The following is a 57,671-nucleotide window of genomic DNA, read 5'->3' on the forward strand; positions in this document are numbered from 1 at the left end:
CGATGTCCCGCGCCTGAGGGTCGAAGGGCGGTACGGGCTGGAGCAGCCCCTGGTCGACGAGCGAGGTGACGAAGGCGGCCGCGGCGCCCTGCGCGCGTCGCGGCGGGCCCGCGAGCCGGTGGGCGATGGCCGCGGCCAGGTCGTGCTGCCGCACAGCGCCACGGGCGCGGCCTTCGGTGACCACCAGGCGCAGCGCCGGGGTCGAGCGCAGGGTGACCTTCTCCTCGCGGACCGCACCGCCGGGAGCCGCGACGGCCGGAGAGGCCCGGCGGTAGGACAGGTGCGGCCCCTCGGCGCACAGGCCAGGAGCGAGCCGGTAGTCCACCGCGGAGCGCGACTGCGGGCGCGTCAGGACGGCCTGGACCAGGGCGTCCAGCAGGGACCGCTGCACCCGCGCCACCGCGGCAGGACGCGGGGCCGGCGGGTCGGCGGCGCCGTCCTCCCACCGGCCCCAGCCGACGTGGCAGAACCAGGACAGCGGGCTCGTCCTGGTGACGGCACGCATCGCGTACCGCAGCACCGCGGCCTCGGACTTGCGGCCCTGCTTGTCGGGCTCGGCGCCCTGGGCGGCCGCGCGCCGCACCGCACGCAACAGGTCCGCACTGGTCAGCGCGACAGCGCGCTGCACGTCCTCGCTGCGGCACAGGCCGGCCAGCGCGCCGCGGTCGGCGCGCAGCGCCGAGGGGCCGAGCAGGGCGAGCCGGGCGGCCGTCCGGTCGATCTCGTCACGTGCGGACAACCACGTGTCCAGGACGGGCATCCCGAGGTCCAGACCGGCGAGCGCGGTCCGCAGGCCGCTCCGCGGCGACCGCCGGTTGTGGACGTCCCGCCGCAGCGGCACCAGCACCCGGGCGCGCACGTCGGCCGCCGCCGTACGCGCCCGGTCGTACAGGCCGTCGCAGAGGACGTCCGCGACCTGCTCGCACAGCAGCGTCAGCTCGACCAGCCGCCCGGCGCACTCGCGGAAGGCGCGGGCGTCGGGGGAGGGCTCAGGGGCTGCGAGTGCCACGGTTCTGACCAGCGCGTACGGTGCCACCGTCACCGCTGCTGGAACGCGGGCGGACACGTCCGCCACCCCGCCTGTCGCGCCGGCCACCCCGCCTCCTCCCGTGCGTCGCACAGGCGATGATCACAGGCGGACCGGCCCGGCCGCGTCAGTAGAAATGCCTCACCCTCATACGTACCGCGGTGTGTGGACCGGCGACGGCGGCGTGCACCCGGCCCGGCGCCCTCAGGGCAGGGCCGTCCCGTCGGGGCCGAGCGCGTACAGCCCGGGGACGTTGACCACGACGGCCTCCTGGGTGCTGCGGGCGATGACGACGACGGCCTCGGCGTCGGGGTCCGGGTTCTCCTCGCGGTGGGGTACGAACGGCGGGACGAAGACGTAGTCGCCGGGGGAGGTGCGCAGCCGCACCTCCTCGGGGGTGTCGCCCGAGCCGTCCAGGAAGACGAACTCCGGGTGCCCGCTCACCACGTAGATGGCGGTCTCGGACTCGCCGTGGTGGTGGTCGGAGGAGGACGTCGCGGCGGCCACGTGGGTCTGGCCCATCCACAGCTTCTCCGACCCGGCCGTCCGGCCGCTGACGGCGGCGAACCTGCGCATGCCGCCGGTCTGCGCCGTGTCGCCGTCCAGGGCGTCGGCCCGGATGTGGTACAGCCGGGACCGCAGCGGGGTCGGGGGAGGGCTCGGGGTGTCGTGGAGGTGGGGGTGGAAGCCCTCCCCGGCGGTCGTGCGCGGCTCGCTCATGGGCGGGACGCTAGGGCGAGGCCTGACAGGGTGTCAAGATCACCTCAGAGCAGGCGCGCGGTCATCAGCGCGACGTCGTCCTTGCCGTCCGGGGGGAAGCTGGCGAGCAGCAGTTCGCAGACGCCCTCGGGGTCCTGCGCGGCGCCGGTGAGGAGGTCCGCCATCCGCTGCAGCGCCTGGTCCAGGTCGCCGCCGCGCCGCTCCACCAGGCCGTCGGTGACCATGACCAGCTGGGTGCCGGGGCCGACGGGGAGGCGGACCGCCGGCGGGTGGGAAAGGCCGAGACCGAGCATGGGGCCGTGCTCGGGTACGAAGTACGCCTTCGCGTCGCGGTCGCGTACCGCCAGCGGCAGGTGCCCGGCGTTGGCCACCTGGACGGCCCGCCCGGAGTTCTCCACGAGGGCCACGCAGAGCGTCGCGCCCACCGGTGAGTCGACGTGCCGCAGCAGCCGCTCCAGGTGCGAGAGGATGACGTCGGGGCCGTGCCCCTCGAGGGCGTAGGCGCGCAGCGCGTGCCGGATCTCGCCCATCACGACGGCCGCGTCGAGCGAGTGGCCGGCGACGTCCCCCACCGCGAGCAGCAGCCCGTCGGGGACCGTCAGCGCCTCGTAGAAGTCACCGCCGATCTCCGCGGTCTGGCTGGCCGGCAGGTAGCGCACCGCCAGGTCGGCGAGCGGCGTGGCGGGTAGCGAGGCGGGCAGGAAGGTGCGCTGCAGTGTCAGGGCCAGGGTGTGCTCCTCCCGGTAGGAGCGCAGCGCCTCCAGCGACAGGGCGCAGGCGTGCGCCAGCTGGGTCAGCACCTCGTAGTCGTCGTCGCCGAGCGCGTCCTGCGGCAGGACGACACCCGCCGCCGACCCGGTGCCCTTGACCCGCGCCGAGGCGACGGCGAGCGCCCGGGTGCTGCCGGTCAGCGGGTCCCGGCCGGCCAGCCCGCCGGCCGGCACGACCTCCATCCGCACACCGGCGTCGTCGCGGGACTGCAGCCGCAGCACCGCGCGGGCGAACCTCTCCGGCGGTTCCGCCACGGCCGCCGCCGTACCGCCCTGCGTGCCGATCACCTGGACCAGGCCGTCCTCGGCGGTGCGGAGCACCACGAGCGCGTCGTGGCCGAACATCCTCCGCGCGCCGTCGGCGGTCCTGGCGGCCAGGTCGGCGACGTTCTCGGCGGAGTAGAAGTCGAGCGTGGCGCGGTTGAGTTCCCGCAGCCGGGTCGCGAGCGTCTCGGCCCGCTGCCTGGCCCGCGCGTAGCGCAGCACGGCGGCCACGGTGGCCAGCAGCTCGTTGGGGGCTACGGGCTCGGTGAGATAGGCGTCCGCGCCCTGGTTGAGCCCCTGCGCCCGGTCGGTGACGCTGATCGCCGAGGCCGACACGTGGATGATCGGCAGCCGCGCGGTCCTGGGGTCGGCCTTGACCATCTCGCAGACCTCGAAGCCGGTCATGTCGGGCAGCCGGATGTCGATGACCGCCAGCTCCGGCAGGTCCGCCGACCGGTGCAGCAGCTCGATGGCGCTGCCGCCGTCCTCGGCCTCCACCACCTCGTGGCCCGCCCGGCGCAGGTAGGTACCCAGCACGTAGCGGTTGGTGGGGTTGTCGTCCACCAGCAGCACCTTCGCGCCGGACGGGTCCACGCTCATCCCTCCTCCGTCCCGCCGCGGGCGGCGCGGCCGCCCAGCACCGGCGCCAGGACGTCGGCCAGCCGCGCCGCGGACAGGTGGGTCTTGCCGAGCACGGCCTGCGCGTGCCCCAGCCGGGAGTTCTCCAGGCCGGACCGGTCGTTGGCGGTCAGGACGATCACCGGCACCTGGTTCAGCGCGGGGTCCGCCGCCAGTCGGGCCAGCAGCTGGTAGCCGTCGGGCGGCGGCATGCTCAGGTCGAGCAGGACCGCGTCGGGCCGCCGGCGCCGTATCTCCACGACGGCCTGGGAGCTGTCGCCGACCTCGACGACCTCCCGGGCCAGCTCGGCGAGGACCGGCCGGAGCGTCGCGCGGAAGACCGGGTCGTCGTCGACGATGACGAGCCGGTCCAGCCGGACGGGAAGCTCCGCGGGCCCCCCGGCAGGCGTCGCGGGATGCGGCCCCGCCGGGATCTCGATCACCACCCGGGTCCCCACACCGGGGGTGCTGTCCAGCATCATCCGGCCGCCGAGGAGTTCGGTGAGCCGGCGGGCGTACGGCAGGCCGAGCCCGGTGCCCGAGTGCGTCCGCTGGTGCGGGCCGCGGACCTGGTAGAACTCCTCGAACACCCGTGCCTGCTCCTCGACCGGAATGCCGATGCCGGTGTCGGTGACGGTCAGGACACACCACGGCCGGCCGCCCTGCTCGGTCCGCTCCACCCGCAGGACGACCTCGCCGTTCTCGGTGAACTTCAGGCTGTTGGACAGCACGTTGCGCAGTATCCGGGTGAGCATCACCTCGTCGGTGACGACCGGCTGCTGGGGGGCGTCGTCGGGGAAGACCAGGGACGCCCCGGGCCTGGCGGTGCCGCTGAGCGTGCCGCGCATCTGGTGGAGCAGCATCCGCAGGTCGACGGGTACCAGTTCGGGTTCCAGCCGTCCCGACTCGGCCTTGGCCACGTCGAGCAGCTCCTCCACCAGCGCCAGCATCGTGCTGCCCGCCGAGGCGATCATCTGGACCTGCTGGACCTGCTCGTCGTTGAGCGGGTCGGCGCCCGGTGCGAGCAGCAGCCTGGTCAGTCCGAGGACACCGTTGACCGGGGAGCGCAGCTCATGGCTCACGTTGGCCCAGAAGCGGGTCTTCGCCTCGTTGAGCAGGCTGAGCTCCCGGGTCTTCTCCTCCAGCTCGGCGTACAGCGCCACCACCCCGCTGTTGGTGGCCTCCAGCTCGCTGGACAGCTCCGCGTACAGCGCCATGACGCCCTGGTTGGTCTCCTCCAGCTCCTGGTTGAGACGTTGCAGCTCCTCCTGGTGGGCGCGGGCCTGCTGCAGTGCGGCCAGCAGATCGTGGTTCTGGCTCCGCAACTCCTCGCCCACACTTACGCCGCCCAGTCCCATCAGCTCCTCGCGTAGCCCAGCAGCCCGCTCGTCGAGGGACTGATACGTCTCCGCGATCGGCTGCCCCAGAACGACGCGGGGAAACGGGTGCTCCTCCAGCTCGCAGGTGTGGAGCAGCCGCCGGGCCGCCTCCAGCGCCCGTCGCGGTGGGCGCAGGAGGCCCGACCAGCCGAACACGACGGTGATCTGCGGGCGCTCGCCGCCGACCAGCGCGAGCCGGCCCGTCAGCCCGCGGGCGCCCAGCAGGCTCCGGCCCACCTCGCCCACCACCGTCGCCAGCCGTACGGTCTCGGGTTCCGGCACGCCCAGCCGGCGGCAGGCCTCCTGGACGTCCCTGCGCATGGCCAGCATCTTCCGGTCGCCCGTGACGGCCAGTGAGAACAGGACCAGCGGGTCGTCCTCCGAGGCCGCCGGGGCGGCGGTCACCTGGGCGCCTTGACCACGACGACGCCCGCGTCGTCGCGCCGGGTGCCGGCCTGCCACAGCAGCTGGGCCGCGATGACCGCCGGGGTCTGCCCCGTCAGCCCGGGGAACTGCGCAGGCTGCCAGCGGCTGTTGAGCCCGTCGGAGTGCAGCACCAGGGCGTCCCCGGGGGGCAGGGCGGCGCTGAAGGTCTGCGGGCGGCCGATGTTGTGGCCGACGATGCCCGGCGTGGACGTCAGCGCCTGCCGGGACTGCGCGCCGAGGACGAAGGCGGCGATGTTCCCCACCCCGCAGAGCGACACCCGGCGGGCCGGCGGATCGACCCGGGCCACCGCGACGGCGGCGCCGCGGGTGCCCTTGAGACCGGCGTGGATGTCGGCGAGGATCGCGGCCGGCTCCGTCGCCCTGCTGGTGCGGAACGCCGTTCGCGCCTCGTCGGCCGCCCGCGCCGCCAGCGGGCCGTGGCCCAGCCCGTCGCACATCATCACCAGCAGGTGCGCGGCGCCCTCGGCGACCGGCTCCTCCCGTACGGCCCAGGTGTCGCCGCACTGCGTCTCGCCGCTGATCGGCCGGGTGAGGCCGCTGAGCTGCGCGGCCGAGCCGGGCTCCGCCATGCCGGCCGGCTGGGCGGTGAAGCGGGCGTAGAGGCAGGTCCCGCGGCCGGGCAGGGTGTGGAGGGCGAAGAAGTCCGCGACCCGGCGGATGGCGCCGAGCCCGCCGCCCGGCGTCCCGGCGGCGGAGGAGCCGTCGCGCAGGACCGCGCCGACGTCGGGGATGCCGGGCCCGCTGTCCAGTGCCAGCAGCTCGACGGCGGACTGGTCGCCGAAGGCGGCGATCCGCAGGGCCAGCGCCCCGTCGTCGGCGTGCCGCAGGAGGTTGGCGGCCGCCTCGGTGACCGCGAGCGCGAGGTCGGCGGCCCGGCTGTCGGCGAGCCCCAGCCGGCGGGCCAGGGCGGCGGCCTCGCGCCGCCCGGCGGAGGCCAGCCCCTCATCGGCCCGCAGCCACAGCACCTCGCCCGCCTCGGCGGGCGAAGCCGCGCTCACCGTGCCCACTTCACGACCACGACATGCGTGCCCTTGCCCGGTTCCGAGACGAGTTCGAACTCGTCGGCCAGCCGGCGCGCCCCGCTCAGCCCCAGCCCCATACCCCGGCCCGACGACCAGCCGTCGGTCAGGGCCAGGTCCAGATCCGGTATGCCGGGCCCCTCGTCGCGGAAGGCCACCCTCACCCCGGTCTTCCCGCCCCGGCTGACGATGCTCATCCGCATGTGCCCGCCGCCGCCGTAGGTCAGGGTGTTGCGCGCCAGCTCGCTGGCCGCGGTGACCAGCTTCGTCTGGTCGACGAGCGAGAGCCGGGCCTGCTGCGCCAGCGCGCGGACCATCTGCCGGGCCTTGACCACGTCGGCGTTGGCGACGATGGGCGCTTCTTCTGCCGCCGATTCCTCGACCGGCCCCACGCCGGAGGTCACCGGCCGACCGGACCCTGGTCCCTGGTCCGGCGCAACGCGCCGATCCCCTGCTCCAGGTTGAGCGCGGTGCGCACACCGCCGAGCGACAGCCCCAGTTCCACCAGCGTCATCGCCACCGCGGGCCGCATGCCCACCACCACGGTCTCCGCGCCCAGGACCCGGGAGATGGCCGCGATGGTGGCCAGCATCCGGCCCACGAAGGAGTCCACGATCTCCAGCGCCGAGATGTCGATCACCACGCCGTGGGCCCCGGTGTCGACGATCCGCTGCGACAGGTCCTCCTGGAGGTCCATGACCATCTGGTCCTCCAGGTCGACCTGGATGGAGACCAGCAGCACGTCCCCGATCTTGAGGATCGGTACCCGGTCCGTCACGCCGTCCCGCCGATCCCGGCCGCGGCACCGTTCTGCTCGATCCGGTGCAGCGCGTGCCGCAGCGCGTCGGCGAGGGTCGCCTTGGTGGTGATGTCGCCGAACTCGATGCCCAGCGCCACTATGGTCTGGGCGATCTGCGGCCGGATGCCGGAGATCGTGCACTCCGCGCCCATCATCCGGGCGGCCACCACGGTCTTGAGCAGGTGCTGGGCGACCTGGGTGTCCACCGACGGGACGCCGGTGATGTCCACGATCGCGTGCGTGGCGTTCTGGTCGAGGAGCGACTGCAGCAGCTTCTCCATCACCACCTGGGTGCGGGCCGAGTCCAGCGTCCCGACCAGCGGTACGCCCACGATGCCGTCCCACAGTTTGACGACCGGGGTCGAGAGTTCGAGCAGCTGCTCGGCCTGCGCCGAGATGATCTCCTCGCGGGCCTTGGCGTGCACTTCGACGGTGTAGAGCCCGAGGTCGTCAAGCACCCGGCAGAAGCGCGCGTACGTGGCGAGGTCGCCCGCTTCGACGAGCGCCGACTGCAGCACTTCCTTGAGCGCGAAGAGGCTGGACGCCGTCTCGGTGGGGCTGAAGCCCTGACGGGCCCGGTTGCGCGACAGCTCGGTCAGCAGGCTGCGCACCTCCCCGAACGCCTCGCCCTTGGTAGCCGTGTCGCCCTGTCGCAGTGCCACGAGAAGCGCGCGGTACAGCTCCGTGAGGTCCTGCTGGACCTCCGCGGGAGTGAGTCGCCCGGCCAGCGACGACGTGACGGTGCGTATCCACCGGGCCACGAAATCGTCCTGTCCATCGGCCAGCAGGCTCAGCAGCCGGTCCGAATCGTCCTGCGCCATCGTGCACTCCTCTTCGTCCTGCCAAGGGTCCGAAGGGAGACTACGGCATGACGTCGAGGCGCCCCCGGGGGCGTGACGTCGGGTGGCACAACCCCCTGCGGGGAGACCGAACGGTCGTCTCCCTCGCAGGTCGGAGGGTCACCGAATGCCTGCGGCCGGTGGTTCGGATCTCCGCCGGACGCTGTCGCGGTCGCTCCGACGGTCAGGGTGGCGTCAAGTCAGGGCGCCGACGGTCAGAGCGAGCCGACGGCCAGATCGACCGTGGGGTAGGAGGAGAAGATCGCGTGCAGCCCGGCGATCCCGAAGACCCGCCGCAGGTTGTCGCTCAGCCCGGCGAGCACGAGCGGCGAGCCGGCCTTCCTGGCCTGCTGCGAGGCGGTGACCAGCTCGGTGATACCCGCGGAGTCGCAGTAGAGGACACCTGTGAGATCGATCACCACGCCCACCGCTGTGAACTGCGTGTCGGCGATGACGTCGTGGAGGTCGGCCACCGTGGCGAAGTCGAGTTCGCCGCTGAGGGTGATCAATGTGGGGCCCGCGGGGTGGCGTTCCGCGGTGACGGTCAGGACGGGGTCCGGATCCGGATCGCTCACGATTCCTCCTTCTGGGCGACTGCTGTCCGTGGCCGTGCCTCTCACTCGTCTCGTGGGTCCGCTGTTTGCCTGTCGATCAGCGGGCAGATACATCCTACGGCGCGTGCCGGGGCCCCGGGCTCGCAACGGTGCGCGGCCGGGGCCCGGCCGCCAGGGAGGTCAGGACGGGTGGGCTTCGAGGTCGGCGACAGGAGGAAGGTCGAGCGTGGCGGGTCGGGACGACGAGGAAGGGCGGCGGCCGGACGCCGCGGGCGGCGGGGTGTTCGCGGGGGACGACGAGATCCACCGGGACCTCGCCGCGGTCGACTGGACGTCGACACCTCTGGGGCCGCCGCAGGACTGGGCGCAGAGCCTGCGCACCGCGGTCAGCATCCTGCTGTCCTCGCGCTTCCCGATGTGGATGGCGTGGGGTCCGGAGCTGACCTTCTTCTGCAACGCGGCCTACCGTCGCGGCACCCTCGGCCGGAAGTACCCCTGGGCCCTGGGCCGCCCGGCGAGCGAGGTGTGGGCGGAGATCTGGGACGACATCGGGTCCCGTATCAGCAGCGTCCTCAGCACCGGAAAGGCCACCTGGGACGAGGCGCTGCTGCTCTTCCTCGAACGGTCCGGCTACTCCGAGGAGACCTACCACACCTTCTCCTACAGCGCGTTGCGCGACGACGCCGGCACGGTGGTCGGCATGCTGTGCGTGGTCAGCGAGGACACCGACCGCGTCATAGGTGAGCGCCGCATGGCCACGCTGCGTGACCTGGGATCCGACGTCAACGTCGCGCGCACGCAGGAGCAGGTGCTGGCGTTCGCCGCCGGGCAGCTCGCGCGCAACGACCGGGACCTGCCCTTCACGCTGACGTATCTGTTCGACGAGGACGGCGGCGCCAGGCTGGCGGCCAGGACGGGCATGGCTGCGGGGCATCCCGCGGCGCCGGCCCGGCTGGCCGCCGACGACCCGGACGCGGTGTGGCCGGTCCAGGAGCCGGCCGCGTGCCGTTCCGCGGTGGTGGCTCTGGCCGGGGAGCCCTTCGCCGGGATGCCGTCGGGCCCGTGGCCGCAGCCGCCCGCGCAGGCGCTGGTGGTGCCGCTGCTGCAGCAGGGCAGCGAGCCCTACGGTTTCCTGGTCGCCGGCCTCAACCGCTACCGGCGGCCGGACGAGGCCACCCGCGGGTTCGTCGAACTGGTCGCGGCCAATCTGGCCGCGGGCATCGGGAGCGCCCGCAGCTACCGGGCGCAGCAGCAGCGGGCCGAGGAACTGGCCCAGCTGGACCGCGCGAAGACCGCCTTCTTCTCCAACGTCAGCCACGAGTTCCGCACTCCGCTGGCCCTGATCACGGGGCCGACCGAGGAGTTGCGGGCCCGGCTGGCGGGGGCGGACCCGCAGACGCGCGAGGAACTGGAGGTGATCCGCCGCAACGGGATGCGCCTGGGCAAGCTGGTCAACGCGCTGCTGGACTACTCCCGTATCGAGGCAGGCCGGATGCGGGCCGACTACGAGCAGGCCGACCTGGCCACGCTCACCGCGGAGTTCGCCAGCGTCTTCCGCTCGGCCGTCGAAGCGGCGGGGCTGTCCTTCGAGGTGGACTGCGCCCCGCTGCCGCAGCCGGTCCTCCTCGACCGCGGCATGTGGGAGCAGGTCGTGCTCAACCTGCTCAGCAACGCGCTGAAGTTCACCTTCGACGGCGGTATCCGCCTCACCGTGCGCGACGGGTCGGGAGAGGCGGTCGTCACCGTCGCCGACACGGGCATCGGGGTGCCGGAGCAGGAGATCCCGCGGCTGTTCGAACGCTTCCACCGGATAGAGAACGCCCGCGCGCGCTCCAACGAGGGCAGCGGCATCGGACTGGCGCTGGTCAAGGAGCTGGTGACGCTGCACGGCGGCACGATCGAGGCGGCCAGCAGGGAGGGGGAGGGCACCACCTTCACCATCCGGCTGGCCTACGGCTCCGGGCATCTGCCACCCGACGCGCGGGTCGGCGGCCACGGGCGTCCCGCGGTCTCGTCCGTCGCCGAGCCCTACGTGCAGGAGGCGCTGCGCTGGCTGCCCGACCCGGCGGCGTCCGCCCAGGCCGACGCGCCCGCGAACCCGCCGGGGCCGGGCGGCGGGACGAACCGCGGCGGGGCCATCGACGTGGTGGTCGCGGACGACAACGCCGACATGCGCGAATACCTCACCCGTCTGCTGCGCGGCGCCGGCCACCGGGTCCGCGCGGTCGGCGACGGCCAGGCGGCGCTGGACGCCGTACGCGCCCACCTCCCCGACCTGGTGGTCGCCGACGTGATGATGCCGCGCCTCGACGGGCTGCGGATGGTGGCGAGGCTGCGCGCCGCACCGCGCACCGTGGGGGTCCCGGTCCTGCTGCTGTCGGCGCGGGCCGGGCAGGAGGCGTCCGTCGAGGGCCTGGAGGCCGGTGCGGACGACTACCTCGTCAAGCCGTTCTCCGCCGCCGAACTGCTGGCCCGGGTCAGGGCGAACGTCGAACTCGCCCGGCTGCGCACCCGGCACGCCCGCTGGCGCCGCGCGCTGACGGACTCGATGCAGGAGGCCTTCTTCGTCTGCGACGAGGACGGCGCCGTCGTCGAGGTCAACGCCGCCTTCGCCGACGTGCTGGGCTACGGTCCCGACAACCTGCCCTACGGCCCCGGCCAGCCCTGGTGGCCGGACGCCGACGCGGACCCGGAAGGCCACCGGTTGGCCGCCGAGGGCTTCACCGGGCTGGCGCGGCGGTCCGGCAGCAGCCACATCCTGCCCCTGCGCCACCGTGACGGCCACGCGCTGTGGGTGTCGGCCAGCCTCGCCCGGGTCCAGGACCCGGAGACCGGCGGGCAGATGGTGGTGGGCACCCTCCGCGACGTGACGGCCGAGCGGTACGTCATCCGGCGCGAGACGGCGGTGGCGGCACTGAGCCTGCGGCTGTCCCAGGCCACCAGCACGGCGGAGTCCCTGGACGGCGCCCTGACGGAGATGCGCGCCCTGTGGCAGGCCCGGCGCGGGCTGGCGGTGCTCTTTCCCGAGGGCGGCCGGCCCGTGCTGACCGCGACCGGCATCGCCCCGGAGTGGGACGATCTGACCGCCGAGCACCGGGCCGCGCTCACCGCCCTTCGCGACGGCCCCTCGCTGACGCCGGCCGGCGACGGGCGCGGCGGTGTGGGAGTCGGCCTCGCGCACCCGCGGGGCCCGCTGGTGCTGTGGCTCGACCTCGGCGAGCAGCGGCCTTTCACCGACCAGGACCTCACCCTGCTGTCCCTGCTGGCCGGGCACCTGGTACAGGGCCTCGCCCGCGCCCACCAGATCGACCAGCAAAGGGAGACGGCCCTGGCCCTGCAGCGGTCCATCCTGGGCCCCGCGGAGCTACCCGAGGGCTTCGCCGTACGGTACGAGCCCGCGGCGCGCCCGCTGGAGGTCGGCGGCGACTGGTACGACACCGTCGCCCTGTCCGAGGGGCGCATCGGCATCGTGGTCGGCGACTGCGTCGGCCGCGGCCTGCAGGCCGCCGCGGTCATGGGCCAGTTGCGCAGCGCGTGCCGGGCGCTGCTGCTCCAGGACCCGCGCCCGGACCGGGTGCTCGTCGCACTCGACAACTTCGCCGCCAACATCCCCGGGGCGATGTGCACCACCGTCTTCTGCGGCGTCCTCGACCCCGGCACCGGCCGGCTGGCCTACTCCAGCGCCGGTCACCCGCCAGGGGTGCTGGTCCACACCGACGGCAGCGTCAGGCTGCTCGACCAGGGCCGCTCGACGCCCCTCGCGGTGCGCCCCGCCGACTCCCGCCCCTGGGCGCAGGCGGAGGTACCACCGCACGCGACCCTGCTGCTCTACACCGACGGCCTGGTCGAACGCCGTCGCCAGCCGTTGACCGAGGGCATCGACCAGGCCGGGGCGGCGGTGCGCGAGGGCCGGCACGTCGGCGTCGAGGACCTGGCGGCACGCGTCATGGACCGGATGGCCCCGCCCGGGGGATACGACGACGACGTCGCGCTGCTGCTCTACCGGCATCCCGCACCGCTGTCCGTGAGGTTCCCCGCGGACGCGGCACAGCTCGCCCCGGTCCGCGCGGCGCTGCGCAACTGGCTGAACCAGTGCGCCCTGCCGCCGCAGACCGTCCAGAACGTGCTGGTGGCCGCCGGCGAGGCCTGCGCCAACGCGGTGGAACACGGCCACCGCGACACGCCCGGGGACACCATCCGGCTGCGGGCGGAGGCCCGGTCGGACAGCATGAGCCTGACCGTCTCCGACACCGGGCGCTGGAAGCCGCGCCGGCCCGAGACCAACCAGCACCGCGGTCGCGGTATCGCGCTCATGCGCGCGCTCATGCAGAACGTCACCGTCACATCAGGTCCCGACGGCACCACCGTCGCGATGCACGCCAGGATCTCCCGATGACCACACCTCTCGACCTCACCTGCAGCAGCCGCCCGGACGGCACCGTCGTGCTGGCCGTCGCGGGCGAGGTGGACATGACGAACTCCGACCGGCTCGCCGCCGCCGCCGACCGGGCCCTGAGCGGGGGTCCCGGCCCGCTGGTCGTCGACCTGAGCGCGGTGGCCTACCTCGACAGCGCCGGTCTGAAGGAACTCCTCATCCGCGCCGACCGCATCGAGATCGTCGCCGCCGACATACTCGCCCCGGTGCTGACCATCTGCGGTCTCACCGAACTGACCACCGTCCACGGCCTGGAACCGCCGGGCCACCCGGACGGGGACGGATCCACGGGCCCCGCGCGGCCGCCGAGTTGACGGCGGGGCCCGGACAGGCGGGGGGCCGGCGGATCGCCCGGAGGGGTCAGCGCAGCGCCATGGTCAGCCGGACGGTCGTGCCGCTCTCGGGCGCCGAGCGGATCTGCACCAGGTCGCAGAGCTGGTGGACCAGCCACAGGCCCCGGCCGCCGTCCTGGCCGGGGACCGGGCGCGAGCGGCCCGCGAGGGGATCGGTGATGTGGCCCGCGTCGTGGAATTCGCAGACGAAGACGTCGCTGTCGCCCCAGGTGCGCAGGGTGCCGGAACCGCCGCCGTGCCGGATGCTGTTGGCGGCTACCTCGGTGACGGCCACCAGCAGCTCCTGCAGCCGGGCGCCCCGCAGGCCGCATCGGGTGGCGCACTCGGTCACCGTGCCGCGGACGGTTGAGAGCGCGCCGGCGCCGTAGGCCAGGGTCGTGGCGGGACCGCAGGCGGGCGTCAGTTCCTCGAAGCGGAAGGGCTCGTCCGAGAAGGCGGGGTTGCGGCCGTGCGCGCCCTCGGCGAGCTGGAAGGGATGGCACAGGCGCGCGGACTCCAGGGCCGCGGCCTCGACGGTGGTGACGTCGTAGGGACACAGCAGCCACCAGGCCGGGGAGGCGGCGAAGGTCAGGTTCAGCAGCCACTCGTGGTAGCGCAGCTCGCCGCGCTCGGCCGGGGTGGCCGTCCCCCACGGGGACTCGCTGATGCCCCGCACCGGCAGGCCGTCGCTGACGCTCTTGGCGATCCAGTCGTGCCAGGCCGGGATGAGCCGCCCCGGGTTGCGGCCCAGCGCGCCGGTGTCCACGAACGACACCCGGCGGTCCGCGCCACTGCCGCCGAGCGCGTCGCGCAGCATGACCTGCTTGTCCTCGCCGACCGCGACCAGGACCGTCTCGTCGGCCGCCCTGGCGTCGTCGATGAACGACACCGCGCCCCGGAGGAAGCCGGAGTCGCCCTGGTAGGCGTAGAGCTCGTGGCGGAAGGCGGGCGCCGTGGCGTCGCCGTGCTCGGCCGTGCGGGGCGGGGTCACGGCACCAGCTCCGCGGGGACGGCGGGATCGTCGTAGCCGAGCAGCTCCCAGCACCTTCGCACCGTGGGGTTGGCGCGTTCGAGCACGATCTTGCGGCCGGGCATCGCGGCGGCCGCTTCGGCGAGGGTGCGCATGCCGACCGCGTCCATCAGCTGCAGGCCGTCGCACCGCAGCCGCAGCGTCGCCATGCTCCGCAGCAGGCCGGTGACGGCGACCCGGAAGGCGCCCGCGCCGTCGGCGTCGACCACGCCGCTGACCCTCCAGCAGTCCGCCGACTCGTTGAAGATCTGGAAGGAGGGTGGCTGTGCGGGATGACCCGCGAAGTGAGGATGCACGCTCGCCGCCTGTTCGAGCACCTTCGGTGCAAAACCGGGACTCGCATAGGCGCACACCATCATCGCGGCCGTGCCGCCGGTCAGTGCGTCGAGCCTCAGCTCCTGATCGGCCACCTGCTCGGCCGTGATGTCGGCAGGCCAGATGCGGTCCATCTCTGCCAGCACCCGCAGGGCCCTGAAGCCCTGCCGATCTGCTGTCTCGGCCTCCTGCCGCACCAGTGTCACCAGTGCGTCCACGTCCCAGCCTACGCCGCCGGGCGCGACGGCAGGGTCGACGAGTAGTCCGTTCGGGGCCTGGAATTCCAGCCACGCGGGGGACGACGACCCCACGACCATGACCTTGTCGCCCAGCTGCGTGCCGTCGGACAGATATCCCTGGGCCGCGCTCCGGAAGTCGCCCGGTCGCGGCACCACCCAGCACACGTGGTCACCGATGTCGACCCGGCCGAGGCTCGCGACGCTGCGAGCGATCCTCACACGGCCCTCCTCACCTCGACTCGGGACGGATTCCCCTGCGTACAGTCTGTCAGCTCGCGCGGACGGCCCGACTACACCCCGGGGGTGCAGGGCGCCCGTCCCGATCTGCTACTGGTCGGGATCGGCGGTCGGGTTCACCAGGTCCTCGTACGGGCTGAAGACGGCCTCGGCGCCGGTGATCCGCAGCAGGCGGCGCACCGCGGCGCTGGGGTGCGCCAGGGCGGTCCGCCGTCCGGCGGCGGTCCGCACCAGGTGGTTGAGCAGCGCCGAGTCGCAGAAGGAGACCATCGCGAGGTCGAAGACGAGGGGGCCGTCGAAGGTGGCCAGCACCCGCGCGGTCACCTCCTGCACGACACGCAGCGAGTCCAGGTCGAACTCCCCGTGCAGAGCGATGATCCACACCGCGCCGTACTGCTCCGAGTAGTAGACGCCCGCTGCCACGCCGTCGTTTCCGAATTCCACGGACGCCACCCCCTTTCTCCCCCCGACAGCGGCGCGTCCTGCCGCGAACACCAGAAGAGACTGCCATCCCGGCACCGCGTCCGCCACTTCGCAGCGTGACAACTCCCGCCGGGGCCGGGATAAGAGGCCGTCGTCCTTGCCGGGTGTGGGGTGAACGGTCGCGCCGGTGCGTGGCCATCGCCACGGCCGAGGGCGACGGGGCAGCCGCGGGCCACCGGGACACGCGCGGTCGTGCGCGGTCAGCGGCGCACGGGCCGCGGCAGCAGCTCGCCGTCGAGGTAGAGGTCCACGCGCTCGTTGTAGAAGCACACCAGCCCGGCGACCGGCGTCAGCTGGCGGGTCGGGAAGTCGTACGCCCACGCCAGGTCCCGCTGGGTGCCGCGGGCGGTGCGGACCGACCAGTAGCCGCTGGTGGTGCCCTTGTACGGGCAGGCGCTGACGGTGTCGCTGGGCGTCAGCAGGGTGAAGTCGACGCAAGCGCGGTCGAGGTAGTAGCGGGTCGGCAGCCCCGTCTCGAAGACCGGCACGCAGGAGGGCGCGTCGGCGAGCACGAGCCCGTCGAGCTCGACCCGGACGTGGCTGCCGGAGCGGAGCGCGTCCACCCGGGTGTACGGGCTCCGCGGGTGGACGAAGACCTGCTCGTCCTCCTCGAACCAGCCGTCCAGCGCGTCCCATTCGAAGCGGACCGTGCCGGCGAGACCCTCGGCCGCGTCGTCGGCCCACACCCACGCGGCGCCCGGCCGCAGCTCCTCGCCGACCCGCAGCGCGTGCCGCCGTACCGTACCCGGCGCCCGTTTCTCCTCGTGGCCCTCGTCGACCAGCTCCCCGCCGGTCACGTCGGTGACGGGGATGCTGAACTGCGGATAGGCGGCCCGCTCCCAGACGTAGCGGGCCCGCCGGGTGTCCAGCACCGGGCGGCCGCCCGCGAAGCCGCGGATGCGCCGCGGCACCGGTTCGACGTGACCGGGGGTCACGAGCGACGCCGGGTAGTTCCGCGCGGGCTGTTCCTGCTGCTGTGCGGGGTCCTTCAAGACGCCCTCCTCGGGCCGGGGTCGATCGCGGAGGCATACCGGGCGCGGTGCCCGCACCCTGCAGGGTCCTGCCCGATCGATCGTACGGAGCGCGGACCGGCCCTGGGCCCCTACGCGGTGACCAGGACTTCCCCGGCGGTGATCTCGGGAGGGTGGGGGAGGTACGCCCCGAGGCTGTCCCGGATGAAGTTCGACGCCCTCAGATTCGACTCCTCGGCGCCCGCCCGGTCCTGGAAGACGCTGGTCGAGACGACCACCCCGTTCCCGGCGTCGATCCAGTAGAAGGCCACGAAGCCGGGGACCTGGCGCATGAGCGGCACGAATCCCCCTTTCACGAGGCGTGCCGCCTCGGCTGGATCGGTCACGCCTTCATACCGCCGCACTGCTGCGTACATGGCCGATCTCCTCGCGGGTTCCGGGTTCGTCCTCTGCTGGGATGCCGTACCCCTGCGGCAGCCACCTTGCTCACGAGGCGTCGTGCAATCACCGGAAGGGCCGCTTGCGACCAGCGCCCGGCTGCCGGCCGGGTCGACTCCGGTCAAGCCGGTCACCGGCCGCTTCCACCGGCCCCGCGCGGGTGCGTCAGCGGCCCGGGTGGCCGCTCGCGGCGCGGTCCGCGAGGACTTCGCGGGCGGCGCGGGCCCCGGAGGCCATCGCGCCCTGGACCGAGCCGGTGGCCCGGTGGTCCCCGCAGACGTAGCGGCCCGGGGAGAACCGGGTGGTGCGGCTGAGCGGCCACGGCGGGGGCATGGCGGGCAGCGCCTCCGCCACGCGCTGGACGGCCACCGGCTCCCAGCCGGCGGTGTCGGCCTCGTAGATGTCCGCCAGCGCGGCGCGGACCTCGGCCTCCTGCCCGGGCCGCTCGTCCGCGCCGAGCACCGAGGTGGACACCAGCGCCCGGCCGCGCGGCGCGTACGTGGGGCTGACCTCGCTGATCACCACGGTGTTCAGGACGCGCCGCGCGGTGTCGGTGATCAGGGTCGGCTCGGCCAGCGGGCTGACGGGGGCGGCGTGGTAGTACGTGGTGACCGAGCGGGTGGGCGGCACCTCCAGGCCGGGCAGCAGGGCCCCCGCCGCCGCGGGGCCCGCGGCGACGACCACCGCGGCGGCGGCGATCTCGTCGCCGTAGGAGGTCAGCACGCCGTCGTCGGTGAGCCGCTCCACCGGGGTGCCCAGGCGCACGGTGCCCTCGGGCAGCCCGTCCGCCAGCTGCTCGGGCACCGCCGCCACGCCCCGGGCGGGCAGGCACAGGGTGCCGCGCAGCATCGAGCGCCACACCAGGTGGAAGAACCGGCTGGAGGTCTCCAGCTCGCTCTCCAGGAAGACCCCCGACAGGAACGGCCGGAAGAGCGTCTCGACCAGGTCCTCGCCGATCGCCGCGTCGGCCAGGGCGGTGCGGGTGGTGCGCTCCGCGGCGCGCTTGATGACCCGCGGCGGCAGCAGCATGTCCCGCCCGCACAGCATGACCAGGGCGGACAGGTCGCGGAGCGACGCCAGGCGGCCCGGCAGCAGGTCGGTGGCCAGCCGGGGCACGCGGGTCGGGTCGGCGAAGCGCAGCCGCCCGTGCGGGGTGTGCAGCAGGACGCCGGGTGTGAAAGGCCGCGGCCACAGGTCCGGCAGGCGTACGCGCCGGCGCAGCTGCGGGTAGGAGGTGTTGACGACCTGGAAGCCGCGGTCGAAGCGGAAGCCGTCCCGTACGTCGGTGCGCATCCGGCCCCCCACCGCGTCGGACGCTTCGAGCACCTGGACGTCGAGGCCGGCCGCTGCCAGGTCCTGCGCGCACACCAGCCCGGCCACGCCCGCTCCCACGACCAGCACGTCCGCTGCCCTCGCCAACGCCATCACCACCCTCTCGGCCGCTGCCCGCCGCCTGCCCGCCCGGCGGGCGGCTCACGCGGCCAGCGGACCATCTGCCGCTCCGCCGCGGCCGCCGCCACCCCCTGCGGTCACCCGATCGGCCGCGCCGGGTGCGGCCGTGCGCGTGCACGTCCCGGATGAGTTCATTCAGGACTTGTCGGAGGGGATGCGAGAGGCCCGGCGAGAGCGCCGGGCCTCGGGTCGCCTACCGCCGCCGGGTCAGGCGGACGCCTCCGTCAGGCGGGCCACTTCCCCGTCCGTCAGGGTCAGGTCCGCCACCCCCAGCAGCGCCGGCAGCTGCTCGACGGTACGGGCGGAGGCGATGGGCGCGGCGATCGTCGGCTGGGCGGCCAGCCAGGCGAGGGCGACGGTGGCGACGGGGGCCCCGTGGGCGGCGGCGATCTCGTCCAGGGCCGTCAGGACCCGCAGGCCGCGCTCGGATTCCAGGTGCTTGGCCGCGGAGCCGGCGCGGGCGCTCTGCGTGGTGGCGCCGGGTCGGTACTTGCCGGTGAGGAAGCCGGACGCGAGGGCGAAGTAGGGAACGCCCGCCAGGCCCTCACGGGCGGCGAGGTCCTGCAGCGCGCCCTCGTAGGTGTCGCGGGAGACCAGGTTGTAGTGCGGCTGGAGGGCCACGTACCTGGCCAGGCCCTCGCGGTCGGCGAAGTCCAGCGAGGCGCCGAGCCGCTCCGGGGTGATGTTGGAGGCGGCGACGTGCCGGACCTTGCCCGCCTTGACCAGCTCGTCGAGCGCGCCGACGATCTCCTCGACCGGCACCTCGGGCTTGTCGAAGTGCGTGTAGTAGAGGTCGATGTAGTCGGTGCCGAGCCGGTGCAGCGACGCGTCGGCGGCGGCCTTGATGGTGGCCGCGGACAGGCCCTGGAAGTCGGGGTGCTGGCTGACCTTGGTGGCGATGACGATGTCGGACCGGTTGCCGCGGGCCTTGGTCCACCTGCCGATGATCGTCTCCGACTCACCGCCTTCGTTGCCCTCGATCCAGGCGGAGTACGCGTCGGCGGTGTCGACGAAGTTCCCGCCGGCGGCCGCGTAGGCGTCCAGCACGGCGAACGACGTCTTCTCGTCGGCGGTCCAGCCGAAGACGTTGCCGCCGAGGGCGAGCGGGAAGACCTCGAGGTCGGATGAGCCGAGTTTGCGCAGAGAAGTCATGAAGGGTGCCAACACCTGCAGCCGATCATGTATTCCGCTCCGCGGGCCAGGAGGACCTGCCGCCTGTGGCGACGCGCCCCGACCCCGCCCTCCGTATCGGCGCCGCCGCCCGCCTCATGGGTGAACGGTGGTCACCTGTAGTGACGATCTGCTCGTGACGGCGTCATCCGGACGACGCGGCGCACAGATCGCGCTGGTGGCGCAGCTCGTCGAGGTCGGCGCCCGGCAGTTGCAGGGCCCGGTCGAAGTCGGCCAGCGCCAGGGCGGTGTCGCCCTGCGCCTGGTGCGCGATGCCGCGGTTGAGCAGCAGGTCGGGGTCGTCACCCACCAGGGCCAGCGCGGCGGTCAGGTCGTCCAGCGCGGCGCTCGGGCGGTCCTGCTGGAAATGGGCGACGGCCCGGTTGATCAGGGCGGCCGGATAGCCCGGGTCGGCGGCCAGCGCCGCGTCGAAGTGGCTGACTGCGTCGGCGTAGCGGCCGCGCTGGAGTTCCGCGGTGCCCTGCATGCAGACCAGCCGCGGCTCGCCGGGGCGGGCGCGCAGCCCGGTGGCGATGTCCCGCTCGGCCGCCTCGATGTCGCCTTCGGCGAGCAGCAGTTCGGCCCGGGCCAGCAGCGTGTCCAGGTCGTCGGGCTCCATGTCCAGGACGTAGCCGAAGTCCGCCAGCGCGCCGGCGGCGTCACCGGCGTCCGCGCGGGCGGTGCCGCGGTTGTAGAACAGCTCGGGGAAGGGCGGGGCCAGGTCCACGGCCCGGTCGTAGTCGGCCAGCGCGCCTTCCAGGTCGCCGCTGTCGCGGAGGACACGAGCCCGCTCGGACAGGTAGTCGGTGTAGTACGGGTCGAGGTCCACCAGGGTCGAGTAGTCCCGGAAGGCCTCGTCGCCACGCCCGGTCGCGGCGAGCAGCCGGGCGCGGTTGTACAGCAGCTGCGAGCGGTGCAGTTGCCACTGCGTCGGGTCCAACTCGGCGTCCAGCCAGGCGATGCCGGACTCGATCAGCTCCAGGGCCCGGCCGAGGTTGCGCCGGTGCATCTCGATCAGCGCCAGCCCGTTGCGGTGGAAGACGGTGAAGGTGCGGCGCTCGCCGGGATCGGGCAGGACGCCCGCGATGGCGACCGCGTTGTTCTGCCAGCGCAGCGCGAGGTCGTGGTCGCGCGGCGTCAGGAAGCGGGTGTGCAGCATGGCGATCGCGTAGCTGGTCATCATGTGCACTTTGGGGTCGGTGTAGCGCTCCAGCAGGTCGTGGTAGAGGTCGAGGGACTCCTGGAGGCGCCCGATCGGGATGCACGCGGCCGCCGCCTGCTGGGTGAACTCCCAGTAGTCGCGCCACTCGTGCACCGGGTCGGTCACGGCCCGGCCGCGCCGGCCGAGGTCCACCACCTGGGCGGAGAAGCCGACGTTCACCGCGAAGGTCAGCGCCTCGCGCAGGGCGCGGCGTCCGGCGCCGCCCGGGTCGGTGCCGCGCTCGCGGTGGTGGGCGACCGCGCCCAGCAGGGTGCGCGGCCCCGCGCCGGGCGCCAGCTCCGCGGCGCGCGCGTCGTGCAGCCGCCGTACGCCGTCCGGGTCGCGCTCGGCCGCCGCGCGGTAGGCGCTCTCCTGCGCCGGGTCGTCGCTGGTGCCGTCCGCCTCCACGTACGCGGCGGCCAGTTCGGCTTCGGTGCGCCCGCCGGTCGCGGCAGGTTGGCCGCCGGCCGCGACGAGGGTCACCGTACGGGATGCCAGGACGTCCGCCAGCTCGTCGTCGGCGTCCGCCGCGTCCGCCTCGCCGACCGCGACGAGCAGCAGTTCGGGATCCGCCCGGCGGACCAGCAGCGCCAGGAACTCCCGGGTCGTCGGCTCGGCCCGGTGCGCCTCGTCGAAGAACAGATACGGCGCGGGCTCGCCCAGGTGCCGCAGCCGGCCCGCGTACTCCAGCAGGAAGGTGACGACGCCCTGGCTCATGCACCGGATCATGCCGGACCCGAAGAAGCGGGTGCGCTGCTCGAACGGCGACTCGGAGGCGAGCGTCCTGGGCGCCGGGCCGATCAGGTCCTGCAACTCCGGCATGCCGTAGAGGATCTCCACCCGGTGCCGCTCGACCAGGTCCGGCCACTGCCGGCGTGCCCGCGGCAGCACGGCGGCCAGTACGGTGTCGACGCCCGTGTAGGGGCCGCGCAGCCGCTGGTGGCAGCGGGCCACCAGGGGGGCGGAGCCGTCCGCGGTGGCGGCGGCCGACCGGGTGGCGCGGCTGTCCCCGACGATCCTGCGGTGTGCTGCCATGGCTGTCACCTCTCGCTGGGTGCCGGCTGCCGTGGTGCGCCCTGCCGGCGCTTCCCGCGGGCCAGCACGATGAGCGTCACGACCTGTGCGATGTTGAAACCGAGCGACAGGACCGAATCCCAGAAATGCGCGTCGATTTTCCGCGCCCCGATGGCCTCCCCCGCCACGGTGAAGTAACGGATTCCGACGGGAATGCTGGCGAAAAGCGTCAGCCCGATGAAAGCGCAGACGCCGATCACCAGAAATGGCCCGTAATAGCCGCCGACCTTCCGGTCGCGATCGGTCCACCGGGACAGGTCGACCGTCCGGTGCGGCATGCGCAGCAGCCGCCACAGGCGGTTCCTCATGACGGCCTTGCTGGCGTCGTGCAGGTCGTGGCACTTCATGGCGGTCGCCAGGACGTAGAAGAGGTCGGTCCGCAGATAGAGCTGGAACTGCCAGGCGAAGCGCAGCGCCACGGTGAAGGCCAGCGCCAGGCACACCCTGGAGGTGACCGACAGGTCGCCGCCCGGCTGCCGCGCCAGCTGCGCGGCCAGGCCCAGCAGCGCGAAGACCACGGCGTCGCAGACCATCCCGGACAGGAACGGCAGGTAGCGGCGCCGCCGCGGGACGCTCATCAGGCCGTTGAGCTGCGTCTCGGCCACGATGTACGTCAACCGGTTGCTGAGCCGCAGCGACGACGGCAGCCCCAGCCGCCGGCCGGCCAGCACGTGGTAGCCCTCGTGCGCCAGGATCAGCGGGATCTGCCCGAAGGTGATCACCGCCTGCACGATCAGCAGGGACTTGACGAAGAAGATCTGCGACGGGTGTGGCAGCAGGTCGGGATGGCGCACGCACACCACCGCCCACGCGGTGAACGACAGGGCGTAAAGGATCCAGGCCGGGGTGCCGAACAGCGCGCGCCCGAGGGCCTGGTGGCGTACCGGAGCCGGCGCGGCCGGCTCCGCGGACGGCTCGTCGCCGCCGTGCTCCTTGAGGAACCCCAGTTCCTGGAGGGTGTCGACGAAGTCCTCGACGTCGACCGGCTCGTCGAAGGCCTCCTCGTACCACCGGGCGGCCTGTTCCAGCGGCAGCCCCGCCGCCAACTGCCTGAGCAGTTCCGCCCCGTCGGCGGGGAAGACCGCGTACGACCCGGTCTCGACCCGCCCCACCAGCACGTCGTCGCCCTCGGGCACGAAGCTCAACTGGTGTACGGCAAGCGTTGGTCCGCTCATGGCCCGATCACCTCCCCACCCTGCCCGTCACAGGCCGTTCGCCGTTCGACAAAGGAACCGCCGGGGCCCGCGAGGGGCCCCGACAGGACAGCGCTGTGCCGGACGGGTCAGGCGGCCACGGTGTACGGGCACTGACACGCGGCCGAGGTGAGGCGGACGTCACCGGTCTTGCGCACGGTGATCTTCTTACCGACGCGCTTCATTGCCACGGTCGACTTCATCGAGAACCTCCTGGGAAAGGAAAAGAGAACGCCGGCCGAGTGGTCGACGCGACAAATTTCGTCGCGCCCGGACAACCGGTCAAGGGGGTGTTCGACGGGCCGACCGGTGAAAGAAATACGCTGAACAGACCATGCGCGGTGCGCGCCGCAGGTCACTGTCGGCGCGTGCGCCGGACACGGCCGGATCGACCGAAAAGGCCGACTTGCTTTTCGTGCTCCCCGCGAAATCCGTCCGGCGGCCCCGACCCATGCGGAACAGCAGCCTCCTGTGCCCCGGTACCGCGCAAAGGTGCCCCGGGCGGCGGGATGCCTGCGGAGGTGCCGTCACGCAGATGCGGTACGCGGCGCGCGGTCGGAGAGGCGCCCGGGGCGGCCGGCGCCGCGACACCGGCCGGGCGTCCCCTGCCTTTCCGGCCAGATACGGCGATTCGTCCCGCCCTGCTGCCCGACTGGTGGACACGGCGCCCGGCGCGGTCGTGCGCCCCGCCGGATGCCCTGAGCGCCGGGTGTCTGCGCCCTGTTAGCCGTTCAAAGGGTGCGAAACAGTGCGGAGAGACGATATGGGAGAGGGGGCGTGCCTTGGCGGAGGACGGGTCGGCCCACGCGGTGGTGGTGGGCGCCGGGGTGGCCGGGCTGCTCGCCGCTCACGTGCTGGCGCGCAGCTTCGGGCGCGTGACGCTGGTCGAGCGGGACGCGCTCACCGGCGGGGCGGCCGGATTCCGGGCGGGCGTACCGCAGTCGAGACATGTGCACATCCTGTGGTCGCGCGGCCTGCGGGCGCTGAACGAGCTGCTGCCCGGCGTCGGCGCGGACCTCGAAGAGGCCGGGGCGGCCGTCATCGGCGCCCCCGACCAGATGCGCTGGCTGTCGCCGGCCGGCTGGTTCGCGGGCGTCCGGGGCACCGGCTACCTGTCCGTGTCCCGCGAGGTGCTGGAGTCCGTGCTGCGGCGCAGGGTCGCCGCCTCGCCCGTGGTCACGGTGCTGGGCCGCCATGAGGCCACCGGACTCGACCCGGTGCCGGGCGAGGACGCGGTAGGCGGCGTGCGGCTGCGCGAACGCGGCGGAGCGGGGCGGGAGTTCACGCTCCGGGCGGCCCTGGTGGTGGTCGCCACCGGGCGCGGCTCCCGCACCGCGGACTGGCTGCTCCGACTCGGATACGCCCCTCCCGCCGCGGAGCGGATCGACGCGCATCTCGGCTACGCCTCCCGCTACTACCGGCGCCCGGCCGCCGAGCCGGACTGGAGGGCGATCTACCTCCAGGGCAACGCCGACCTGCCGCGCGGCGGGGTGATCGTCCCGGTCGACCGCGAGAGGTGGCTGGTCACCCTGATCGGGCAGGGCGAGCACCAGCCGCCGGTCGAGGAGCGGGCCTGGCTCGACTTCGCGTCGTCGCTGCGCTCCGGCGAGCTGTCCGCGGCCCTCAGGGGCGCGGAGCCGCTGTCGGACCCGGTGGCCTTCCGGGCGACCGCGAACGAGTGGACGCACTTCGAGCGCGCGAAGCGCTGGCCGCGCGGGCTCCTGGTGACCGGCGACGCCCTGTGCCGGTTCAACCCGGTCTACGGCCACGGCATGACGGTGGCCGCGCTCCAGGCGCAGGCGCTCGCCGCCAAGGTCGCGGGGCGCGCACCGGGGGAGATCGCCGCTCGGGCGCGCGCGGCGCAGAAGGCCGTCGCCAGGTGCCCGCGGGCGGCCTGGATGATCGCCACGGGCGAGGACTCCCGCTATCCGGGCACCGACGGTCCGCCGCCGGGTCCGCTGGCCCGGATGCAGCAGGACTACCTGTCCCGGGTGCTGGTCGCGGCCAACACCGACCCGGTGGTGTCCGAGGCCTTCTTCGCGGTGCTCTCGCTCAACCGCCGCCCCGAGACCCTACTGGCCCCCCGCGTCGCGCTACGCACCGCCCGCCGCCGCACCTGACCTCGGCGGTTCCGCGCGAGGGCACGTCCCGTTGGATTCCCCCACCACCGCTCCCGGCCCGGGCGGCGATACGGCAGCCGTGCTCGTGGCGGCCGGTCGCGGGGAGGGTGCCGTCGCCGTGTAGCGGCGCAGTCCCGGGACCCGCCAGACGATCGCGAGCACCGTCAGCGTCGTGAGCAGGCCGCCGGCGCAGATCACCGGGCGCGCGCCGAAGGCGGAACCCGCGGCACCGTGCAGGAGGTTGCCGACCTGGGGGCCGCCGATGGTGACGACCGTCAGCGAGCCCTGGACACGGCCGCGCAGCGCGTCGTCGCCGAGTGCCTGGGTGAGGGCGTTGCGGAAGGTGCTCAGGACGAAGTTGACCGCGCCGCCGAGCACCAGGGCGGTCAGCGCGAGCCACAGGCGGGAGGCCAGGCCGAGCAGCACGACCCCGGCGCCCCACGCCGTCGCGGCCACCGCCAGCAGGGCGCCGTGGCGGGTGGCGCGGGTGAAGGTGCCGGAGGCCAGGCCGATGGCGAAGACACCTGCGGGGTAGGCCGCGTAGAGCAGGCCGAGCGTGGTGCCGCCTCCGGCCGGGCCGCCGTAGGTGTGCCGGGCCAGCTCCGGGAAGAGGGCCACCGGCATGCCGAAGACCATCGCCGCCAGATCCACCGCGAGCACCGCCACGAGCAGGCGGCTGCCCGCCACGTACCGGAAGCCCGCCAGCACCCGGCCCGGCGTGGAGCGGGCAGGGCCGGGGCGGGGCGGCAGCGGTGGCAGCCTGACGACGGCCCACACCACGGCGAGCAGCGCGACGGCGTCGCACAGATACAGCGTGCCGAGTCCCACCAGCGGGATCAGCGCGCCGGCCAGGACGGGGCCCAGGATTGACCCGGCGTAACGGACCAGTGAGCTGAGGCTGTTGGCCGCCGGCAGCAGCCCGGCGGGGACGAGGCGCGGCACCGCGGCACCCATCGTCGTCATGACCGCGCCCAGGGTCAGCCCCTGGCAGGCCACCAGCACCAGCAGGACGGGAACCGAGCGCCGGCCCAGCGCCGCCTGGGCCCACAGGCCCGTATACGTCAGCGCCAGGCCGCAGTGCGCGGCCAGCAGCACCGTCCGCCGGTCCCTGGCGTCCGCCACCGCGCCCGTCCATAGCGCCGCCGCGACCAGTGCGACCAGCGACACCGCGGCGGACGCGCCGACCGCCGCCGACGAACCGGTCACCGCGAAGAGCTGCGCGGGGATCGCCACCACGCTGAAGGACCCGCCCACCGCGCCCACCGCCGAGGCCAGCCACAGCCGCCGGTAGGCGGGAATGGCCAGCGGGCGCCGGTCCACCGCGTAGGCACCCGGTGAGCGGCGCCCCGAACGACCGCGGCGAGCCGCCGGCCCGCCACCCTCCGCGCACCCGCTCACCGCCCTGTCCCGCCGTCCGGCGCGGTCGCCTCTCCCAGCCCGACCACCTCGGCCACCGCGCAGGCGACGTTGTCGGGCGCACCGGCGGCGTACGCCCGCGCGAGCAGCTCGTCCAGCACCTGCCGCGGACCGCCGGGCCCGCTCAGCACCTCGTGCAGCACGCGGTCGGGGACGACGGCGGACAGGCCGTCGGAGCACAGCAGGTAGCGGTCACCGGCCGCCGCCTCGTGCAGCGACAGATCGGGGCGGTCCGCGCCGGTGCCGCTCAACGCCCGCAGCAACAGAGCCCGTTGCGGGTGGGAGGCGGCCTCCTCGGCCGTCAGCCTGCCCTCGTCCACGAGGGACTGCACATAGGTGTGGTCGTGGGTGATCCGGAACAGCTCCCCGCCCCGTACGAGATACGCCCGGGTGTCGCCGATGTGCACCAGCGCGAGCCGGGAGCCCGACCACAGCAGGGCGGTCAGCGTGGTCGCCGCCGTACCCGTGTCCGTCGATGCCGCGATCTCCGCGATCGTCCGCTCCGCCGCCCCCACCGCGTCGGCGAGCGCGCCGAGCAGGTCACCGGCCGGTACGGGCCGGGCCTCCAGCGGTCTGAGCGCGGCGACGGCCGCCGCGCTGGCGCGGTCGCCGCCGGCGCCGCGGACCCCGTCGGCCACCGCCAGCAGCCGGGGACCGGCGTAGGCGGTGTCCTCGTTGCTGGTGCGCAGCAGCCCCGACTCCGACCTGGCGGCGTAGCGCAGGCCCAGCACCGCGGGGGCCGCCTCGACGGAACCGCCGCTGCCCGCAAGGTAGTCGACCAGGAAGCCGGCCAGCCGCTCGCGTGCGGCGGTCTCCGCCAGCACCTGCTCCCAGTAGCCGCTGATCTCCTCGGCCGCCGCGGCCGCCGGCAGGTCGCAGACGCGGCGGATACGCGCCAGCGGCATGCCCAGGCGCCGCAGCCAGGCGATCAGCCGGGCCCGCTCCAACTGCGCCGGGTCGTAGTAGCGGTATCCCGACTCGCCGTCCACCGAGGCCGGTTGCAGCAGACCCGACTCGTCGTAGTGCCGCAACGCCTTCGGCGACAGCCGTGCGGCCCGCGCGAACGCCCCGATCGTCAGCAACCGCCGCACCACTCCTCCTCGTCCCGGCCACCATGACCGCTGCCGGCAAGGCTGCCGCTTCCCCCAAGGTGAAGGTCAACCCCCGCCGGCCGCCGCGGTCGACGGCCTGTCCCGGCCGGGGAGCGTCACTCGCCACCCGGGGCGGGCGCGTCCGGGACGTGCGCCCGGTCCGGGCGGCCGGCCGCGTCCGCCGTCCCCCGGCGGTAGGCCGGCAGGTCACGCGAGCGCCGGACCGGCGAGAACAGCAGGATGGCCGCGGCGAGCGGGACCCCCGCCGCGGTGACCGCCATGGCGGTGCGCAGCCCGAGCGCCGTTCCGAGCGCGCCGCCCAGCAGCGCCCCGAGCGGGAGCGTCCCGTAGCCGAGGAAGGCCGCGCTCGCGGTGAGGCGGCCGAGCAGTTCCGGTGGGCAGTAGCGCTGCTGGAAGCCCGCCTTGATGATGTTGCCGGCCACGACGCCCGCGGCGACGCAGAAGCCACCGGTCACGAAGAGCAGCACCCCGGCGCCGCCGCCGGTCAGCGGGATGAGCACGGCGGGGACGGCCAGGCCCAGTTCGAACAGCAGCGTCGCACGCGCCGAACCGATCCGGCCGGCGACCCGGCGGGCCGTGAGGGCCCCGGCGACGCCGCCCGCGCTCGTCGCCGCGATGAGCGCGCCGACCGTGCCCGGGGCGAGGCCCACATCGCGGACCAGGAAGACCACCTGTATCGACTGGTATCCCATCAGGGCCAGATTGGAGGCGGCCCCGAAGAGCGTCAGCGTACGCAGCCACGAGTCGCCGGCGATCAGCCGCAGCCCCTCGCCGACCTCCCCGGCCAGGGACCGCGGGCGGACTCCGGCGGCCGGCGGCGGCTCGCGGTGCCGGATGCCCGCCAGGCACACCAGCGACACCAGGAAGGTCCCGGCGTTCGCGAACATCGCGTTCACGGCGCCCGCCACCTGCACGATCAGACCGCCGGAGCCGAGCCCGGCGATCTGCGCGGCCGACGCGCTGCCGTGCAGCTTCGCATTGCCCTCGGCCTGGTCGTCCGGTGCCACCACCGTGGGGAGATAGGCGCTGTAGGCGGTCTGGAAGAAGACCGCCGCCGTGCCCGTCAAGAGGGCGACGGCCAGCAGCAGCCCGATGCTCAGCCCGCCGCACCACGCCGCCACCGGCAGGGCCGCGAAGAGCACGACGGAGACCGCGGCGGCGGCGAGCATGACCGGCCGGCGCGGCAGCCGGTCCACCCAGACGCCGGCCGGCAGCCCGATCAGCAGCCAGGGGGCCCAGGTCGCGGCGCTCAGCAGGGCGACTGCGAACGTACCGGCGTGCAGGGTGGAGACGGCGACCAGCGGCATCGCCACCCCGGTCACCGACGCGCCGAACTTGCCCGCGGTCTCGCCGCACCACAGCAGCCGGAAGTCGCGGTGGCGGCGCAGCAGGCCGCCGCCGGCAACCCGGCTCATCCGGTGTCCCGCGCCCTGCGGGGGAAGGACTGCAGCTGGACGACCACCGGGCCGGCGTCCGGGTCGGGCTCGGCGCTCGCGGCAGGGGTGTGCCGGGCGATGACGGCCATCAACTCGGCGTTGAGAGCGCCCAGTTGCTCCGGCGTCAGCCGAAGGTCGCGCCAGTCCGCGATGGTGCCGGCGCTGCGCCAGCGGTCGTCCCAGTCCTCGCCGACGTAGGTCACCACCCGGCCGAACTGGAGCTGCAGCAGCTCGTGCAGGTAGATCGACAGCGCACCCCGGCTGTCCGGGTCGTCGCGGAAGTCGGCGGTGTTCAGCTCGTTGGTGACGCCGGTCCGCCGCCACCAGCGCTCGCGCCTCGTGCCCCGGCCGGTCTCCTCCTCGATGAAGCCGTGCTCGGCGAGCTGCCGCAGGTGCCAGCTGACGGTGCCGGTGTTCTCGCCGAGGCGCCCGGCGAGCCCGGTGGCGGTGGCGGGGCCGTCCAGGCTGAGCAGCTCGAAGATGCGCATCCGCAGCGGATGGGCCAGCCCCCGCAGGCTGCGCGCGTCGATTCGCCGGGTGGGCCGAGCGGGCGGGCCGGGCTGCGGCGTGCCTTGGGGTTCGTCGGACATGGCGGCAGCGTAGCTTGCAGAGGCTTCTCTGCAAAGAACCCTTTGCAGAGAAGCCTCTGCACCACGCGGTGGCCGTAAGTCGACGCCGACCGGAAAACGCTTGGACGCCGCCCGTCCCGCCACGGGACACTCGACGACTCGGGGGGGTGGGTATGGAATCGCCTGATTTCCGCGACGAAGCGCCGCGACCGGGTTCCGTGGTCCTCGCGCTGCGCTACTACGGGAGGGAGCTGGTCAGGCTCCGCCTGTTGGCGCTGCCCGCGATGATGCTGCCCGCGCTGGGCACTACCGGCATCAACTACGTCGCACCGCTGTTCGTCGCGAAGCTCGTCGGCCGTATCGCCGACGACTCCGGCATCGCGGCCGGCTCGGCACTGCCGTACGTGCTGGGGTTCGCGGGCGTCCTGCTGTTCGCGGAACTGCTGTGGCGTATCGGCTTCCACTGCCTGAACCGGGTCGACGCGCTCGGTGTTGAGCACCTGTACGTGATCGGCATGGACGAGCTGTTCGCCAAGGATGCCGCGTTCTTCCAGAACAGCTTCGCCGGGTCGCTCACCAAACGCGTGCTGAGCTTCGCGTCCCGGTTCGAGGAGTTCGTGGACACGCTGACGTTCTCGGTCATCGGCAGCCTGGTGCCGCTGCTGTTCGGGTCCGTGGTGCTGTGGCTCTACCAGCCGCTGCTCGTCGTCGGACTGCTGGTGATGCTGGCGCTGACGGCACTGTGCGTGGCCCCGCTGATCCGCCGCCGCCAGGCGATCGTCGACCAGCGCGAGGCGGCGATCGCCCGGGTGGCGGGCCACGTCGCCGACAGCCTGATGAACATCGACACGGTGCGGGCCTTCGCCGCCGAGGAGCGCGAGGCAGCGGAGCACCGCTCCCGCGTCGCCGAGTCCAAGCGGCTCAGCCTGCGGTCGTGGGACTACGGCAACCTGCGCATCGACACACTCGTCGCGCCGATGTCCGTCCTGACCAACGGGCTGGGCCTGCTGCTCGCGGTCACCCTCGGCGGGGGCTCGCACGGCGTGGAGGCGATCGTGGTCGCCTTCACGTACTACAGCAACGCCACGCGGATCATGTTCGAGTTCAACCAGATCTACCGGCGTATGGAGAGCTCGGTCACGGAGGCCGCGCAGTTCACCGACCTGCTGCTGACGCCGCCGACCGTGGTCGACCCGCCCTCGCCCGAGCCGCTGCTCGTGCGGAGCGCCGACGTCCGCTTCGAGCGGGTGACCTTCTCGCACGCGGGCGCGCAGCCGCTCTTCGAGGGCCTCGACCTGGAGGTGCCCAGCGGCACGAGGATCGGCCTCGTCGGCCGGTCGGGCGGCGGCAAGACCACCCTCACCCGGCTGCTGCTGCGGATGGCGGACATCGACGCCGGCCGCATCCTCGTCGGCGGCCAGGACATCAGCCGGCTGCGCCAGGCCGACCTGCGCGGCCTGATGGCCTACGTGCCGCAGGACCCGGCGATGTTCCACCGCACCCTGCGGGAGAACATCGCCTTCGCCCGGCCCGGCGCCGGGGAGGCGGAGATCCGCCGCGCGGCGGAGGCGGCGCACGTGGTGGATTTCGCCGACGGACTGCCCGACGGCTTCGACACGCTGGTCGGCGAGCGCGGTGTCAAGCTGTCCGGCGGGCAGCGCCAGCGGGTCGCGCTGGCCCGGGCGATCCTGCGCGACGCGCCGATCCTGCTGCTGGACGAGGCCACCAGCGCGCTGGACTCCGAGAGCGAGATCCTCGTCCAGGAGGCGCTGTGGCGGCTGATGGAGGGGCGGACGGCGCTGGTGGTGGCGCACCGGCTCAGCACCGTCGCCACCATGGACCAGCTCGTCGTCCTGGACCGCGGCCGGATCGTGGAGCAGGGCACCCACCGGGAGCTGCTCGCGGCGGAGGGCCCCTACGCCAAGCTCTGGCACCACCAGTCGGGCGGCTTCCTCAGAGAGGCCACCCCCGCGCGAGCCGACCTGAGCTGACGGGCCACGGCCCGACGCCATGCGCGAGCCGCCGTCCGCCGGCACCTCGCCGCCGAGCGGTCGGCGTAGCGCGCGGGGTGGGGCCGCGCCACCGGCCCGCTCCCCCCGCGCGCCGTCCGCATGCGGCCTCCAGGCCGTGTGCTTAGGGTGGAACCGCAACCGCCGCGGGAGGCGTAAGCCATGCACAGGCCGTGGTGCCGGTGACCAGAGGAGGGATCCGCTGATGGACGAGGACGTCTTCGCGGACCCGGAGGCGATCCGGCGGCTGACCGCGTACGGCCGGGACGGCACGCGAATCGGCCCCGTCGGCGACGTGTACGTCAACGACATGGGGCGCGGCCCCGAGTGGGTGACGGTACGCACCGACGAGGACGACAGTGGCGGGGACATCCTCGCCCGGCCCGAGGGCGACATCTTCGCCCCGCTCGACGGTGCCGCGCACACCCGGGAGGGCGTGCTGGACCTGGCCTTCACGGCCGAGGCCGTGCGCAGCGCGCCCAGGATGGACAGCGAGCAGCACCTCGGCATCGTGCAGGAGCAGGAGCTGTTCTTGCACTACGGGCTGGCGATTCCTGCGCACGAGGCGTCGGGGGCGCCCGGCGTCGGCGACCAGCGGCCCAAGTGGCCGGTGGTGGCGGGGGAGGCGGACCTGCGGGACGTCAAGGAACTCGCCGAGGAGCCCCCGGCCCGCACCGCGCGGCTGCGCAGGTACGTGCCCGGCGAGTCCGTCGCGGAACCCCAGCCCGACCCCGACCCGTCCCCCTACTTCGGCGGGGACCGCGGGTGAGGCCGGTCAGTGCTCCGCGCGCCGGTGCGGATGGGCCGGGTAGACACCCAGCAGGCGAACCTCGGACGAGAAGAAGTCCAGCTCCTCCAGGGCCAGCGCGACCCGGGGCTCGTCGGGGTGGCCCTCGATCTCGACGTAGAAGCGGCTGGGGTGCAGTCCCGCGCCGATCTGGTAGCTCTCGATCTTGGTGAGGTTCACGGCGTTGCTGGCGAAGCCGCCCAGCGCCTTGTACAGCGCGCTGGGGATGTTGCGCACGCAGAAGAACAGGCTCGACATCGTCGGCTCGCCGCTGTGCGCGGGCATCGCGGCATCGCGGGACAGCACCACGAAGCGGGTGGTGTTGTCCGGGTCGTCCTCGACGCCGGCCCGCACCGCCTTGAGCCCGTACAAGCGGCCCGCCGCGGGCGGGGCCAGCGCGGCGTGCCGGGGGTCGCCCAGCTCCGCGATCTCGCGGGCGGCACCCGCCGTGTCCTGCGTGACCAGCGTCCGCCAGCCGCCCTCGCGGAGGATCTTGCGGCACTGGCCCAGCGCGTGCACATGGCTGCGGACGCACTCGATCTGCTCGGCCGATCCGTCCGGCACGGTCACCAGGTCGAAGCGGATGGGCAGGAAGTGCTCGGCGACGATGGACAGACCCGACTCCGGCAGCAGGTGGTGCACGTCCGCGACGCGGCCGGCGGCGGAGTTGTCCACCGGGATCACCGCGAGGTCGGCGGTGCCGAGCGTCACCGCGTCGAGCGCCTGCTCGAAGCTGGTGCACGGCAGGCCCGTACCGCCTGGGTAGAGGTCGGCGGTCGCAGCGGCGGAGTTGGACCCCGGCTCCCCCTGGTAGGCGATCGTGACCACGCGAACCTCAGCTTCCCACCCGGCCGGGTGCCTTCGCCCTCCCGTCGGAAGCGCTCCCGGAATTCTACGACCCGCGCCGTCCGTCACGATGCGGCAACGAACCCGGCCGGATGCCGGGGAGCGGCTCGACCTCGATATGTAATGGCTCCATGCCTACTTCGTCTCTTACGCCACTGGTGCGGTCCTGGATCGAGGGATGGGTCGTCTCGCGCGGCGCGGCGGACCCGGAACCGGAGCCCTGGGGGTGGAGCATCGATGTCGGAAATCTCGCCCAGTCGAGGCGGCACGTGCTGGTCGACGGCGACGAGGCCACGGTACGCGGGCTCGCCGCGGACAGTGCCGCGCCCGGCCGCTGGCTCAAGGTCTTCCTGCCGCGGGTGACGACCGCGCACGACGCCCCGAACGCGGCGGAGGACATCGTCGCCTCCTGGCTCGCACCGGGCTGGACGCTCGGCACTCCCGGCTTCCTGATGACCACGGAACTGCGGCACACCCCGATCGACGTCCCCGCAGGCCACCGCGTGCGGACCTGGACCCGCGGCGGGGTGATACGCGTGGCCCTCACGGCGCCGGACGGCGCGCTCGCCGCGCGCGGCCAGATCGCCCCGACCGGCGGAACCGCCGTCGCCGACCAGATCGCGACGTCGCCGCTGCACCGGCGCAAGGGCCTCGGCTCGGTGGTGATGCGCACGCTGCACCATGCCGCGCTGGAGCGCGGCGCGCACACCGGTGTCCTGGTCGGCACGGTGGAAGGCCGCGCGCTGTACGAGGCGCTGGGCTGGCGGACGCACGCACCCATGGTGAGCGCGAGCTTCGGCTCACCGTGAGCGGGCGCCCCGCCGGAGCGCCCGCCGAGGCGGAGTACGCCGCCTTCAGCCCGCGGCGGCGAACCGGCCGCAGAGCCAGTTCCCCGGCTCCACCGGATCGTCGCTGGTCCAGAACTGCCGCCACAGCAGGGCGAATTCCTCCCGGCTGAGATGCCCGTCACCGTTCAGGTCGAGCAGTTCGAAGACGCCTGTCATGTCGACGGACCGGCCGTTCCAGGTCTCGACCAGGGTGCGGTGCTCCGCCGGGGAGATGCGGCCGTCGCCGTTGGCGTCCACGGCGTCGAAGACGGTGTCGGCGGTCGCGGTGACGTCCGCGATCATCGAGGGCAACCGGTCCACGAGCAGCAGCACTTCACCGAGACCGACCGCACCGTCCCCGTCGGCGTCACCCGCCTCCAGCAGCGCCGCCCACCAGCCCATCAGCAGGGTCTCCACCCGCGTGCGCAGCTCCGTCCCCGGCCCCACCGCCGGGAGCCGGCTCCAGCGGGCGACCAGCGCCCTGAAGTCCTCCTCGCGCAGGTAGCCGTCACCGTCCGCGTCGAACGCGCCGAACATCCCCACGAGCTTGCGCTCCTGAAACGCGCTGGCCATCGGGCGCCCTCCCTTGTCGCACGCCGAACCTGGCATATGTGACGATAGGCTTGGGCGCCTCCGTGTGCCCACGGGCACATGCGTGCGGGGAGTCACCCTCGCGGTCGAGGTGAGGGTATCGGTGCTGGTCGTCGTGCCCGATGCGGCCGGCCGGTCCCTGACGTACGCGTCGGCCCGGACCGGAGCGAACCGCCGCCCGTGCTGCGGGAGTCGCCGACAAGCCGGCGCACCCGCGGGGAACCGCTGCGAGCGCCCGGGACGTCTCTGCGTGCGGGGGTGGTGACATGAGTCAGCCATGGGGAATGAGCGGGCCGGACTTCCTGGTCGCCTACGCGGCGGCCTTCGCTGCCGCCGGGGTCGCGACGGCACTGCTGCGAGCGGGATTCCGCAAGCGGCACGACACCGACCCGACCGCCGGGACAGGTCCGGCCGGCGTCTACACGCTCGCCGTCGTCGGCGGCGGCACCTCGCGGGTCGTGGACACGGCGGTGCAGGCACTCCTCGAGGACGGCCGGCTCCGCGTCAGCAGGGACCACCGGATCACCGCCTGCGGCACACCGACCGCGGACGAACCGGTGCAGCAGGCCGTCTTGTCCTGCTTCGGCGGCGCCAAGGGTGTCGACCTGTCGACCGTCCGCGCCCGCAGCGCCGGCAGCGAGCCGGTCCGGCGGACCGCCCAGGACGCCGTCGACGCCGGCCTGCTCTTCGGACCGGCCGACAGGAGGGCGTCGGTGGCCACCGCCCTGCCGCTGCTCGCGGTCTTCTGCGTGGGCGTGGCCAGACTCGTCAACGGCGTCCACCTGGGCCGCCCGGTCGGCCTGCTGGTCGTGGCCCTGCTGGTCAGCGGCGTCATTTTGGTGGCCACCGCCGCGAAAGCCCCGCGCCGCACCCTGGCGGGGGACAGGCTGCTGGAGCGGGGTCGGCAGGGCGCCGCGCCCGCCCCGCGGGTCCTCGACTCCCCGGGTGCGGGCGGATACGCATCCGCCGCCGGCGGCGACCTGTTCGTCCCCGCGGCGGTGCTGGGGGTGGCGGTGCTGGGCGCCGAGGGCATCGCCGATCCGGCCCTTCGGCACGCGCTCTACGGCGGGATGTCCGGGACCTCGGGCTCCGGCGACTCCGGCAGTGGAGGGAGCTGCGGCGGCGGTGGTGGGTGCGGGGGCGGATGCGGTGGCGGGTGCGGCGGATGACGGTCGCGCCTCCCGCTCTCGGTTATGGCATCGGCTGGCGGCCGCGGATCGACCTCACCGTCGAGCGGCTTCCCGGTGTCGACTTCGTCGAGGCCATCGCCGAAGGGCTCGCCCCGAGACGGCTGTTCACCTCGCTGCGGCTGCTGCGGGACCGCGGCACGACGGTGATCCCGCACGGGGTCTCGCTGTCGCTCGGCGGCGCGGAGCGCCCCGACCCGCGGCGGCTGGCCCATCTCGCCGCGTGCGCGGAGGCGCTGACGTCGCCGCTGGTCAGCGAGCACGTCGCCTTCACCCGGGCCGGCGCGTGGAATGCCGGGCACCTGCTACCGGTGCCCAGGACCAGGGACGTGCTCACCGTACTCACCGAGAACATCAGGATCGCCCAGGACCAGCTGCCCGTCCCGCTGGCGCTGGAGAACATCGCCCCGCTGCTGGCCTGGCCCGACGACGAGCTGACCGAGGGGCAGTTCCTCGCCGAACTGGCCGACCGCACAGGTGCGTTGCTGCTGGTCGACGTCGCCAACCTGCACACCGCCCACATCAACCTCGGCACCGACCCGCACCGGGTACTGGACGAACTCCCGCTGGAGCGGCTGGCCTACGTCCATGTGGCGGGCGGGGTCGAGCGCGACGGCGTCTGGCACGACACGCACACCCATCCGGTCGGCGGGCCGGTACTCGACCTGCTCGCCGACCTGGCCGCCAGGACCCGGCTGCCCGGCGTCCTGCTGGAGCGGGACGGCGACTACCCGGCCGACAGCGAACTCGCCGCCGAACTCGCCGCCATACGCGGCGCCGTGGCCAGGGGCGGGCATGTCCGCGGCTGAGCGGGCCGCGCTCGGCGCGGCGCAGGAGCGGCTGCTCGCCGCGCTCGTCGGCGGCGCGGAACCGCCGCCCGGCTTCGACGCCGAACGCGTCCGGGTCCAGGCGCGGGCCCTGCGCGCCAAGCACGCCCACGCCCACGCCGCCGTCTCCGCCCCGGCGCCCCGCCGCCTCCGCCTGTTCGCCCCGCGCGGCGGCCGGCCGCCGAAAGGGCCCGCCAGGGGCGACGGGCCGTGCGACGCCCCCGCGTGAGGGCGCGGACGGGACCGCGGGGGCGGCCGGACGTCAGCCGCCCGGGGTGTTCTCGCCCTGGGTGCAGACGACGAACAGCGTGAGGTCGGCCGGGGCCCCGAGCGTCCCGGGGCGGCCGCGATCCGCCGGCGCGAGGTCCTTGCGGACGGTGATGACCCAGCCGGTGGCGTCCGGGGTCGGCCGGCTCTCCAGCAGGTCCGCGGGACCGCGGCCCAGCGCCCGCCCCTGGGGCGCCGAGAGGGCGAACCCGCCGCTGAGGACGTTCTCCTCCGGCGGGCACATCAAGGTCCGCGGGGTGCCGTCGGCGCCGCCCCTGATCACACTGCCTTGCACCGCCTGCGGCTGAACGGTGGTCTGTGCCCCGGCTGTTGCTCCACCACCGGCCATGACGACGAGCACCGAGGTGCCCGCGGCCGCGGCGGCGCGCTTGAGGGTCCTGCTGATCACTGAACGCGCTCCTTCCAGCTGTCCTCGCACTTCCGCCGAAGCGGTTTCGGTCATTGCAGCACGCCGTCGACCGGAACCACGGTCGGACACTCTCAGTGACTTCTATCGAGTGACCGTGCGGCAATCGATGCTGTGTCCACCGGTGTCGATGAACGCAGCGTGATCAAATGTCGCTGTCCGTCATCAGTTGTACGGCTCTGCGGCCGCTGGATGCCGCGCGCCGTCTGCCCCGTCCGCCCGCGCGGCCGGGCTGAGGAGTCCGATGTCACCCACCAGATCAGGTACGAGTCCGCGCACCAGGCGGCCGGCAGTGCGGGCGACCTGGGGCGCCGTGCTCGCCCTGGGCACGACCGCCGCCCTGACCGCGCCGCTGACCGCGGCCTCGGCCGCGTCCGACCCCGGCACCGGGGACCGCGACGTGCGCGCCGTCCAGACCGAGTACCCGCAGACCACCCGCACCCTGCGCCTGAAGATGCTCACCGAGACGCAGGCCAAGGACAACGCGAAGTTCGACCCGGCGCAGTTCGGGAAGTTCGCCGACTACTTCTCCAGCCCGGACTTCGCCGCGCACGTGGCCATGCTGCCGACCGGCAAGGTGCTGCTGTTCTCCTTCGAGAGCGTCGAGGACAACCCGCAGAAGGAGCCCGCGCCCACCGACGTCATCGGCAGCCGCAACGCGGGCACCGCCTATGTCTGGGACCCGGCCGCGGGGGAGGGGCCGGCCGCCTTCAAGGCCGTGCCGCCGCCGATCGTCGACATGCCCGACGGCACCAACCAGCCGCGCCCGGCGCCGTTCTTCTGCGCCGGCCACTCCTACCTGCCCAACGGCATGGTCGGCGTCTTCGGCGGCAACCTGGGCGGCAACGGCGGCACCGGAGCCAAGCTCGCGCTGGTCTTCGACCCGTGGACCGAGACCTGGCACCAGCAGCAGGACCTGTCGGTCGGCCGCTGGTACCCGACCGTGGTCACCGACGCCGAGGGCCGCCAGGTCATCATGTCCGGCCAGTCCGAGCTGGGCTGGGGCACCCCCACTCCGGTCATCGAGGAATTCCCGGCACGGCCCGGCGCCGTACCGCTCAACCCGCGCAAGGCGCCCGACGGCGTCGCCTCCGGTGTCTGGAAGTCCGAAGCGCCCTACCGCATGGACTACCCGCACCTGTTCTCGCTCAACGACGGGAAGATCTACGGCTTCGGCCGTGACGCGGACCAGGAGTGGCGCTTCGACCCGGCCGACCAGACCCGTACGCAACTGCCCGACCGCCCCGACGGCGGCCTGCGCAACTACGGTTCCGCCGTCGCGCTGCCCAACGGCACGCAGGGCCCCGACTCGGTCCTGATCCTCGGCGGCAACCGCAACGACCCGAACACCTACCGCTTCTCCGGCGGCGCCTGGCACAAGGACACCCCGCGCGCCTTCGGCCGCACCCAGGACGACACGCTCATCCTGCCGGACGGCACGCTCTTCACGGTCAACGGCTCGTACGACATCCGCAACTACGGGAACGGCGACCTCAATCCCAACGCCGACCTCAAATACCGCCAGACCGAGACGCGCGGCGCCGACGGCACCTGGCGGCTCGGGCCCGAGCAGCGCCTGCCGCGCGGCTACCACTCCAACGCGGTCATCCTCCCCGACGGCCGCATCATGGTCACCGGCGACGAGCTCCAGCAGATCGCCAACAACCCGGACATCAAGTCCGGCCTGAACGGCACCATCGAGATCTACGAGCCCGCGTATCTGCACCAGGGCGCGCGCCCGGTGCTCAGCAAGGTGCCCGCCGGGGCGGTCGGCTACGACGCCGCCTTGACGGTCGGCACCACCACGCCGGGGCAGGTCTCCCGCGCGGTGCTGCTGGCGCCGATCACCTCCACCCACGCGGTCGACACCAGCCAGCGGCACCTCGACCTCCAGATCACCGGCCGCTCCGGCAACCAGCTCACGCTGAAGACCCCGCCGTCCGCGAACGCGGCGCCTCCCGGCTACTACATGCTCTTCCTGCTCGACGACAAGGGCGTCCCCAGCGTCGCCAAGTGGGTCCGGCTGGCCCCCTGACCCCGTCCATCGCGGGTCCGGTGCGGCCGCGGCCGCACCGGACCCGCGGTGGGGACCGTCAGCTCCCGCCGCCCAGACGGCGGGTTCCGCCGAGGTGGCGGGCGAAGAAGCGGACCGCGCTGTCCACCTCGAACCTCGGCACCTGCTTGTGCGCGCCCGCGTTGGCGTGCAGCGTCTTGTCCCGCGACGCGAAGGCGTCGAACAGCGCGAGACCCGAGGCGCGCGGGATGTGCTCGTCGTCCCACTGGAGCACGAACTCGATCGGGACGCCGATCCGCTTGGCCGTCTCGGCCAGCGGGTCGTGCCAGAAGATGCCGAAGACCGCGGCGCCGATCCTGGAGTCGGCCGCCACCAGCGGCACCCCGATCGCGGTGCCCATATTCAGGCCGAAGTAGCCGACCGGCCCGTCGCTGCCGATCTCCGGCAGCTCCTGCAGCGCGTCCAGCGTCGCCCGCCACTCGGGCACCGCACGCTCCGCGAGGTGGGCGTTGTAGCGCACGACGATCGGGCCGACCGCCTCGCCCGTCGCCATGGCCTGCTGCATGAGGGCGATCTCCTGCTCGTCGTACGCGGTACGCGGCCGGTCGCCGTGGCCCGGCGCGTCGATGACGGCGACGTGGAAACCGCAGTCGGCCACGATCCGCGCCGCCCGGCCCGCCATCGCGGGCGCCTTCTTGTGCGTGCCGCCGCCGTGGCCCATCAGGACCAGCGGCGCGCGCTCGGAACCGCCGCCCGCGTCCCGGGCCGGCGACCAGAGGACGCCGGGTACCCCACCGATGGTGAAGTCGCGTTCGAGTACGCCGTCCGACGACGTCGCGGCGCTGAAATCAAGTGTGTTCATGGTGTTGCCCTGCGGGAGTGCCTGGGTTGTCGAGGCGCTCCCGGCGGCGGCTACGTCAGCCGCCCGGCCGTGAAGGAAAGGGGGAGCACCCACTCACATACAGCGATCACGGGTCTCACCTCCTCGCGCGGTGTCACGGTGCCCGGACGTTACCAACGAGGCGCCGCACCGCCAACCCGTTTTTCGCCCCGCCGCTCCTTTCCCGGCCGCGGCACCCGCCGCCCGCTCGGCAGGCCCCGCTCGGCAGGCCCCGCCCGGCGGACACGCCTCCGCCGGCCCCGGTCGCGAGAAAGTCCCCTCCCCACCTGCGATTCTCTGTCAAGAGGGGTGAGACGCCACGGCTTTCATAGGTTCATGGGCACTCATCGCGCCGTTCTGTGAAGTTCCGCTTTTTTCATTGACAGCGGAAAAGAACACCCCTACGTTTCCGGCCATGTGCCCAGCGCCCCTGCACGAGACGGTTCCGGCGACGACGCCCGCCGCATCCCTGGTCTTCACGACCGTGCTGTCGCACGGCCCGCTCACCCGGGCCGAGGTCGCGCGGCGGACCAGTCTGTCGCCGGCCGCGGTCACCAAGGCGGTGCGGCCGCTGATGGAGGGCGGCTACCTGGTGGAGGACCTGGACGAGGGCGCCCGGCCCGCCATCGGTCGGCCGGCCAACCTGGTGCGGGTCGACGGCGGGCGGGCGCTCTTCATCGGTGTCAAGGTGACCGGCGACGAGATCATCGGCGTGCTGACCGACCTGTGCTGCCGTATCCGGGTCGCTCGGCACATGCCGCTCACCGGGCGGGAGCCCGCGGTGGTGCTGCCGGCCCTGATCGCCATGGTGCAGGAACTGCTCGTCGAGGCCGACGGTTTCGGCGTCCGGGTGTGCGGTCTGGGGATCGCCGTGTCGGGCGACGTGGACCGGCTGGACGGTGTGGTCAGGTACTCGCCCTTCCTGGACTGGCGGGACGTGCCGCTCGCCGACGTCGCGGGCACCGCGACCGGGCTGCCGGTCACCGTCGACAACGACGTGCGGGCGCTCACCGTGGCCGAGCAGTGGTTCGGGGCCGGAGTGGGGCTCTCCGACTTCGCCCTGGTGACGGTGGGCGCCGGCATCGGCTGCGGCCTGGTGGTGCACGGGCGGGTGGTCTCGGGGGCGCACGGTGTCGCCGGCGAGATCGGGCACCTGTCCATCGACCCGCTCGGGCCACGCTGCCACTGCGGCAACCAGGGGTGCGTCGAGGGCATCGCGTCGGACCCGGCGATCCTGCGCGAAGTCCGCGCCGCCACCGGCAGACCGCTGGCCTCGGTGGCCGAGGCGCTCGAACTGGCCCGCGGTGGCGACCCGTCGGCCCGGGAGGTCTACGCGCGGGCCGGCGAGGCGATCGGCCGCGCCATCGGCTCGGTGGTCAACGTCCTCGGCCCGGAGCGGGTGATCATCTCCGGCGAGGGCTTGGCCGCCTACGACCTCTTCGCCGAGGACATCCGCACCGCCTTCGTCCGCTCCGCCTTCGGCACCGCCGCCCGCTGCGACCTGATGACCCGTCCACTGCCCTTCGAAGAGTGGGCCAGGGGCGCCGCGGCCACCGCGATCCAGTCCTTCATCGGACCCCACACCTACCAGGACTGAGGCCCCCAGGCCTACAGCCCCCGGAACGCACCACCGGTTCCGGCACGCCTTCCCCCGTCTCCCACAACAGGAGGTCCGACCCTCATGTGGTCATCCCCGTACCCGGCCCCGCGCGCCGGCGCCCTGCGCCGCTCCGTCAGAGCCCTGCTGGTGCTCGCGGTCACGGCCGGTCTGGCCACCGGTGTCCCCGCGGCCGGTGGAGCCGGCGCGGCCACCCCCGCCCCCGCGTCGACCGACGGCAGCACCGCCGCGACGCCGTACATGGGCTGGTCCAGCTGGAGCATGCAGTCCTCGCAGTACCCGGGGCTCAACCCGAACGGCAGCTACAGCTACCTCACCGAGGCGAACGTCCTGAAGCAGACGGACGCCCTCGCCTCGAAGCTGAAGCAGTACGGCTACACCTACGTCAACATCGACGCCGGCTGGTGGATGGACCAGGCCTGGACGCCCGGCTACGACCAGTACGGCCGGCAGCGGCCCGACCCGGTCCGCTTCCCCCACGGCATGAAGCCGGTCGCCGACCACATCCATGCCAAGGGCCTCAAGGCCGGCATCTACCTGCCCGTCGGCCTGGAGAAGGGCGCCTACGGCGACGGCAAGGTGCCGATACTCGGCGCCCCCGGCTGCACCACCGCCGACGCGGTCTACCCGGACCTGCGCACCACCAACGGCTGGGACAGCGCCTACAAGCTGGACTTCGACAATCCCTGCGCGCAGGGCTACATCGACTCGCAGGCGCAGGCGCTCGCCGGGTGGGGCTACGACTTCCTCAAGCTCGACGGCGTCGGCCCCGGTTCCGGCAAGTCCGGAAGCAACTACGACAACGTCGCCGACGTCGCCGCCTGGCAGCGGGCGATCGCCGCGACCGGGCGCCCCCTCCACCTCGAGGTGTCCTGGTCGCTGGACATCGGCCACGCCGCCGACTGGCGGCGCTACTCCGACGGCTGGCGCATCGACACCGACGTCGAGTGCTACTGCAACACCCTTGTCACCTGGGAGAACTCGGTCAACGACCGCTGGAACGACGCCCCCGCGTGGAGCGGCAAGGCGGGCCCCGGCGGCTGGAACGACCTCGACGCGGTGGACGTCGGCAACGGCGCGATGGACGGTCTGACCAAGGCCGAGCGGCAGAGCTACATGACGCTGTGGGCCATCGAGAAGTCCCCGCTGTTCACCGGCGACGACCTCACGGCGCTGGACGACTACGGCGTCTCCCTGCTGACCGACAGGGAGGTCATCGCCGTCGACCAGAACACCTCGCCCGTCGCACGCCCGGTCACCCCGGTCGGCGACCAGCAGGTCTGGGCGACCAGGAATGCCGACGGCAGCTCCACCGTGGCCCTGTTCAACCTCGCCGGGGCACCGGCGTCGGTCACCGCGGACTGGGCGGCCCTCGGCTTCACCGGCGGCGCCTCGGTGCGCGACCTGTGGAACAAGCAGGATCTCGGCACGTACAAGGACCGGATCACCGAGGCACTTCCCGCGCACGGCTCCCGGCTGTTCACCGTCAAGCCCGCCGGCCGCCCGCTGGCGACCACCGGATACGAGGCCGAGTCCGCGGCCAACACCCTGGGCGGCAACGCCTCCACCGCCGCCTGCGACGCGTGCTCCGGGGGCGCGAAGGTCGGCAACCTCTACGGCGGCGGGACGCTCCGCTTCAACAACGTCACCGTGAAGAAGGCCGGCATCTACACCGTCAAGGTCCGCTACGTCAGCGGCGATCCGCGTGCGGTGACCGTCTCGTCCAACAGCGGCAACGGCACCAGCCTGCCCTTCCCCTCCACCGGTGACTGGAGCACGCCCCAGGACGTCAGCGTCCAACTCGCCCTGAAGGCGGGCGCCAACACGATCACCTTCGACAGCGGCGCCGACGGATACGCGCCCGACATCGACCGGATCGACGTACCGCAGACCCTCTGACTGCCCCGGGAGCCGGGGCCCGGTGCGACCACCGGGCCCCGGGCCCCGGACCCCGCGACCCGCCATGACACCGCAGGACCGCTCCCGCCGTTCCCTCACCCTGGAGTGCAGCACGTGGACATCCACCCCAGCGCAACGCCCGCCGAACGCCCCAGCCGCCGGGGCTTCCTGGCCCTCGCCGCCGCCACCGGCGCCACCGCGGCCCTCGGCGGCCTACCGGCGTTCACCGCGTCGGCCGCCCCGCTGCGACCGACCGTGTCGCCGCTGCTGCCCGCGGCCGACGCCGCGCGGAACCAGTTGTGGTGGCAGGCACCGGGAGCGGCCGGCTCGATGATCGGCCAGGGCCTGCCCGTCGGCAACGGGCGGCTCGGCGCGCTCACCGGCAACGACCCGGCCGCCGAACTGCTCGTGGTCACCGACGCCACCTTGTGGACCGGCGGCCTCAACGACACGCTCCAGGACGACGGCCAGTTCCCGTACGGCCGCGACGACTTCGGCTCCCTCACCCTGCTGGCCCAGCTCACCGTCGCCGTCCCCGACCACGACCTGGGCGCGGTGAACAACTACCGGCGGGTCCTCGACATGGCCCAGGGCGTGGTCACCACGACCTACGAGATCGGCGGCGCCCGCTACCAGCGGCAGATATTCGCCAGCCGCCCCGACGACGCCGTGGTGCTGCACTTCTCCCAGCGCGGCGGCGGCAGTTACACCGGCACCGTGTCGCTGGCCGGCACCCACGGCGAGACCACCACCGCGGACGGCGCCGCCCGCCTGGCCTCCTTCGGCGCGGCCCTCGGCAACGGCCTGAAGTACGGCGCGGCCGTCACCGCCACCAGCAGTAGCGGCAAGGTCGCCGTGCACGGCACGACGCTGTCCTTCACCGGGTGCCAGGACCTCACCGTCGTCCTCAGCGGCGGCACCGACTACGCGCCCGACGCGGCCGCCGGCTTCCGCGACCCGTCCGTGGACCCCGAAGCCCTGGCCGGGACGAAGGTGCGCGACGCGGCCCGGCACTCCGCGACCGCGCTGCTGCACACCCACGTCGCCGACTTCCTCGCCGTCTTCGGGCAGTTCGACATCAGCCTCGGCCAGTCCTCGCCGGCGCAGCGCGCACTCGACACCTGGCAGCGGGTGCAGGCGCGCTACCGCGACGACGTCCCCGACCCGGAACTGGAGGCCGCCTACCTCCAGTACGGGCGCTACCTGATGATCTCCGGGTCCCGCGGCAGCCTGCCGATGGGCCTGCAGGGCGTGTGGCTGGACGGCAACGACCCTGACTGGATGGGCGACTACCACACCGACATCAACATCCAGATGAACTACTGGATGGCCGACAGGGCGGGCCTGTCCGGCGGCTTCGACGCCTTCGCCGACTACTGCCTGGCCCAGCTGCCCTGCTGGACCGACACCACCCGGCGGCTGTTCAACAGCCCGGCCAACCGCTACCGCAACTCCAGCGGCAAGATCGCGGGTTGGACGGTGGCGATCTCCACCAACCCCTACGGCGGCGGAGGGTGGTGGTGGCACCCGGCCGGCAACGCGTGGCTGTGCCACAACCTCTTCGAGCACTACGAATACACCCAGGACCGCGACTACCTGGCGAAGGTCTACCCGCTGATCAAGGGCGCGGTGGAATTCTGGGAGGCACGGCTGATCACCACGACCGTCACGGACGCGTCGGGCGCCGCGCGCGAGGTCCTGATCGCCGACAGCGACTGGTCGCCCGAGCAGGGGCCGCTGGACGCCAAGGGCATCACCTACGCCCAGGAGCTGGTGTGGAACCTCTTCGGCCACTACCGCACCGCGACGCAGGCCCTCGGCAGGGACACCGCCCACGGCGCGGCCGTCGAGGCGCTGCGGGACCGCCTCTACCTGCCGGTGGTCAGCCCGACGACCGGCTGGCTGGAGGAGTGGATGTCACCGGACAACCTCGGTGAGACCACGCACCGCCACCTCTCGCCGCTGTTCGGCCTCTTCCCCGGGGACAGGATCCGCCCCGACGACTCCACCCCGAAGGACATCCTGGCCGGCGCGACGGCGCTGCTGACCGCCCGCGGCATGAACAGCTTCGGCTGGGCCAACGCGTGGCGGAGCCTGTGCTGGGCGCGGCTGAAGGACGCGGAGAAGGCGTACCGGCTCGTCGTCACCAACCTCAGGCCGTCCGCGGACGGCAGCAACGGCAGCGCGATGAACCTCTTCGACATCTACCAGGTCGACAAGGGCCGCGGCATCTTCCAGATCGACGCGAATTTCGGCACCCCGTCGGCGATCGTCGAGATGCTGGTCTATTCCCGCCCTGGCCACGTCGAGCTGCTGCCGGCGCTGCCCGCCGCCTGGGCGGCCGCCGGCTCGGTGTCCGGCGTGGGCGTACGCGGCGGTTTCGTCGCCGACCTGGCGTGGCGGGACGGCAAGGTGACCCAGGCGACGCTGCGCAGCGTGGGCGGCCGTACGACGACCCTCGCCGCCGGCGGCACGTCCCGCCGCGTGGACCTCAAGCCGGGGGAGTCCGTCACCCTGCGTCACTTGTCATGACCGCGCGGGGCGGGCGGGAGATCGTGCTCCGTCCGCCCCGACGTGGCGCCCACCTGCGCAGCGGTTGATGTCAGGCGGCTTGTCCGTGTGTGATGAATGCATTATCGTCTTGGTCATGTCCAGTGCACACAGTGTCTTCGACGCGCCCACGGCCGGGGGAATCCCGCTCGTGATGCGTCGGCATGTCGACCTGTGCCACTGCAACGGCGACCTCTGTACGCCCTGACGCGTAGCCGCCCCTGACGTCCGTCCCCCGCCGCCGTGCGCACCACGCCACGGCGGTCCCTGACGGCCCGGGCGGTCTTCCGGCGCTCCGCGCCAACGCCTCACCACCCGGCCCGGTCGTCCGCCTGCCGCTCCTGACCTGCCTCACCGCTGTCGAGCGCGCGGCACCAGCTGCACCGCGCCGGCCCACCGCTCGCGGTGCCCGGCTGTGTCCGCTCTCTTCCAGGAGTCCCCCCTTGCCTGCCTTGCTCAAGAGAACCCCGTTCTGGGCCCAGATCCTCGGCGGTCTGGTCCTCGGAGTCGTCCTCGGGCTGATCGCCCGGAACGGCGACGTGAACTGGCTCACCGAGACGCTCACCCGGATCGGCAACATCTTCGTCCAGCTGCTCAAGCTGGCCGTGCCGCCGCTGGTCTTCACCGCGGTCCTGGTCAGCGTGGTCAACCTGCGCAACGTCACCAACGCCGCGCGGCTGGCGCTGCGCACGCTGATGTGGTTCTGCATCACCTCGCTGATCGCGGTGAGCATCGGCCTGCTGCTCGGCCTGATCACCAAGCCGGGCGACGGCGTCCACCTCAAGGCCGCCGCGCTGCCCGACGAGCTGCACAAGGGCAGCTGGGTCGACTTCCTGACCGGCATCATCCCCACCAACGTCGTGGACGCCTTCAGCGAGCCCAACGTGCTGCAGATCGTCTTCCTCGCCGTGGTGGTCGGCGCCGCGTGCCTGTCCGTGGGCGAGAAGGCCGAGCCGCTGATCGACCTCTCGAAGGTCGTCCTCGAGGTCGTGCAGAAGGCCCTGTGGTGGGTCATCCGGCTCGCCCCGCTGGGCACCCTCGGCCTGATCGGCAAGTCCGTCGCCACCTACGGCTGGGACCTGCTCAGGCCGCTGGGCACCTTCACCGTCGACGTGTACGTCGGCTGCGCGCTGGTGATGTTCGTGGTCTACCCGCTGCTGCTCGCCCTGGTCGGCAAGGTCAACCCGCTCAACTTCTTCCGCGGCGCCTGGCCGGCCATCGAGCTCGCCTTCGTCTCCCGCTCCTCGGTGGGCACCATGCCGGTCACCCAGCGGGTCACCGAGCGGCTGGGCGTGCCGCGCGACTACACCTCCTTCGCGGTGCCCTTCGGCGCCACCACGAAGATGGACGGCTGCGCCGCGGTCTACCCGGCACTGGCGGCGATCTTCGTCTCCGAGGTCTACCACGTGCACCTGGGCATCGGCGACTACCTGCTGATCGCCTTCGTCTCGGTGATCGGCTCGGCCGCGACCGCGGGCCTCACCGGCGCCATCGTGATGCTGACGCTGACCCTGAGTACGGTCGGCCTGCCGCTGGAGGGCGTCGGCCTGCTGCTGGCGATCGACCCGATCCTGGACATGATGCGGACCGCGACCAACGTCGCGGGCCAGATCGTGACGCCGGTCCTGGTCGCCTCCCGCGAGAAGATCCTCGACCTGGACGCCTTCAACAACCCGCGTGACCTGGAGGACGACGACGAGCGGCCCGCCGACGCGGACGCCGCCGCCGGCGACAGGGAGCTGGCCGGGGTCTGACGGCCCCTGCTGCTGCCCGGCGGCCCCCGGTCCTCCCGTACGGAGGCCGGGGGCCGCCGCGCGTCACCCGGTCGTCCGCCTCGGCCGCGGGCTCCTCAGGACGGCTTCGCCGTGCCCGCAGGGCCCTGGCGCTCCTGCGGCCCGCCCGGCGCGGCCGCCGCGCCGGGCGGCGGCGTCATCGCCCAGCGGATCGCGCGGGTCAGCCCGCGGCCCGCCAGCCGCACGCCGGTCTCCTCCAGCACCGGCAGGTAGGGCACCCCCAGCGGCACCCGGGCCCACAGCGGGAGCAGCGCGACCGCGTTGGCGGCCAGCACCGCGTACGGCGGGCGGGCCGCCCACGGCAGCGGAGGGCTGAGCAGCAGGAAGCGGGCGGCGTCGCGGGCCTGCGGGGTGGCGCGCAGCTCCGGGCGGTACGCGTCGAGCTGCGCGGCCAGTTCGGCCTGGTCGCCGGGCGGGTTCTCGACTCCGAGCGCGCCGGCCACCCGGGCGGTGTCGGCGACGTACGCGTCGTATCCGTCGTCGTCCAGCGGGTGGGCGCCGTAGCGCCGGTGCGCCCGCAGGAAGCTGTCGACCTCGGCGGCGTGCACCCAGCCGAGCAGGTGCGGGTCCGACGCCCGGTACGGCTCGCCGTCCGGGGTGGTGCCCGACACCCGGGCGTGGATGTCCCGCACGTGCGCGACCGCCTCCTCCGCGTCCCGCGCGGTCCCGAAGGTCGTCACGGCGAGGAAGGTGCTGGTCCGCTGCAGACGGCCCCACGGGTCGCCCCGGTAGCCGGAGTGGGCGGCGACCGCCGCCATCGCCAGCGGGTGCAGCGACTGCAGCAGCAGCGCGCGCAGGCCCCCGACGAACATCGAGGCGTCGCCGTGCACCGCCCGTATCGGCCGCTCGGGCCCGAACCAGCGCTCGCCGGCGGAGCCGTGGATACGCTCCCGGCTGGCCGGACCGTTCGGCCCCGCCACCCGCGCGAACAGCTCTGCCCCCACCCGGCGCCTGATCGCGCCGAGGCCGGGTATCTCCGGGTAGTCCACCACGGCTCCCACTCTACGGCGGGAGGCCGCACCGGTGCGGCCTCCCGCCCGCGGGGCCGCCGCGGGCGTACGCCCTCGCGCGCGGGTCCCCCTGGTGCCGCGACCGCGTGCGGGGGTGCGTCCACCGGGGCAGGATGGGCAGAAGGATCACACTGGCACCGTCTGTGGAAGGTCTGGCCCCATGCCCTTCAGCTATCGCAAGGACCTCGGCCTGCTCGCCCTGCGTCTGGGAACCGGCGGGGTGCTGCTCGCGCACGGTTCGCAGAAACTCCTCGGCTGGTTCGGCGGCGGCGGCATCGACGGCACGGCCGCGGCCATGGAGAGCATGGGCTTCACCCCCGGGCGGGAGAGCGCCATCGCGGCCGGCCTCGGCGAAGCCGGCGGCGGCGCGCTGCTCGCCCTGGGGCTCGCCACGCCCCTGGCGGGCGCGGCCGCGGCCGGCGCCATGGCCGGCGCGGTGGCCGTGCACGCGCCTTCCGGCTTCTTCGCCCACCAGGGCGGCTTCGAATACCCGGCCTTCCTCGGCTTCGTCGCGGCGGGCCTGGGCCTGGCCGGCCCCGGCTGCTACTCGCTCGACCGGCTCACCGGCCACCGGCTGAACAGCCCGGGCACCGTCGTGCTGGCCTTCGCCCTCAGCGCCGCCGCCGCCACCGTCGTGCTCAACCGCCGCACGGCGACGCTGGTGGCCGCGGGGGAGCCGGGTCCCCAGGCGGCGGCCGAGTAGCCGCACATCGCGCCGAAGGGGCCCCCGGCCGGCAGCCGGGGGCCCCTTCGGCACATCGGAGCCGGATCAGTCGGTCTCCGCCGACGGGAGGAAGGCGCCGGGTACGTCGTTCGGGGCGAGGATCTTCTTGTCGCCGGGGTAGGGCCTGGCCCAGTTGAAGGTCTGGTACCAGGTGAAGCGGTCCATCTGCTGGGGGTTGGCGAAGTCCGGGACCGCGTGCGGGCCCGTGAGGCGCTGGTGGGACTTCCAGCTGTTCCACTGCGCCGCCACCTGCCGCTCGGCCGCGGGCACCGCGGTCGTGGCGGGTACGCGGGTGGCCTGGGGGTTCTGGGTGGCGGGGGTGTCCGGGCCGCAGGACGGCTGCGCGGCCAGGCCGTCGGTCAGCGAGACGCGGTTGGGCACCGCGGTGAACGGCGTGTAGTCCGGCTTGCCGGTGAAGGCGCCGAACATCGGGGTGGCCGCGCTGTCCTTCTGGTTCATCGGCCGGACCCCGAGGATCTGCTCGATGGTGCGGACCATGGTGATCTGCGAGTAGTAGTGGTTGTCGACGGTGCCGTGCTGGGCGTAGGGGCTGATGACCTGGACCGGGGCACGGTGGCCGTCGACGTGGTCGAGGCCGGCCTGGGAGTCGTCCTCGACCACGAAGATCGCGGAGTCCTTCCAGTACGCGCTGTGCGTGATCTCGTCGACCATCTTGCCGACCGCGAGGTCGTTGTCGGCGACCTGGGCGGCCGGGCTGGCCGGGCCGCCGGTGTGGTCGTTGGAGAACCAGAACATGTTCAGGTTCGCCGGCCCGCTCTTTTCGAAGTCCTGCTTCCAGACCTGGTACTTGTACGTGTCGGGGACGTCGAGGTCGAACTGCGGGAAACCGGGCACCGAGACGCTGTTGAGCGAGGGGATCGCCGAACCCGTCGAGATCGGGTAGGCCGACGGGGCACCGGTGGCGTCCATGGTCTTGGCGTCGCAGTAGAGGTTCTGCCAGCTCGCACCGGCCGGCTTGCTCTCCAGCGACTGGAACTCGCCGTAGTCCTTCACCGACTTGCCCGCCGCCTGCGCACCGGTCCAGATGAACCCGGTCTTCTGGTGGCCCAGCACGTCGTTCTCGGTGTCGTAGCTGCGGGTGTACTCGCCGGCCGACGACTCGGTGTACTCCGGGTTGTCCGACTGCATCAGCCAGTTGTGGCCCTCGGCGGAGTTCGTTCCGACGTCGTAGAAGTTGTCGTACAGCCCGAACTGCTGGGCCAGCGCGTGCTGGTTGGGCGTGACGTTCTCGCCGAACTGCGTCAGCGCCGGGTTGCCGTCGCCCTGCGGCAGGTCGCCGAAGACCTGGTCGTAGGTGCGGTTCTCCTTGACGAGCAGGAAGACGTGCTTGATCGTCGAGGGGTCGCCGATACGCGCCGGCACCGGCACGGCCTTGGGCTTGCGGCCCTTGGCGGTGGTGGCAGAGCCGTGGTCCCAGCCGTTCTGCTGGAAGACCTTCGCGGTCTGCTGCCGGATGACGCGGTCGCCGGGCAGCGTGAACCGGGTGATGCTCGACGTCGTGTCGTGGGTGCCGTGCCCGGCCGCGGTGGTGGGCCGCAGGGCGTCGATCCCGCGGGTGTTGGAGACCACGATCTGCTTGCCGACCTCGGTGATCCCGGACGGGAAGTAGTCCGTCGGCAGCAGCCCGACGTAGCTGACCGGCTGCTGCGCCCCGGAGTACCTGTAGACCGCGACCGCGTTGGCCCGGCCGAGGGTCACCAGCAGGTGGCCGTCGTCGGTGAGCGTCACCGCGTTCGGCTCGTAGCCGACCGACGCCTCGGGCCACGGCTGCGTCGCGATGGTCTGCACGACCTTGTCGCGGGCGGTGCTGATGACCGACACCTTGTTGTCCGCGGTGTCGGTGACGAAGACCGCGCCGTTCCTGGCGTAGACCGCCGTCGGATGCAGGCCCACATCGATGGTGCCGACGGCGGCGGTCGTGTCGGCGGTGTGGATGACGCTGACCGTGCCGGTCGTCGCGGCACCGGTCCTGGGATCGGCCGGAACGTCGGTGCCGTAGGAGTTGATCGTGGTCTCGCCGGCCTTCGCGGGCCGGCCGCCCTCGTTGCTGACGTAGAGCTTGTCGCCCACCAGGGCCAGGCCGCGCGGGGCGGTGCCCACGTTCCAGCTCTGCGTGAGCGCCCCGGTCGCCGCGTCGATGGCGACGACCCGGTTCTGGCCGTTGACCGCGGAGTAGACGGTGGCACCGTCGGCGGAGAAGACCGCGGCGCCCACCAGCGCGTGCTTGGTGCCGTCCACCGGGATCGGGACGGCCACCGGGTTGGCCAGCGTGCCGTCCGCGTTCACCGTGAACCTGGTGTAGCCGTCGCTCTGGCCCAGCCACAGCTGCTTGCCGTCGGGCGAGTAGGTCGGGCCCTCCTGGCCGACGGAGGCGCTCTTGATCCGCAGGCCGTCGGCGGCGTTCGTACCGACCTTCTGCTTCACCGCACCGGTCGTGAGGTCCATCAGGACCAGCGCCGCGTCACCGTCGGCGACCGCCGCGGCCAGGGTGCTGCCGTCCGGGCTGACCGTGGACGACATGATCTTGCCGTCGTTGATGACCGTACGGGTGCCGTACGGGTCGATGTACTGGTCGTCGGCGACGACCTGGCCCTTGGGGGTGACCTGACCGACGTGCTGGGTGCCGAACTGCTGCGTCGAGGCAACAGCGGTGCCCGTGACGCCGAGAGCGACCGTGATGCACGCCGTCACCAGCGCGCTCCGGCGGCCGACACGTCGACCGAGAAGGCTGATCTGCGCCTTCTCGCCGGTCCGACGCTGTCGTACTACCTGCATGGGGTTATCCCTTCGGGGTGGTGTCGAGCAGCTCGACATTGCCGTCGAACTGCCACAGGGGGTTGGGTGCGTCCCCGATCGGGGTCCGTACCAGGAAGTAGCCGTTCACTTCCTTCGGTCCGTCGCCGTCGGCCACGAACCGCCCGTCAGACGTGATGTCGAGCTGGTAGACGGCGGTGCCCACCGCCTGGACGCCGGGGAGGTGCCAGGACACGACGCAGCGCCAGTCGTTGCCCGCGCCCTCGGCGGTGCGCTGGCCGCCGCCCTTGTTGCAGGCCGCCGAGACCCGCAGCTCCGCCTCGGTGACGGCGGGGCGCTTCAGCTCGGCGGTCTGCATGCGGTACAGGTGTGCGAAGGCGACGGCGACCGAGCGCTGGACCTTGTCCTGCCCGATACCGGAACCCGCCGACGGCGTCGCGACCGCGACAGCCGCGACGGTCGCGCCGAGCAGGGCGGCGAGCGGCAGCGCGCCGAGGGTGACCGCCCGGCGCCCGGTGCCGTCGTAGGAGGCGTTGGTGAAGTCGCGGCGGACGAAGACCGCGTACGCCAGCGCGGTCGCGGCCACCGCCCACACCAGGCCGACCGCGACGCCGATCGCCAGCGGACGCAGCTGCGCCGGGTCGGTGAAGAGGCCGTTCCAGGAGATGAAGGCGTAGCCGGGCAGTGCGAGGCGTACGGCCACCGGCAGCGGCAGCATCTGGGCGAGCTGCATGGCCAGCGCGACCAGCGCGGGCAGCAGCAGGCCCATCGGGGAGCGCCCCAGCGCGACGGAGCCGAGCAGCCCGATCGCGGCCAGCGCCAGGGTCGGGGCCAGCACGCAGGCCCAGGCGAGCAGCACCTTGCCGGCCGCGTCGGAGGGCGCCAGCAGGTGGCCGTCGAGGCCGACCAGCGGATGGTTGCCGACGGCGAGCAGGCCGCCGCCCGCGCTGGAGCAGGCCAGGCCGACCACCAGCAGCAGGACGACGGTGAGGCCGGCCAGCGCCTTGGCGGCGAAGATCCGCCGCGGCGACCTGACCGCCACCAGCAGGTGGCGCCAGGTGCCGAGCCGGTCCTCGGCGGCGAAGACGTCGCCGGCGACCAGCGAGGTCAGCAGGGGGAGCGCCCAGGTGCCGGCGAAGCCGAGGACCACCAGCGACCCGGCCCACCCGGTGGCGTGCATCCAGCGGCCGAAGAGGGTGTCGGAGGGCAGGGTGCTCTGCCGGCTCACCGCGGCGACGAAGAGCGCGGGCGCGGTCCAGCAGGCGAGGACCACCAGGCGGATGCGCCACTGGGACACCAGCTTGACCAGCTCGAAGCGGTAGCCCCGGGCAACCGAGACGCGGCGGACCGCGGCAGCGTTCTCCCCGGCGACCGGTGCGGTCGCTGTCGCGGTCATCGGCCGTCCTCCTGCGGTTGTGTGAGGGTGAGGAAGGCCGCTTCGAGCGGCGAGACCACGGGGGCCAGTTCGCGGATCGCGACGCCCTCCCGCACCAGCCGGGCGACCAGTTCGTCCAGGGCGGGCACCAGGGCGCATACGACCAGCGCCTCGGCGCCGCGCCATTCCCCGGCGCCTTCCACGACGCGGACGCCGTCCGTGCCCGCGGCCAGGGTGCGGGCGGCCCGCGGGTCGGAGGTGAGCAGCCGGTAGTCCAACTCGCCGTTCTCGGCGGCCAGCTTGCTCAGCGGTCCGGAGAAGACGACCCGCCCGGTGGCGAGGATGGTGACCTCGGAGCACAGCGCCTCCAGGTCGTCCATGCGGTGGCTGGACAGCACCACGGCGGTGCCCTCGGCCGCGAGGCGGGTCAGCACGCCGTGCACGTGCTTCTTGCCCGCCGGGTCAAGGCCGTTGGACGGCTCGTCGAGCACCAGCAGCCTGGGTTCCGCGAGCAGGGCCGCGGCGAGTCCGAGCCGCTGCCGCATGCCCAGCGAGAAGCCGCGGGCCTTGTCGTCGGCGACGTCGGTGAGCCCGACCTGGTCCAGGACGTCGTCGATCGCGGTGGTCCGCGCGTCGCGGCCGCCGCGCAGCGCGGCCAGCGCGGCGAGGTTCTGCCGGGCGGTGAGCGAGGGGTAGAGGCCCGGCCCGTCCACGAAGCCGGCGACGCCTTCGGGGGCGGCGAGCGCCCGCCCGACCGGGGCACCGAGGATGTGGAGGCTGCCGCTGTCGGCGGCGGCCAGGCCCAGCAGGAGGCCGAGCAGCGTCGTCTTGCCGGCGCCGTTGGGTCCGACCAGGCCGTGGATCCGGCCCGGCTCCACGTCCAGGTCGACGCCGTCGAGTGCGACGACTTCGTCGAAGCACCTGGTGATCCCACGAGCCCGCACCGCGGGGGGAGTTTCCATGAGTCCCTTCCTTCACAAACCTCCAGGGACGATAGGGAGGGCACAAAGCCCAGGCGCGGACAGGGAGTTGAACGATGTCTGAACGGGAGACGACGGCCTCCTGCCGCACCCCGGCGCGACTCTCGCCGTCGGGCCTTTGACCACCACGTCTTCGTGAGCACGTCATGTGGCGGCGAGTTGGCGGGTTCGCAGGGGCCACACGTGCCCCAGTGGTGCGGATCGCGGCGTCCGACTGCGTTCATCTTCTGGACGGTTCATTACTACTTCTTTATTGACGCTGCATTGCCCTGATGCTTCACTTCGTCCCTGAGAGCGCTCTCTCGCGGTTCAGGACCAACCGTGACCACTCCCCCCATCCACCACTCCAGGGAGAGCCGTGTCCGTTATTCCCTCTCGTCGTTCCGTACTGCGCGGGGCGGCCGTGGCCGCCGCGGTGCCGCTGGCCGGCGGCATCGCCGCCCAGTCGGCCTTCGCGTCGACCTCCTCGTCGTCATCGCACTCCTCGCACGACCCGCACCGGGGCCCCGACCTCGGGCCGAACGTCCTCGTCTTCGACCCCTCCATGGGCGACGCGGCGATCCAGGCGAAGGTCGACGCCGTCTTCGCCATCCAGGAGTCCAACCAGTTCGGCGACGAGCGGTACGTGCTGGCCTTCATGCCCGGTACGTACACGGTCGACATCAACGTCGGCTTCTACACCCATGTGCTCGGCCTCGGTGACAGCCCCGACGACGTACTGATCAATGGTCATGTCACGGTCGACGCCCAGTGGTTCGGCGGCAACGGTACGCAGGACTTCTGGCGGGCCGCGGAGAACCTGAGCGTCGCGCCTCCGGACGGCCTGAACCGCTGGGCCGTCGCGCAGGCCGGGCCGATGCGCCGGGTGCACATCAAGGGCGACATGAACCTGATGCCGAGCCCGCCCGGAAACGGTTGGTCCAGCGGCGGCTTCCTGGCCGACAGCGTGGTGGACGGCCAGGTGCAGTCGGGCTCGCAGCAGCAGTGGCTGTCACGCAACGACACCTTCGGCAGCTGGGCCGGCTCCAACTGGAACATGGTCTTCGTCGGCGTCCAGGGCGCCCCCGCCCAGTCCTTCCCCACGCCTCCCATGACGACGGTCGACCGTACGCCGGTCGTCCGCGAAAAGCCGTTCCTGACGGTGGACCGGCACGGCTCGTACCGGGTCTTCGTGCCCTCGCTGCGTAGCAACAGCACCGGCACCACCTGGGCCCGCGGGCGGGCCGCGGGGCACAGCATCCCGCTGTCCGACTTCTTCGTGGCCAAGCCCGGCGACTCGGTCTCCGAGATCAACCAGGCCCTGGCCCGCGGTCGGCACCTGCTGTTCACGCCCGGCATCTACGACCTGTCCTCGACGATCCGGGTCACCCGCCCCGGCACCGTCGTGCTGGGCCTGGGCTACACCACGCTGCGCTCCACGCACGGCAACACCCTGATCGAGGTCGCCGACGTCAGCGGTGTCACCGTCGCCGGTGTGCTGGTCGAGGCCGCCTCCGCGCACACCCCGGTCCTGCTCAAGGTCGGCGAGGGCCGCAGCCGCCGCCGCCACGACGGCGACCCGACCGTGCTCTACGACGTCTTCGCCCGGATCGGCGGCGCCGTCGCCGGCGGCGCGGGCATCAGCCTGCAGATCGACAGCAACGACGTCATCTGCGACCACCTGTGGCTGTGGCGCGCGGACCACGGCCTCGACGGCACAGTGGGCTGGTCGGTCAACCCGGCCGACACCGGCATCCTGGTGAACGGCGACCACGTCACCACCTACGGCCTGTTCGTGGAGCACTACCAGAAGTACGAGGTGATCTGGAACGGCGACCACGGCCGCACGTACTTCTTCCAGAACGAGAACCCGTACGACGTCCCCACCCAGTCCTCCTGGGTGCACGGCACCACCAAGGGCTACGCGTCCTACAAGGTCGGCGACCACGTGCGGGACCACCTGGCGTGGGGCCTGGGCAGCTACTGCTTCTTCAACCTCAACGCGGACATCTACACCGACCGTACCTACGAGGTGCCCGACACCCCGGGCGTCGTCTTCACCGACCTGATGACGGTCTGCCTCAACGGCCCCGGCGGTGGCGGCATGCTCCACTGCATCAACAACAGTGGCGACCCGGTCCAGAACGGCTTCGCTGTCTACAACATGAAGAAGTACACGAACGGCGTCGCGACGGTCTGACCGCCGCCGCCACGCCGAGCCCGACGATCGGGCGGGTCCCCCGCGGACCCGCCCGATCCGGCGTTCCCGCACGTCCGCAGCCTGCCGCGATCGCTTGTCACGGCCGCCTGTTACGGTGCCGTGACTCTTTGGGCAAGTGGCGATGACCTGGCACCCGCAGTGTGATCTGCCATGCAGCATGCGAAAAAAGGCAGGTCACAGGCCATGAGGTCGGGCAGGGGCGGCACAGTCCGAGGGCGCGCCGGCAGGCGCCGCATCTTCGCGCTGTGCGTGGTTTCGGCCGTGGGACTGGCCGGCGCCGCCGCGGTCTCGCACATGTCGAGCAGCACGCCCGGCGCCGGGCCGGACGGGAGGACCGGCGCGGTGGCGGGCGGGGCGGCGGGCGCGAAGGCGGGCGGGACGGCGACGAGCGGGAGCCCCGACCCCGGACCGCAGAAGGGCGACGGT

At 73.2% G+C, this 57,671-nt stretch carries 45 protein-coding genes and 1 pseudogene (2 of these 46 cut by a window edge); 16 read left to right on the forward strand and 30 right to left on the reverse strand.

Going from position 1 to position 57,671, the window contains the following annotated elements; all coding sequences use genetic code 11:
- The 9 genes from BUE44_RS14570 to BUE44_RS37450 all read right to left on the reverse strand — a co-directional run.
- Window positions 1-1,096, reverse strand: partial view of a lantibiotic dehydratase gene (locus tag BUE44_RS14570; RefSeq protein ID WP_073498164.1) — the 5' end (the start) only. The gene continues 1,502 nt to the left of window position 1, outside the view; the window shows 1,096 of its 2,598 coding nt (coding positions 1-1,096); the start codon lies at window positions 1,094-1,096; its stop codon lies beyond the left edge, outside the window.
- Window positions 1,097-1,231: 135 nt separating this feature from the next.
- Window positions 1,232-1,747, reverse strand: coding sequence for a cupin domain-containing protein (locus BUE44_RS14575; protein WP_073498166.1), 516 nt, complete (start codon window positions 1,745-1,747; stop codon window positions 1,232-1,234).
- 44 nt (window positions 1,748-1,791) lie between these two features.
- A complete protein-coding gene (locus BUE44_RS14580; protein ID WP_073498168.1) occupies window positions 1,792-3,381 on the reverse strand; it encodes a fused response regulator/phosphatase in 1,590 nt (529 codons plus the stop codon).
- A complete protein-coding gene (locus BUE44_RS14585; RefSeq protein ID WP_073498170.1) occupies window positions 3,378-5,183 on the reverse strand; it encodes an ATP-binding protein in 1,806 nt (601 codons plus the stop codon). Before BUE44_RS14585 ends, BUE44_RS14580 begins: the two co-directional genes overlap by 4 nt.
- On the reverse strand, window positions 5,180-6,232 hold the full coding sequence (locus BUE44_RS14590) for an ATP-binding protein (RefSeq protein ID WP_200804419.1): 1,053 nt from the start codon (window positions 6,230-6,232) through the stop codon (window positions 5,180-5,182). The genes BUE44_RS14585 and BUE44_RS14590 overlap by 4 nt, the downstream gene beginning before the upstream one ends.
- Window positions 6,220-6,561 carry an anti-sigma regulatory factor gene (locus BUE44_RS14595; protein ID WP_107415735.1) on the reverse strand — a complete coding sequence of 114 codons (342 nt, stop codon included), beginning with the start codon at window positions 6,559-6,561 and terminating at the stop codon, window positions 6,220-6,222. Before BUE44_RS14595 ends, BUE44_RS14590 begins: the two co-directional genes overlap by 13 nt.
- Window positions 6,562-6,644: 83 nt before the next feature.
- Window positions 6,645-7,022: an STAS domain-containing protein gene (locus BUE44_RS14600; protein ID WP_073498174.1), complete on the reverse strand. Its 378-nt coding sequence runs from the start codon at window positions 7,020-7,022 to the stop codon at window positions 6,645-6,647.
- Window positions 7,019-7,864 (reverse strand): STAS domain-containing protein, encoded by an 846-nt coding sequence (locus tag BUE44_RS14605; RefSeq protein WP_073498177.1) that lies wholly within the window; start codon window positions 7,862-7,864, stop codon window positions 7,019-7,021. The genes BUE44_RS14600 and BUE44_RS14605 overlap by 4 nt, the downstream gene beginning before the upstream one ends.
- A 233-nt stretch (window positions 7,865-8,097) precedes the next feature.
- Complete coding sequence (locus tag BUE44_RS37450; protein ID WP_073498179.1) at window positions 8,098-8,457, reverse strand: STAS domain-containing protein; 360 nt, start codon at window positions 8,455-8,457, stop codon at window positions 8,098-8,100.
- A gap of 205 nt (window positions 8,458-8,662) precedes the next feature.
- On the opposite strand from BUE44_RS37450, the gene BUE44_RS14615 reads away from it, so the two are divergent.
- A complete protein-coding gene (locus tag BUE44_RS14615) occupies window positions 8,663-12,832 on the forward strand; it encodes a SpoIIE family protein phosphatase (protein WP_073498181.1) in 4,170 nt (1,389 codons plus the stop codon).
- Window positions 12,829-13,185 carry an STAS domain-containing protein gene (locus tag BUE44_RS14620; protein WP_073498183.1) on the forward strand — a complete coding sequence of 119 codons (357 nt, stop codon included), beginning with the start codon at window positions 12,829-12,831 and terminating at the stop codon, window positions 13,183-13,185. Before BUE44_RS14615 ends, BUE44_RS14620 begins: the two co-directional genes overlap by 4 nt.
- Before the next feature lie 46 nt (window positions 13,186-13,231).
- Here the strand turns inward: BUE44_RS14620 and BUE44_RS14625 are convergent, their stop codons facing one another.
- The 9 genes from BUE44_RS14625 to BUE44_RS14665 form a co-directional block, all read right to left on the reverse strand.
- A complete protein-coding gene (locus BUE44_RS14625) occupies window positions 13,232-14,194 on the reverse strand; it encodes a sensor histidine kinase (RefSeq protein ID WP_073498185.1) in 963 nt (320 codons plus the stop codon).
- Window positions 14,191-15,006 (reverse strand): MEDS domain-containing protein, encoded by an 816-nt coding sequence (locus BUE44_RS14630; RefSeq protein WP_073498187.1) that lies wholly within the window; start codon window positions 15,004-15,006, stop codon window positions 14,191-14,193. The genes BUE44_RS14625 and BUE44_RS14630 overlap by 4 nt, the downstream gene beginning before the upstream one ends.
- A gap of 108 nt (window positions 15,007-15,114) precedes the next feature.
- Complete coding sequence (locus BUE44_RS37455; protein WP_159450252.1) at window positions 15,115-15,468, reverse strand: STAS domain-containing protein; 354 nt, start codon at window positions 15,466-15,468, stop codon at window positions 15,115-15,117.
- A 239-nt stretch (window positions 15,469-15,707) separates the two neighbouring features.
- Window positions 15,708-16,499, reverse strand: a complete 792-nt coding sequence (locus BUE44_RS14640; RefSeq protein WP_073498191.1) for a DUF427 domain-containing protein — start codon at window positions 16,497-16,499, stop codon at window positions 15,708-15,710.
- A gap of 110 nt (window positions 16,500-16,609) precedes the next feature.
- Complete coding sequence (locus BUE44_RS14645) at window positions 16,610-16,810, reverse strand: hypothetical protein (RefSeq protein WP_235002170.1); 201 nt, start codon at window positions 16,808-16,810, stop codon at window positions 16,610-16,612.
- Between the two features lie 271 nt (window positions 16,811-17,081).
- A complete protein-coding gene (locus tag BUE44_RS14650; protein WP_073498196.1) occupies window positions 17,082-18,341 on the reverse strand; it encodes an NAD(P)/FAD-dependent oxidoreductase in 1,260 nt (419 codons plus the stop codon).
- A gap of 234 nt (window positions 18,342-18,575) precedes the next feature.
- On the reverse strand, window positions 18,576-19,520 hold the full coding sequence (locus tag BUE44_RS14655; RefSeq protein WP_073498198.1) for an aldo/keto reductase: 945 nt from the start codon (window positions 19,518-19,520) through the stop codon (window positions 18,576-18,578).
- A gap of 163 nt (window positions 19,521-19,683) precedes the next feature.
- The gene (locus BUE44_RS14660; RefSeq protein WP_073498201.1) at window positions 19,684-21,774 is read right to left on the reverse strand and encodes a tetratricopeptide repeat protein; all 2,091 of its coding nucleotides are present in this window, start codon (window positions 21,772-21,774) and stop codon (window positions 19,684-19,686) included.
- Between the two features lie 5 nt (window positions 21,775-21,779).
- Window positions 21,780-22,988 (reverse strand): PqqD family protein, encoded by a 1,209-nt coding sequence (locus BUE44_RS14665; protein ID WP_073498203.1) that lies wholly within the window; start codon window positions 22,986-22,988, stop codon window positions 21,780-21,782.
- An 800-nt stretch (window positions 22,989-23,788) separates the two neighbouring features.
- Between BUE44_RS14665 and BUE44_RS14670 the strand changes: the two genes are divergently transcribed.
- Entirely contained in the window at window positions 23,789-25,126 is a 1,338-nt protein-coding gene (locus BUE44_RS14670) for an NAD(P)/FAD-dependent oxidoreductase (RefSeq protein WP_073498205.1), read from the forward strand.
- Here BUE44_RS14670 and BUE44_RS14675 read toward each other — a convergent pair.
- The 4 genes from BUE44_RS14675 to BUE44_RS14690 form a co-directional block, all read right to left on the reverse strand.
- Complete coding sequence (locus BUE44_RS14675; protein WP_073498207.1) at window positions 25,100-26,446, reverse strand: MFS transporter; 1,347 nt, start codon at window positions 26,444-26,446, stop codon at window positions 25,100-25,102. The genes BUE44_RS14670 and BUE44_RS14675 overlap by 27 nt on opposite strands.
- A 74-nt stretch (window positions 26,447-26,520) precedes the next feature.
- Window positions 26,521-27,633 carry a MerR family transcriptional regulator gene (locus BUE44_RS14680; RefSeq protein ID WP_407640028.1) on the reverse strand — a complete coding sequence of 371 codons (1,113 nt, stop codon included), beginning with the start codon at window positions 27,631-27,633 and terminating at the stop codon, window positions 26,521-26,523.
- Between the two features lie 116 nt (window positions 27,634-27,749).
- Window positions 27,750-29,069 (reverse strand): MFS transporter, encoded by a 1,320-nt coding sequence (locus BUE44_RS14685; RefSeq protein ID WP_073498211.1) that lies wholly within the window; start codon window positions 29,067-29,069, stop codon window positions 27,750-27,752.
- Window positions 29,066-29,680: a winged helix-turn-helix domain-containing protein gene (locus BUE44_RS14690; RefSeq protein ID WP_073498214.1), complete on the reverse strand. Its 615-nt coding sequence runs from the start codon at window positions 29,678-29,680 to the stop codon at window positions 29,066-29,068. Before BUE44_RS14690 ends, BUE44_RS14685 begins: the two co-directional genes overlap by 4 nt.
- 152 nt (window positions 29,681-29,832) lie before the next feature.
- On the opposite strand from BUE44_RS14690, the gene BUE44_RS14695 reads away from it, so the two are divergent.
- Together BUE44_RS14695 and BUE44_RS14700 are read left to right on the forward strand one after the other, a co-directional pair.
- Window positions 29,833-31,650 (forward strand): ABC transporter ATP-binding protein, encoded by a 1,818-nt coding sequence (locus BUE44_RS14695; RefSeq protein WP_073498216.1) that lies wholly within the window; start codon window positions 29,833-29,835, stop codon window positions 31,648-31,650.
- Between the two features lie 223 nt (window positions 31,651-31,873).
- On the forward strand, window positions 31,874-32,437 hold the full coding sequence (locus BUE44_RS14700) for a PRC-barrel domain-containing protein (protein ID WP_073498218.1): 564 nt from the start codon (window positions 31,874-31,876) through the stop codon (window positions 32,435-32,437).
- A 6-nt stretch (window positions 32,438-32,443) separates the two neighbouring features.
- Here the strand turns inward: BUE44_RS14700 and BUE44_RS14705 are convergent, their stop codons facing one another.
- Window positions 32,444-33,283 (reverse strand): prephenate dehydratase, encoded by an 840-nt coding sequence (locus tag BUE44_RS14705; RefSeq protein WP_073498220.1) that lies wholly within the window; start codon window positions 33,281-33,283, stop codon window positions 32,444-32,446.
- A 149-nt stretch (window positions 33,284-33,432) separates the two neighbouring features.
- Here BUE44_RS14705 and BUE44_RS14710 point away from each other — a divergent pair, with 149 nt between their 5' ends.
- Window positions 33,433-34,110: a GNAT family N-acetyltransferase gene (locus BUE44_RS14710; RefSeq protein ID WP_073498223.1), complete on the forward strand. Its 678-nt coding sequence runs from the start codon at window positions 33,433-33,435 to the stop codon at window positions 34,108-34,110.
- A gap of 45 nt (window positions 34,111-34,155) precedes the next feature.
- On the opposite strand, the gene BUE44_RS14715 is transcribed toward BUE44_RS14710, so the two are convergent.
- Window positions 34,156-34,701, reverse strand: a complete 546-nt coding sequence (locus BUE44_RS14715) for an EF-hand domain-containing protein (protein ID WP_073498225.1) — start codon at window positions 34,699-34,701, stop codon at window positions 34,156-34,158.
- A gap of 284 nt (window positions 34,702-34,985) precedes the next feature.
- On the opposite strand from BUE44_RS14715, the gene BUE44_RS14720 reads away from it, so the two are divergent.
- Window positions 34,986-35,888, forward strand: a complete 903-nt coding sequence (locus BUE44_RS14720) for a TIGR04222 domain-containing membrane protein (RefSeq protein ID WP_079189738.1) — start codon at window positions 34,986-34,988, stop codon at window positions 35,886-35,888.
- Window positions 35,885-36,938: pseudogene (locus BUE44_RS14725) on the forward strand (DUF692 domain-containing protein); the annotation flags it as partial. The gene BUE44_RS14720 and the pseudogene BUE44_RS14725, both read left to right, overlap by 4 nt.
- A 57-nt stretch (window positions 36,939-36,995) precedes the next feature.
- Here the strand turns inward: BUE44_RS14725 and BUE44_RS14735 are convergent.
- Entirely contained in the window at window positions 36,996-37,409 is a 414-nt protein-coding gene (locus BUE44_RS14735) for a hypothetical protein (RefSeq protein WP_073498234.1), read from the reverse strand.
- A 262-nt stretch (window positions 37,410-37,671) separates the two neighbouring features.
- Here BUE44_RS14735 and BUE44_RS14740 point away from each other — a divergent pair, with 262 nt between their 5' ends.
- A complete protein-coding gene (locus tag BUE44_RS14740; protein WP_079189739.1) occupies window positions 37,672-39,462 on the forward strand; it encodes a galactose oxidase early set domain-containing protein in 1,791 nt (596 codons plus the stop codon).
- Window positions 39,463-39,520: 58 nt separating this feature from the next.
- Here the strand turns inward: BUE44_RS14740 and BUE44_RS14745 are convergent, their stop codons facing one another.
- A complete protein-coding gene (locus tag BUE44_RS14745) occupies window positions 39,521-40,303 on the reverse strand; it encodes an alpha/beta fold hydrolase (RefSeq protein WP_073498238.1) in 783 nt (260 codons plus the stop codon).
- 433 nt (window positions 40,304-40,736) lie between these two features.
- Between BUE44_RS14745 and BUE44_RS14750 the strand changes: the two genes are divergently transcribed.
- The 4 genes from BUE44_RS14750 to BUE44_RS14765 all read left to right on the forward strand — a co-directional run bounded on the left by BUE44_RS14750 (window position 40,737) and on the right by BUE44_RS14765 (window position 48,142).
- Window positions 40,737-41,918 carry an ROK family transcriptional regulator gene (locus BUE44_RS14750; protein ID WP_073498240.1) on the forward strand — a complete coding sequence of 394 codons (1,182 nt, stop codon included), beginning with the start codon at window positions 40,737-40,739 and terminating at the stop codon, window positions 41,916-41,918.
- Window positions 41,919-42,002: 84 nt separating this feature from the next.
- Complete coding sequence (locus BUE44_RS14755; protein ID WP_073498243.1) at window positions 42,003-43,838, forward strand: alpha-galactosidase D; 1,836 nt, start codon at window positions 42,003-42,005, stop codon at window positions 43,836-43,838.
- A 114-nt stretch (window positions 43,839-43,952) separates the two neighbouring features.
- Complete coding sequence (locus tag BUE44_RS14760; RefSeq protein ID WP_073498477.1) at window positions 43,953-46,370, forward strand: glycosyl hydrolase family 95 catalytic domain-containing protein; 2,418 nt, start codon at window positions 43,953-43,955, stop codon at window positions 46,368-46,370.
- Window positions 46,371-46,729: 359 nt separating this feature from the next.
- Window positions 46,730-48,142: a dicarboxylate/amino acid:cation symporter gene (locus tag BUE44_RS14765; protein WP_079189740.1), complete on the forward strand. Its 1,413-nt coding sequence runs from the start codon at window positions 46,730-46,732 to the stop codon at window positions 48,140-48,142.
- Window positions 48,143-48,237: 95 nt separating this feature from the next.
- Here the strand turns inward: BUE44_RS14765 and BUE44_RS14770 are convergent, their stop codons facing one another.
- The gene (locus tag BUE44_RS14770; protein WP_073498479.1) at window positions 48,238-49,173 is read right to left on the reverse strand and encodes an oxygenase MpaB family protein; all 936 of its coding nucleotides are present in this window, start codon (window positions 49,171-49,173) and stop codon (window positions 48,238-48,240) included.
- Between the two features lie 178 nt (window positions 49,174-49,351).
- Here BUE44_RS14770 and BUE44_RS14775 point away from each other — a divergent pair, with 178 nt between their 5' ends.
- Entirely contained in the window at window positions 49,352-49,894 is a 543-nt protein-coding gene (locus BUE44_RS14775) for a DoxX family membrane protein (protein WP_073498247.1), read from the forward strand.
- Between the two features lie 66 nt (window positions 49,895-49,960).
- Here BUE44_RS14775 and BUE44_RS14780 read toward each other — a convergent pair whose 3' ends face one another.
- From BUE44_RS14780 to BUE44_RS14790, 3 genes are read right to left on the reverse strand one after another with little or no spacing between them, the layout of a single operon-like run.
- Window positions 49,961-52,711, reverse strand: a complete 2,751-nt coding sequence (locus BUE44_RS14780) for a bifunctional YncE family protein/alkaline phosphatase family protein (RefSeq protein ID WP_073498249.1) — start codon at window positions 52,709-52,711, stop codon at window positions 49,961-49,963.
- Between the two features lie 4 nt (window positions 52,712-52,715).
- Window positions 52,716-54,086, reverse strand: a complete 1,371-nt coding sequence (locus BUE44_RS14785) for an ABC transporter permease (protein ID WP_073498252.1) — start codon at window positions 54,084-54,086, stop codon at window positions 52,716-52,718.
- Window positions 54,083-55,027: an ABC transporter ATP-binding protein gene (locus BUE44_RS14790; RefSeq protein ID WP_073498255.1), complete on the reverse strand. Its 945-nt coding sequence runs from the start codon at window positions 55,025-55,027 to the stop codon at window positions 54,083-54,085. The genes BUE44_RS14785 and BUE44_RS14790 overlap by 4 nt, the downstream gene beginning before the upstream one ends.
- Before the next feature lie 376 nt (window positions 55,028-55,403).
- Between BUE44_RS14790 and BUE44_RS14795 the strand changes: the two genes are divergently transcribed.
- Together BUE44_RS14795 and BUE44_RS14800 are read left to right on the forward strand one after the other, a co-directional pair.
- On the forward strand, window positions 55,404-57,224 hold the full coding sequence (locus BUE44_RS14795) for an adenylyl cyclase (protein ID WP_235002160.1): 1,821 nt from the start codon (window positions 55,404-55,406) through the stop codon (window positions 57,222-57,224).
- Between the two features lie 204 nt (window positions 57,225-57,428).
- Window positions 57,429-57,671 carry the 5' end (the start) of a DUF3152 domain-containing protein gene (locus tag BUE44_RS14800; RefSeq protein ID WP_079189741.1) on the forward strand. Its footprint extends 546 nt past the window's final position, so only the first 243 of its 789 coding nucleotides appear in the window; it begins with the start codon at window positions 57,429-57,431; the stop codon falls past the right edge of the window.

The organism is Actinacidiphila paucisporea (genome assembly GCF_900142575.1).
Taxonomy (GTDB): domain Bacteria; phylum Actinomycetota; class Actinomycetes; order Streptomycetales; family Streptomycetaceae; genus Actinacidiphila; species Actinacidiphila paucisporea.

Coding starts and splice junctions, on each gene's coding strand:
- BUE44_RS14690 (WP_073498214.1), bottom strand. CDS start 29,680: ATGTCCGACGAACCCCAAGGCACGCCGCAGCCCGGCCCGCCCGCTCGG.
- BUE44_RS14620 (WP_073498183.1), top strand. CDS start 12,829: ATGACCACACCTCTCGACCTCACCTGCAGCAGCCGCCCGGACGGCACC.
- BUE44_RS14720 (WP_079189738.1), top strand. CDS start 34,986: ATGAGTCAGCCATGGGGAATGAGCGGGCCGGACTTCCTGGTCGCCTAC.
- BUE44_RS14715 (WP_073498225.1), bottom strand. CDS start 34,701: ATGGCCAGCGCGTTTCAGGAGCGCAAGCTCGTGGGGATGTTCGGCGCG.
- BUE44_RS14605 (WP_073498177.1), bottom strand. CDS start 7,864: ATGGCGCAGGACGATTCGGACCGGCTGCTGAGCCTGCTGGCCGATGGA.
- BUE44_RS14700 (WP_073498218.1), top strand. CDS start 31,874: ATGGACGAGGACGTCTTCGCGGACCCGGAGGCGATCCGGCGGCTGACC.
- BUE44_RS14740 (WP_079189739.1), top strand. CDS start 37,672: ATGTCACCCACCAGATCAGGTACGAGTCCGCGCACCAGGCGGCCGGCA.
- BUE44_RS14775 (WP_073498247.1), top strand. CDS start 49,352: ATGCCCTTCAGCTATCGCAAGGACCTCGGCCTGCTCGCCCTGCGTCTG.
- BUE44_RS14645 (WP_235002170.1), bottom strand. CDS start 16,810: ATGCGCCAGGTCCCCGGCTTCGTGGCCTTCTACTGGATCGACGCCGGG.
- BUE44_RS14595 (WP_107415735.1), bottom strand. CDS start 6,561: ATGGTCCGCGCGCTGGCGCAGCAGGCCCGGCTCTCGCTCGTCGACCAG.
- BUE44_RS14710 (WP_073498223.1), top strand. CDS start 33,433: ATGCCTACTTCGTCTCTTACGCCACTGGTGCGGTCCTGGATCGAGGGA.
- BUE44_RS14745 (WP_073498238.1), bottom strand. CDS start 40,303: ATGAACACACTTGATTTCAGCGCCGCGACGTCGTCGGACGGCGTACTC.
- BUE44_RS14575 (WP_073498166.1), bottom strand. CDS start 1,747: ATGAGCGAGCCGCGCACGACCGCCGGGGAGGGCTTCCACCCCCACCTC.
- BUE44_RS14580 (WP_073498168.1), bottom strand. CDS start 3,381: ATGAGCGTGGACCCGTCCGGCGCGAAGGTGCTGCTGGTGGACGACAAC.
- BUE44_RS14750 (WP_073498240.1), top strand. CDS start 40,737: ATGTGCCCAGCGCCCCTGCACGAGACGGTTCCGGCGACGACGCCCGCC.
- BUE44_RS14685 (WP_073498211.1), bottom strand. CDS start 29,069: ATGAGCCGGGTTGCCGGCGGCGGCCTGCTGCGCCGCCACCGCGACTTC.
- BUE44_RS14665 (WP_073498203.1), bottom strand. CDS start 22,988: ATGAGCGGACCAACGCTTGCCGTACACCAGTTGAGCTTCGTGCCCGAG.
- BUE44_RS14785 (WP_073498252.1), bottom strand. CDS start 54,086: ATGACCGCGACAGCGACCGCACCGGTCGCCGGGGAGAACGCTGCCGCG.
- BUE44_RS14790 (WP_073498255.1), bottom strand. CDS start 55,027: ATGGAAACTCCCCCCGCGGTGCGGGCTCGTGGGATCACCAGGTGCTTC.
- BUE44_RS14650 (WP_073498196.1), bottom strand. CDS start 18,341: ATGGCGTTGGCGAGGGCAGCGGACGTGCTGGTCGTGGGAGCGGGCGTG.
- BUE44_RS14780 (WP_073498249.1), bottom strand. CDS start 52,711: ATGCAGGTAGTACGACAGCGTCGGACCGGCGAGAAGGCGCAGATCAGC.
- BUE44_RS14655 (WP_073498198.1), bottom strand. CDS start 19,520: ATGACTTCTCTGCGCAAACTCGGCTCATCCGACCTCGAGGTCTTCCCG.
- BUE44_RS14660 (WP_073498201.1), bottom strand. CDS start 21,774: ATGGCAGCACACCGCAGGATCGTCGGGGACAGCCGCGCCACCCGGTCG.
- BUE44_RS14755 (WP_073498243.1), top strand. CDS start 42,003: ATGTGGTCATCCCCGTACCCGGCCCCGCGCGCCGGCGCCCTGCGCCGC.
- BUE44_RS14695 (WP_073498216.1), top strand. CDS start 29,833: ATGGAATCGCCTGATTTCCGCGACGAAGCGCCGCGACCGGGTTCCGTG.